The organism is Streptomyces durhamensis, from assembly GCF_000725475.1.
In the GTDB taxonomy this organism is placed as follows: domain Bacteria; phylum Actinomycetota; class Actinomycetes; order Streptomycetales; family Streptomycetaceae; genus Streptomyces; species Streptomyces filipinensis.
Window position 1 is genome coordinate 509827 of the sequence record NZ_JNXR01000015.1, and the last position, 54771, is coordinate 564597.

The 54771-nt window shown below is 72.5% G+C and carries 48 protein-coding genes and 2 pseudogenes (1 of these 50 only partly in view); 25 read left to right on the forward strand and 25 right to left on the reverse strand.

What is annotated here, in order from left to right; translation table 11 throughout:
* The 3 genes in view from IO33_RS0124140 to IO33_RS0124150 are tightly spaced (at most 9 nt apart) and all read left to right on the forward strand, a layout consistent with a single transcriptional unit that may run on beyond the window.
* Positions 1-45, forward strand: partial view of an IucA/IucC family protein gene (locus tag IO33_RS0124140; protein WP_031168450.1) — the 3' portion only. It extends 1485 nt beyond the left edge of the window; only the last 45 of its 1530 coding nucleotides appear in the window; the start codon falls outside the window, past its left edge; its stop codon occupies positions 43-45.
* 9 nt (positions 46-54) lie between these two features.
* Entirely contained in the window at positions 55-1317 is a 1263-nt protein-coding gene (locus IO33_RS0124145; RefSeq protein ID WP_031168452.1) for a VWA domain-containing protein, read from the forward strand.
* Positions 1317-2117: a hypothetical protein gene (locus IO33_RS0124150; protein WP_031168454.1), complete on the forward strand. Its 801-nt coding sequence runs from the start codon at positions 1317-1319 to the stop codon at positions 2115-2117. The genes IO33_RS0124145 and IO33_RS0124150 overlap by 1 nt, the downstream gene beginning before the upstream one ends.
* Positions 2118-2164: 47 nt before the next feature.
* Here IO33_RS0124150 and IO33_RS0124155 read toward each other — a convergent pair whose 3' ends face one another.
* Complete coding sequence (locus IO33_RS0124155) at positions 2165-2791, reverse strand: winged helix-turn-helix transcriptional regulator (RefSeq protein ID WP_031168456.1); 627 nt, start codon at positions 2789-2791, stop codon at positions 2165-2167.
* 81 nt (positions 2792-2872) lie between these two features.
* Here IO33_RS0124155 and IO33_RS0124160 point away from each other — a divergent pair, with 81 nt between their 5' ends.
* From IO33_RS0124160 to IO33_RS0124185, 6 genes are all read left to right on the forward strand, one after another.
* Complete coding sequence (locus IO33_RS0124160; protein ID WP_031168458.1) at positions 2873-4081, forward strand: pyridoxal phosphate-dependent aminotransferase; 1209 nt, start codon at positions 2873-2875, stop codon at positions 4079-4081.
* Between the two features lie 136 nt (positions 4082-4217).
* Complete coding sequence (locus IO33_RS0124165) at positions 4218-6035, forward strand: trypsin-like serine peptidase (protein ID WP_245235859.1); 1818 nt, start codon at positions 4218-4220, stop codon at positions 6033-6035.
* Positions 6036-6109: 74 nt separating this feature from the next.
* Positions 6110-7270: an EstA family serine hydrolase gene (locus IO33_RS0124170; RefSeq protein ID WP_031168462.1), complete on the forward strand. Its 1161-nt coding sequence runs from the start codon at positions 6110-6112 to the stop codon at positions 7268-7270.
* A 35-nt stretch (positions 7271-7305) separates the two neighbouring features.
* Positions 7306-7905, forward strand: coding sequence for a histidine phosphatase family protein (locus tag IO33_RS0124175; RefSeq protein ID WP_031168464.1), 600 nt, complete (start codon positions 7306-7308; stop codon positions 7903-7905).
* A gap of 189 nt (positions 7906-8094) precedes the next feature.
* The gene (locus IO33_RS0124180) at positions 8095-8733 is read left to right on the forward strand and encodes a hypothetical protein (RefSeq protein WP_031168466.1); all 639 of its coding nucleotides are present in this window, start codon (positions 8095-8097) and stop codon (positions 8731-8733) included.
* A 52-nt stretch (positions 8734-8785) separates the two neighbouring features.
* A complete protein-coding gene (locus IO33_RS0124185) occupies positions 8786-9208 on the forward strand; it encodes an acyl-CoA thioesterase (protein ID WP_031168468.1) in 423 nt (140 codons plus the stop codon).
* Positions 9209-9224: 16 nt separating this feature from the next.
* On the opposite strand, the gene IO33_RS0124190 is transcribed toward IO33_RS0124185, so the two are convergent.
* Positions 9225-10079, reverse strand: coding sequence for an NAD(P)H-binding protein (locus IO33_RS0124190; protein ID WP_031168470.1), 855 nt, complete (start codon positions 10077-10079; stop codon positions 9225-9227).
* A gap of 102 nt (positions 10080-10181) precedes the next feature.
* On the opposite strand from IO33_RS0124190, the gene IO33_RS0124195 reads away from it, so the two are divergent.
* Positions 10182-11027: a helix-turn-helix domain-containing protein gene (locus tag IO33_RS0124195; RefSeq protein WP_051926919.1), complete on the forward strand. Its 846-nt coding sequence runs from the start codon at positions 10182-10184 to the stop codon at positions 11025-11027.
* An 83-nt stretch (positions 11028-11110) separates the two neighbouring features.
* Here IO33_RS0124195 and IO33_RS0124200 read toward each other — a convergent pair whose 3' ends face one another.
* From IO33_RS0124200 to IO33_RS0124240, 8 genes and pseudogenes are all read right to left on the reverse strand, one after another.
* Positions 11111-12478, reverse strand: a complete 1368-nt coding sequence (locus IO33_RS0124200; RefSeq protein ID WP_031168473.1) for a nucleobase:cation symporter-2 family protein — start codon at positions 12476-12478, stop codon at positions 11111-11113.
* A 336-nt stretch (positions 12479-12814) separates the two neighbouring features.
* Positions 12815-14200 (reverse strand): 8-oxoguanine deaminase, encoded by a 1386-nt coding sequence (locus tag IO33_RS0124210; protein ID WP_031168474.1) that lies wholly within the window; start codon positions 14198-14200, stop codon positions 12815-12817.
* A gap of 78 nt (positions 14201-14278) precedes the next feature.
* Positions 14279-14446: pseudogene (locus IO33_RS53810) on the reverse strand (purine permease); the annotation flags it as partial.
* Between the two features lie 298 nt (positions 14447-14744).
* Positions 14745-15668 carry a factor-independent urate hydroxylase gene (gene pucL, locus IO33_RS0124220; RefSeq protein ID WP_031168476.1) on the reverse strand — a complete coding sequence of 308 codons (924 nt, stop codon included), beginning with the start codon at positions 15666-15668 and terminating at the stop codon, positions 14745-14747.
* A gap of 3 nt (positions 15669-15671) precedes the next feature.
* On the reverse strand, positions 15672-16079 hold the full coding sequence (uraH, locus tag IO33_RS0124225; protein ID WP_031168477.1) for a hydroxyisourate hydrolase: 408 nt from the start codon (positions 16077-16079) through the stop codon (positions 15672-15674).
* A 4-nt stretch (positions 16080-16083) separates the two neighbouring features.
* Positions 16084-16596: a 2-oxo-4-hydroxy-4-carboxy-5-ureidoimidazoline decarboxylase gene (gene uraD, locus IO33_RS0124230; RefSeq protein WP_031168478.1), complete on the reverse strand. Its 513-nt coding sequence runs from the start codon at positions 16594-16596 to the stop codon at positions 16084-16086.
* Positions 16597-16784: 188 nt separating this feature from the next.
* Complete coding sequence (locus tag IO33_RS0124235; protein WP_107069369.1) at positions 16785-17096, reverse strand: helix-turn-helix domain-containing protein; 312 nt, start codon at positions 17094-17096, stop codon at positions 16785-16787.
* 47 nt (positions 17097-17143) lie between these two features.
* Positions 17144-17407: a YkoF family thiamine-binding protein gene (locus tag IO33_RS0124240; RefSeq protein WP_078963865.1), complete on the reverse strand. Its 264-nt coding sequence runs from the start codon at positions 17405-17407 to the stop codon at positions 17144-17146.
* Between the two features lie 148 nt (positions 17408-17555).
* Between IO33_RS0124240 and IO33_RS0124245 the strand changes: the two genes are divergently transcribed.
* From IO33_RS0124245 to IO33_RS0124260, 4 genes are all read left to right on the forward strand, one after another.
* A complete protein-coding gene (locus IO33_RS0124245; RefSeq protein ID WP_031168481.1) occupies positions 17556-18413 on the forward strand; it encodes a TIM barrel protein in 858 nt (285 codons plus the stop codon).
* Between the two features lie 43 nt (positions 18414-18456).
* Positions 18457-19347, forward strand: coding sequence for a 2-hydroxy-3-oxopropionate reductase (locus IO33_RS0124250; RefSeq protein WP_031168482.1), 891 nt, complete (start codon positions 18457-18459; stop codon positions 19345-19347).
* Positions 19348-19508: 161 nt separating this feature from the next.
* Positions 19509-20966 (forward strand): catalase, encoded by a 1458-nt coding sequence (locus IO33_RS0124255; RefSeq protein ID WP_031168484.1) that lies wholly within the window; start codon positions 19509-19511, stop codon positions 20964-20966.
* 495 nt (positions 20967-21461) lie between these two features.
* Entirely contained in the window at positions 21462-21695 is a 234-nt protein-coding gene (locus tag IO33_RS0124260) for a hypothetical protein (protein WP_031168486.1), read from the forward strand.
* A gap of 251 nt (positions 21696-21946) precedes the next feature.
* On the opposite strand, the gene gcl is transcribed toward IO33_RS0124260, so the two are convergent.
* Positions 21947-23734 carry a glyoxylate carboligase gene (gene gcl, locus IO33_RS0124265; protein WP_031168488.1) on the reverse strand — a complete coding sequence of 596 codons (1788 nt, stop codon included), beginning with the start codon at positions 23732-23734 and terminating at the stop codon, positions 21947-21949.
* A gap of 269 nt (positions 23735-24003) precedes the next feature.
* On the opposite strand from gcl, the gene IO33_RS0124270 reads away from it, so the two are divergent.
* The gene (locus IO33_RS0124270; RefSeq protein ID WP_209438902.1) at positions 24004-24777 is read left to right on the forward strand and encodes a hypothetical protein; all 774 of its coding nucleotides are present in this window, start codon (positions 24004-24006) and stop codon (positions 24775-24777) included.
* A 166-nt stretch (positions 24778-24943) separates the two neighbouring features.
* On the opposite strand, the gene IO33_RS0124275 is transcribed toward IO33_RS0124270, so the two are convergent.
* From IO33_RS0124275 to IO33_RS0124290, 3 genes and pseudogenes are all read right to left on the reverse strand, one after another.
* Positions 24944-26536, reverse strand: coding sequence for an AMP-binding protein (locus IO33_RS0124275; RefSeq protein ID WP_031168493.1), 1593 nt, complete (start codon positions 26534-26536; stop codon positions 24944-24946).
* Positions 26537-27001: 465 nt separating this feature from the next.
* Positions 27002-27073, reverse strand: a pseudogene (locus IO33_RS54125) (tyrosine-protein phosphatase); the annotation flags it as partial.
* Positions 27074-27108: 35 nt separating this feature from the next.
* Complete coding sequence (locus IO33_RS0124290) at positions 27109-28650, reverse strand: AMP-binding protein (RefSeq protein ID WP_031168497.1); 1542 nt, start codon at positions 28648-28650, stop codon at positions 27109-27111.
* A gap of 304 nt (positions 28651-28954) precedes the next feature.
* On the opposite strand from IO33_RS0124290, the gene IO33_RS0124295 reads away from it, so the two are divergent.
* The 3 genes from IO33_RS0124295 (at position 28955) to IO33_RS0124305 (ending at position 33800) form a co-directional block, all read left to right on the forward strand.
* Positions 28955-29785 (forward strand): response regulator transcription factor, encoded by an 831-nt coding sequence (locus tag IO33_RS0124295; RefSeq protein ID WP_031168499.1) that lies wholly within the window; start codon positions 28955-28957, stop codon positions 29783-29785.
* A gap of 152 nt (positions 29786-29937) precedes the next feature.
* The gene (locus IO33_RS0124300) at positions 29938-32766 is read left to right on the forward strand and encodes an ATP-binding protein (protein ID WP_031168500.1); all 2829 of its coding nucleotides are present in this window, start codon (positions 29938-29940) and stop codon (positions 32764-32766) included.
* Positions 32767-32987: 221 nt separating this feature from the next.
* Positions 32988-33800: a S1 family peptidase gene (locus IO33_RS0124305; RefSeq protein WP_031168503.1), complete on the forward strand. Its 813-nt coding sequence runs from the start codon at positions 32988-32990 to the stop codon at positions 33798-33800.
* A 112-nt stretch (positions 33801-33912) separates the two neighbouring features.
* On the opposite strand, the gene dmpI is transcribed toward IO33_RS0124305, so the two are convergent.
* A complete protein-coding gene (dmpI, locus tag IO33_RS0124310; RefSeq protein WP_031168505.1) occupies positions 33913-34095 on the reverse strand; it encodes a 4-oxalocrotonate tautomerase DmpI in 183 nt (60 codons plus the stop codon).
* Positions 34096-34187: 92 nt separating this feature from the next.
* Positions 34188-35054, reverse strand: a complete 867-nt coding sequence (locus IO33_RS0124315) for a LysR family transcriptional regulator (protein WP_031168507.1) — start codon at positions 35052-35054, stop codon at positions 34188-34190.
* A gap of 160 nt (positions 35055-35214) precedes the next feature.
* Between IO33_RS0124315 and IO33_RS0124320 the strand changes: the two genes are divergently transcribed.
* Positions 35215-36357 (forward strand): magnesium and cobalt transport protein CorA, encoded by a 1143-nt coding sequence (locus IO33_RS0124320; protein ID WP_031168509.1) that lies wholly within the window; start codon positions 35215-35217, stop codon positions 36355-36357.
* 10 nt (positions 36358-36367) lie between these two features.
* A complete protein-coding gene (locus tag IO33_RS0124325; RefSeq protein WP_031168511.1) occupies positions 36368-37216 on the forward strand; it encodes a patatin-like phospholipase family protein in 849 nt (282 codons plus the stop codon).
* 171 nt (positions 37217-37387) lie between these two features.
* Here IO33_RS0124325 and IO33_RS0124330 read toward each other — a convergent pair whose 3' ends face one another.
* On the reverse strand, positions 37388-38035 hold the full coding sequence (locus tag IO33_RS0124330; protein ID WP_031168513.1) for a phosphoribosyltransferase: 648 nt from the start codon (positions 38033-38035) through the stop codon (positions 37388-37390).
* A gap of 131 nt (positions 38036-38166) precedes the next feature.
* Between IO33_RS0124330 and IO33_RS0124335 the strand changes: the two genes are divergently transcribed.
* Positions 38167-38982, forward strand: coding sequence for a polysaccharide deacetylase family protein (locus tag IO33_RS0124335; RefSeq protein WP_078963867.1), 816 nt, complete (start codon positions 38167-38169; stop codon positions 38980-38982).
* Positions 38983-39052: 70 nt separating this feature from the next.
* Positions 39053-39493 carry a hypothetical protein gene (locus IO33_RS0124340; protein ID WP_031168517.1) on the forward strand — a complete coding sequence of 147 codons (441 nt, stop codon included), beginning with the start codon at positions 39053-39055 and terminating at the stop codon, positions 39491-39493.
* A gap of 83 nt (positions 39494-39576) precedes the next feature.
* Here the strand turns inward: IO33_RS0124340 and IO33_RS0124345 are convergent, their stop codons facing one another.
* The 5 genes from IO33_RS0124345 to IO33_RS0124365 all read right to left on the reverse strand — a co-directional run bounded on the left by IO33_RS0124345 (position 39577) and on the right by IO33_RS0124365 (position 46324).
* Positions 39577-40728, reverse strand: coding sequence for an XdhC family protein (locus IO33_RS0124345; protein ID WP_031168519.1), 1152 nt, complete (start codon positions 40726-40728; stop codon positions 39577-39579).
* A gap of 46 nt (positions 40729-40774) precedes the next feature.
* Entirely contained in the window at positions 40775-42241 is a 1467-nt protein-coding gene (locus IO33_RS0124350) for an NCS2 family permease (protein ID WP_031168521.1), read from the reverse strand.
* Between the two features lie 212 nt (positions 42242-42453).
* Positions 42454-44838 (reverse strand): xanthine dehydrogenase family protein molybdopterin-binding subunit, encoded by a 2385-nt coding sequence (locus tag IO33_RS0124355; protein ID WP_031168523.1) that lies wholly within the window; start codon positions 44836-44838, stop codon positions 42454-42456.
* Between the two features lie 2 nt (positions 44839-44840).
* Complete coding sequence (locus tag IO33_RS0124360) at positions 44841-45431, reverse strand: (2Fe-2S)-binding protein (protein WP_031168525.1); 591 nt, start codon at positions 45429-45431, stop codon at positions 44841-44843.
* Complete coding sequence (locus IO33_RS0124365; RefSeq protein WP_031168527.1) at positions 45431-46324, reverse strand: FAD binding domain-containing protein; 894 nt, start codon at positions 46322-46324, stop codon at positions 45431-45433. Before IO33_RS0124365 ends, IO33_RS0124360 begins: the two co-directional genes overlap by 1 nt.
* Positions 46325-46669: 345 nt before the next feature.
* On the opposite strand from IO33_RS0124365, the gene IO33_RS0124370 reads away from it, so the two are divergent.
* A complete protein-coding gene (locus IO33_RS0124370; RefSeq protein ID WP_031168529.1) occupies positions 46670-48343 on the forward strand; it encodes a PucR family transcriptional regulator in 1674 nt (557 codons plus the stop codon).
* A gap of 167 nt (positions 48344-48510) precedes the next feature.
* Complete coding sequence (locus IO33_RS0124375) at positions 48511-49278, forward strand: hypothetical protein (protein ID WP_031168531.1); 768 nt, start codon at positions 48511-48513, stop codon at positions 49276-49278.
* A 1022-nt stretch (positions 49279-50300) separates the two neighbouring features.
* On the opposite strand, the gene IO33_RS0124380 is transcribed toward IO33_RS0124375, so the two are convergent.
* Positions 50301-51092, reverse strand: a complete 792-nt coding sequence (locus tag IO33_RS0124380; protein WP_031168533.1) for a GntR family transcriptional regulator — start codon at positions 51090-51092, stop codon at positions 50301-50303.
* Positions 51093-51545: 453 nt separating this feature from the next.
* Between IO33_RS0124380 and IO33_RS0124385 the strand changes: the two genes are divergently transcribed.
* The gene (locus IO33_RS0124385; protein WP_031168535.1) at positions 51546-52589 is read left to right on the forward strand and encodes a DUF2637 domain-containing protein; all 1044 of its coding nucleotides are present in this window, start codon (positions 51546-51548) and stop codon (positions 52587-52589) included.
* 181 nt (positions 52590-52770) lie between these two features.
* On the opposite strand, the gene IO33_RS0124390 is transcribed toward IO33_RS0124385, so the two are convergent.
* Both IO33_RS0124390 and IO33_RS0124395 read right to left on the reverse strand, forming a co-directional pair.
* On the reverse strand, positions 52771-53244 hold the full coding sequence (locus tag IO33_RS0124390) for an ATP-binding protein (RefSeq protein WP_031168538.1): 474 nt from the start codon (positions 53242-53244) through the stop codon (positions 52771-52773).
* Positions 53245-53717: 473 nt separating this feature from the next.
* Entirely contained in the window at positions 53718-54758 is a 1041-nt protein-coding gene (locus tag IO33_RS0124395) for a protein phosphatase 2C domain-containing protein (protein WP_078963869.1), read from the reverse strand.
* Positions 54759-54771 lie beyond the last annotated feature (13 nt).

Sequence of the window (54771 nt, forward strand, 5' to 3'; positions counted from 1 at the left end):
CTGCCGAACCCGCTCGTTTTGGAGCCCGGCCCGTCCGTTCCATAGGATCCGCCGATGATCACAAGACAACGGCTGGCGGCGGGCGTCTGTGCTCTGCTCGCCGCCCTGGCGGCCGGGGTCGCGTTCCCCGGCGGAGCCGTCGCCGACGAGACGCAGGCGGCCGCTCCGAAGGTCGAACTCGTGCTGGACGTCAGCGGTTCGATGCGCACGCGGGACATCGACGGCGACTCCCGGATGGCCGCGGCGAAGCAGGCGTTCAACGAGGTGCTGGACGCGACCCCCGAGGAGGTCCGGCTCGGCATCCGCACCCTGGGCGCCAACTACCGCGGCGACGACCGCAAGGAGGGCTGCAAGGACACCGCGCAGCTCTACCCGGTCGGGCCGCTGAACCGGACCGACGCCAAGACGGCGGTGGCCACGCTGCAGCCGACCGGCTGGACGCCGATCGGGCCCGCGCTGCTGAAGGCGGCGGACGACCTGAACGGCGGCGAAGGGACCCGCCGTATCGTCTTGATCAGCGACGGCGAGGACACCTGCCAGCCGCTCGACCCGTGCGAGGTGGCCCGCGAGATAGCCGCCAAGGGCATCGGACTGACCATCGACACCCTCGGGCTGGTGCCGGACGCCAAGACCCGCGACCAGCTCAGCTGCATCGCGGACGCCACCGGCGGCACCTACACCGACGTCCGGCACAGGGAGCAGCTGTCGGACCGCGTCGGGCAGCTGGTGGACCGGGCGGCCGATCCGGTGGTGACACCGGTGGCCACCGAGGGCGCCGCGAGCTGCGAGAAGGCGCCGACGCTGAAGTCCGGGCTGTACACGGACCGTCAGGAGTTCGGGCAGCAGCGCTGGTACAAGGTCGAGGTCGATCCCGGCAGGGAGCTGCGGGCCTCGGTGAGCGTGGCCGACGACCGCGCCGTGAACCCGGACTACGGGGTGCTGCTGCGGGCGGTGACCTCGCACGGACGGGAGATCGTGCGCGGCGAGGCCGCCGGCACGGGCCGTACGGACGTGATCTCCACCGGTCTGCGCTATCCGAAGGCGGACAGCGACGACGACACGGCGCCCGCGGAGACGGTGTGTCTCCAGGTCACCCACTCCTTCTCGGCCGCGGCGGGTGTGAAGACCACACCGGGTCTGCCGCTGGAGCTGACCGTCGACGTCGTGGACGGGCCGTCCGGGCACCATGACGTGGCCGCCTTCGGTCTCGGGCGCGGCTGGTGGCTGCTGGGCGCGCTGGTGCTGACCGGCTTCCTGGCGGGTCTGCTGTGGGGCTGGCTGTCGCGCTGGCGGGTCGCGGTCTGGAGGACGAACTGATGCGGATCACACGTGTGCTGAGTACGGCGCTGCTCGCGCTGGGCCTCGCGGCCGGACCGGCCGTGGCCGACTCCTCCCCGTCTCCCGGCGCCTCCGACGACGGCAAGGCGCCCACGCAGGCGGGCACCTCGTTCCGTACGGCGACGGAGCTGCGGCAGGGCCAGCAGGCCACGGCGTCCGGTTCGACGGGTGACTACCTGTACTGGTCGTTCCCCGCGGACACCGGGCAGCGGCCCACCGTCAAGGCGACGGTGAAGCTGCCGGCGACGCACGGGGCGCAGACCTGGCAGATCGACGTGTACGACGGGCTGCGGCGGCGCCAGGCCTGCCAGTACGGGGCGGCGTCCCGTACGGCCGGGCAGGACGCGTCCTCCGTGGACCTGGCCTGTGTGCTGCGGACCGTGCGCGGCTGGTCGGAGCCGTGGGCCGACGACCCGCTGCCGGGGACGTACTACATCCGGCTGACGGTCGTGGACCTGGGCTCCGCCGACCTGGGCAAGGCGGTGAGCGCCGACGTCCGCGTGGACTCCAAGGACATCGGCGGCGCGGCGGCGGTGGACGGCTCGCTGGGCAAGCCGCTGGTGCCCGGGATCGCCGTCAGGTCCGAGAAGGACGGGGACGGTTCGAAGACGGCGGTGCTGTCCAGCTTCGGCTCCGACGACGGCTGGTCCTCCGGCTGGTGGTCCGACCGCTGGGTGTGGACCGCGATCGGCGGCGTGCTCGCGGCGCTCGCCGGGATCGGCGGGTACGCGCTGACGCGGGGATCGGGACGGCCGTCCCGGGTGCCGCCGAGCGTCTGAGCAGACGCACCGGAAGGCCCGCCGCCGGCGGGCCTTCCGTTTGCGTGTCACACCTCCCGCAGCGCCTTGGCGAGCGTGCCCTCGCCGCTCACCGTCACCCGGCCGGACCGGACGGCGTCGGCCAGCGTCAACTCCCCGCGGGCCACGGCCTCGCAGACCGCCGCGTCCAGGGCCAGCCGGGCGTCGGCCGCGCCGGGCGCGGGGCCGTCGCCGTACACCGGGCCCTCCTGCGCGCCGACGCGCAGATGAAACTCCCCTTCCTCCAGCTGCACCGCCACGATCCCCTCCCCCTCCAGGGCGCGCAGCAGCGGCAGCGCGAACCAGTGGGCGCGGACCGCGTCGGTCGGCCGCCGCTCGCCCAGCTCGGCCTCGCCCCAGTTGCCCAGGGCCTGCAGCACGGGGAGCAACCCCCGCCCCCGCTCGCTGAGTTCGTAGACGTAGGCCGCACCCGGCGGCGGCAGCCGGCGGCGGGTGGCGAGGCCGTCGCGCTCCATGTCCTTCAGCCGCGAGGCGAGTACGTCCGTGCTCACGCCGGGCAGGTCCGCGTGCAGGTCCGTGTAGCGGCGCGGGCCGGCCAGCAGTTCGCGGACGATCAGCAGGGTCCAGCGGTCGCCGACGAGGTCGAGGGCGCGGGCTGCGGAGCAGTACTGGTCGTAGCTTCGGCGTGGTGACATGCGACGCAGTCTAGACACGTTGTTGGACTTTCCAAGCTCGAACTTGGTAAAACCAAGCAACACGAGTTTCCGGAGGGGTCCATGGAGTTCCGGCAGTCGAACAAGCTCAGCGGGGTCTGTTACGAGATCCGCGGCCCGGTGATCGAGCACGCCAACGCACTGGAGGAGGCCGGGCACAGCGTGCTGCGCCTGAACACCGGCAACCCCGCCGCCTTCGGTTTCGAGGCACCGGAGGAGATCCTCCAGGACATGATCCGGATGCTGCCGCAGGCGCACGGCTACACCGACTCCCGCGGCATCCTCTCCGCCCGCCGGGCGGTCGCCCAGCGCTACCAGAACCTCGGCCTGGAGGTCGGCGTGGACGACGTCTTCCTGGGCAACGGCGTCTCGGAGCTGGTCTCCATGGCAGTGACGGCCCTGGTCGAGGACGGCGACGAAATCCTCATCCCCGCCCCGGACTTCCCGCTCTGGACCGCCGCGACCACCCTGGCCGGCGGCAAGGCGGTCCACTACCTGTGCGACGAACAGGCCGACTGGAACCCGGACCTGGCCGACATGGCCTCGAAGATCACGGACCGGACGAAGGCCGTGGTCATCATCAACCCCAACAACCCGACGGGCGCGGTGTATCCGAAGGAGGTCGTCGAGGGCATCCTGGACCTGGCCCGCCGGCACGGCCTGATGGTGTTCGCCGACGAGATCTACGACCAGATCCTGTACGACGACGCGGTCCACCACTCGGCCGCCGCCCTCGCCCCCGACCTGGTCGTCCTCACCTTCTGCGGCCTGTCGAAGACCTACCGGGTGGCGGGCTTCCGCTCCGGCTGGCTGGTCGTGACCGGCCCCCGGCAGCACGCGAAGGACTATCTGGAGGGCCTGACCATGCTGGCCTCCATGCGCCTGTGCGCCAACGCGCCGGCCCAGTACGCCATCCAGGCCGCGCTCGGCGGCCGCCAGTCCATCCGCGAACTGACGCTTCCGGGCGGCCGGTTGCACGAGCAGCGGAACGTGGCCTGGGAGAAGCTCAACGAGATCCCCGGCGTGTCCTGCGTGAAGCCCAAGGGCGCGCTGTACGCGTTCCCGCGCATCGACCCGAAGGTGCACCGGATCCACGACGACGAGAAGTTCGTCCTCGACCTGCTGCTGCGCGAGAAGATCCAGGTGGTCCAGGGCACCGGCTTCAACTGGCCCTCCCCCGACCACTTCCGCGTCCTCATCCTGCCGCACGCGGAGGACCTGGAGGCGGCGATCGGCCGGATCGGACGGTTCCTCGGCGGGTACCGGCAGTAGCCCGTTTCACACATTCGCTCGCCTGTGCGAAGATCGCCCCGCACGAACCGGGGGATCTTCACGTCTGACCAGCGCCGCGCCGCCGTTCCCCCGGGTCCGGTTCCAGCAGACCCGCAGCAGACCAGGGGGAGCACCGTTGATCTCGTCCAGAAAACCGTCCTCGTCGCGCATACGCCGGACGACCGTCGCCGTGGTGTGCGGCGCCGCCCTCGGGGGCGGGATGGCGCCCGCGCAGGCCGCGACCGCCGCGCCGCCGGCGCCTTCGGCCGGGCAGGAGGCGCGGCAGGCCGCGCGGTTCTGGACCGCGCAGCGGATGGCGGACGCGGCGCCGCTGGACGGGCACCGGGCCCGGCCGGCGGGACCCGGTCCGTCGGCCGCGGCGGCGGGCCGCCCGCAGGGCACCCTGTTCCCGGGGACGCGGCTGGTGGGCACGTTCTTCGGGTCCGACGGGCCGGGAGGCACCACCTGGCACTGCACCGGCAGCGTGATCGACACCCCCGCGAGGAACATCGTCCTCACGGCCGCCCACTGCGCGCTGAACATGAAGGGCGACTACGTCTTCGTCCCCAAGTTCGTGAAGGGCGCGAGCCCCGACCGGCAGCCCTACGGCATCTTCCACATCCAGCGGATCTTCATCGACCCCCGGTACGTGCCCGACAGGGGATCGTCGACCACCAAGAAGCCCGCGTCCGACCTCGACACCGCGTTCGCCCGGGTCTCCGCCAACCAGCGCGGCCAGAGTCTCCAGGACGCGGTCGGCGGCGGGCTGACCTTCACCCGCGCGTCCGGATACACCCACAAGAACGTCACCGTCGTCGGCTACCCCGCCTACCGGCACAACGCCGCCGGACGCGCCGTCAAGTGCACCGTGCCGACCAAGCAGCTCCCCGGCTACCGGCAGATGTCGATGACCTGCGGCGGCTACTACGGCGGCGTGTCCGGCAGCCCGTGGATCACCGACTACAAGGACGACGCGGGCACCGGTCACGTCATCGGCGACCTCGGCGGCTACAACGGCGGCGGCAACGACGCGAACGTCGACTACATCAGCTACGCCCCCGCGTTCGGCACCGACGCCGCCAACCTCCTCGCCGCCGCGGTGGCGAACCAGAACCCGGCCGCCGGTCTGCCGCCCTACCAGGGGCTCCAGTTGCCCGGTGGGGCGGCCCGCTGGCAGAAGGCCGCGCTGATGGCCTCCGCGGACTACACCGGTGACGGCCACGGCGACCTGCTCGTCGTCTGGTCCGACGGCGGGGTCACGCTGTACCCGGGAGACGGCGACGGTGCGTTCGGTGCCGAGAAGCGGCTGCTGAAGGCCAACTCCACCTGGACGCACGCCCGGAACATCACCGCCGGGACGTTCACCGGCGGCCGCCCGGGCCTGCTGGTGCGCTGGTCGGACGGCGAGGCGACCCTCTACCCGGACCTCGGCGCCTCCGGGATCGGCAGGGAGGTGCAGATGGCCAAGCCCCGCTCCGACTGGAAGAACGTCGTACAGCTCACCGCCGGGCAGTTCCACGGGGCCGACGGTGCGACCGATGTGCTGGCGCGGCGGTCCGACGGCACGCTGCTGCTGTACACGGGGATCCGCTCCGGCTCCTTCGGCACCGGCAAGCGGCTCCTCGCGGCGAACGGCACCTGGACCAAGGCCGCGCTGCTGAGCGGCGGCGCCTTCAAGGGCACGGCCGGCTCGGACCTGCTCGTGCGCTGGTCCGACGGCTCCCTCGACAGCTACACCGGTGTCTCGGCCGCCGGGCCCGGCACCCGGTCCCGGCTGCTCGGCCCGAACGGCACCTGGCCGCACGCCCAGGTCATGACCACCGGCGACCTCACCTCCGACCACACCGGCAACGACCTGGTCGTGCGCTGGTCCGACGGCGAGACCACGCTGTACGCAGGTACCGGCGCCAAGGCCCTCGGCACCGAGAACACACTGGTCCTGCCGGGCACCTGAGCCGCCGGGAATGCCCCGCGGCCGGCCGCCGTTGACGATCCCTGTTGGTGATCAACGGACAGGGGGAGCGACACATGCCGATCGATGTGCACGGCACGGTGGCAGAGGGATTCGAGGGCGTACGTGAGGAGTTCGCGGCCGTGCTCGCCGGGGAACGGGACGACCCGGGCGCCCAGCTCGTGGTGTACCGGCACGGGCGGCGCGTGGTGGATCTGTGGGGCGGCGACGGCATCGACGGTGACTCGCTGACGACCCTGTACTCCATCGCCAAGGGAGCGGCGCACCTCGTCGTCGCCCTGCTCGTCCAGGACGGGGTGCTCGACCTCGACCGTGAAGTGGCCGCCTACTGGCCCGAGTTCGGCACGCACGGCAAGGCCCGGCTGACGCTGGGCGAGCTGCTGGAGCACCGGGCGGGACTCGTCAGCGACCCCGAACAGCCCTTCACCGTCGAGGAGCTGGCCGACGACCGGGTCGTCGCGGCCCGGCTGGCGACGCGCAGGCCGCTGTGGGAGCCGGGCAGCGCCTGGGGCTATCACGCCTTCGTCATCGGCGCCCTCACCGGCGAGGTGGTGCGCCGGGCGACCGGCCGGTCGATCCAGGAACTGTACGAGGAGCGCATCCGGGCGCCGTACGGGCTCGACCACCACCTGGGGCTGCCCGCCGCGGCGGAGCCGCGCTGGGTGGACGTCCAGCCGCTGGTGCCGACCCCCCAGGAGGCCGCGCTGCTGAAGGAGCGGGCGGCGGCTCCGGACAGCATCCGGGGCATCGCCTTCAACGCGCACGGCCCGGCCCCGACCGACCTGGTGGCCTTCGGCAACCACCCCCGGGTCAAGGCCCTCGGGCCGGCCTCCTCGGGCGGGGTGGGCAACGCGCGCGGCGTCGCCGGGATGTACGCGGCCGCCATCTCCACCGTGGACGGCCGGCCGCCGCTGCTCACGCCCGCGACCGCGGCCCTGTTCGGCGAGCTGCGCACCCCGGGCGGGCCGGACCTGGTCACCGGCAGCGAGAACCACTTCGCGCGCGGCTTCGAGCACACCCCCGCGCTCTACCCGTTCCTCGACCCCGGCACCTTCGGGCACAGCGGTGCGACCGGCTCGCTGGGCTTCGCCGACCCGGCGAACGGCATCGCGTACGCCTACACCCGGCGCCGGTTCTCCTTCCCCTCCGGGGTGGGCGCCGCTCCGGAGAACGGCCGTCTGGCGCAGTCCGTCCTGCGGGCCGCGGCCTCCCTGTGACACCGTGCTGACAGGCGAGCGGGAAGGGCGCTGACGTGGGTGACCTCTTTCTGGTCCGGCACGGTGAGACCGAGTGGTCGCGGTCCGGACGGCACACCGGCTGGACCGACGTACCTCTCACCGAGCACGGGCGTGAGGAGGCGCGCCGACTGGTGCCGCTGATCCGCTCGCACCGGATCGGGGCCGCGTTCGTCAGTCCCCTGCAGCGGGCCCGGGAGACCGCCGAACTCATCGGGGTCCACGACGCCCGGATCGACGCCGACCTGCGCGAATGGGACTACGGCGGCTACGAGGGCGTGACCACCGTGGAGATCCAGCGGGGCCGGCCCGGCTGGTTCCTGTTCACGGACGGGGTCCCCCCGGGGCCGCCGGAGCATCCGGGCGAGTCCCCGGAGCAGGTCGGCGAGCGCGCCGACCGGATGCTGGCCAAGGCCGACGCCGCCCTCGCGAACACCGAGGGCGTCGTCGTCCTGATCGCCCACGGTCACTTCCTGCGCGTCCTGACCGCCCGCCGCCTCGGCCTCCCGCCCGAGCACGGGGCCTTGTTCCAGCTGGCGACGGGGGCACTGTGCCGGCTGGGCACGGAGCACGGGCGGCCGGTGGTGGCGGGCTGGAACATCCGGCCGCAGGAGTAGGGCGCCGCGGGCCGTGGCACACCGGCGGCGGTAGACGGGCGACCGTGTACGGAAGCCTGTCCGCTGACGGTTGCGTACAGCCCTCTGTATACGCGGACTCCCCTCGTTGTCAGACCCGGACCGTACCCTGCGGAACGGGTCGTCCGGACGGGCGGCCCCGGACAGAGGACGGCACCGGGGGAGCACGCTGTGACACGACCGCCGACCGCCGCGCAGCGGCGTCTGATCGAGGCCGCCGATCCAGTGACCGGGCGGCTGCGCGGTACGCGGGCGCAGCTCGCGGCGCTGGTCGAGCGGGGGCTGGCCTTCCGTCACCCCCGGCCCCCGCACGCGTACTTCCTGACGCCCGCGGGGCACCGGACACGGGAGGCGGAGACCGCGGTGGCCGAGGAGACCGCGGTGGCCGAGGATCCCGCGCCCGCCGGGGGCGTGTTCGCGGCCCGGACCGGTGGCGAGCAGGGGCCGCCCGCGGCGGGGCCGGCACGCCTGCGGGAGGTGCGCAGTGCCTGGCAGGGGCTGCTGGAGCTGCGCCGGATGACCAACTCCGACGGCGCGGTGGACCGGCCGTGCGGATGGGAGCGCACGCATCTGGTGCGGGCGGTGGCGCTCGCCCTGGAGGCGGCCGGGCACCGTCCGGCGGGCGGGGACGCGGACGGCTACCGGGTCCGCGCGACCCCGCAGCCGGAGGCCGTCGCCGTGTACGCGCCGGACCCGGAGAGCCTGGCGGCCTGCGCGGTGACGCTCGCGGACGCGGGCTGGCAGGCCGGGGAGTACACCGAACCGCGGACGAGGGTGCGCTATCTGCTGGCCTCGCCGCGCCGGGTGTGAGCGGCATGCCAAGATCGATCGATCCCGGTTCCGAACACGAGAGGGACAAGCAGTGACCGAGGCCTTTTCCGTCCGTGTGACCGTCCGCGGTTACGAGACCGACACCCAGGGACACCTCAACCAGTCCGTGTACCTCAACTACGCGGAGCACGCCCGCTGGTCGTTACTGCAGGCGGCCGGCATAAGCCAGGCCCGCCTGATGGGCCGGGGGGTCGGTCCGGTGTCGCTGGAGACGACCATCCGCTTCCGGCGTGAACTGCTCGCCGGTGACGAGGTCGACGTGAGCTGCGGGTTCGAGTGGGACGGAGGGAAGACCTTCCGGATCGTCCAGGAGATCCGGAAGGCCGACGGCACCCTGGCGGCCGAGGTGAGCGCGGTGGGCGGCCTCCTGGACCTCAAGGAGCGCAAACTGGTGTCCGACCCTCGAAAGGTGTTCGAGGAACTGACCACGGACCTCGCCCTGTTCGGCCTGTAGTCCCCGGGCGTGCCCGTCAGGCGTCGCCGAAGGCGTCCCTGTGGTCCTGCGCCCACTCCCGGAACGACCGCGCCGGCCGGCCCAGGACCTCGGGTACATCCTCGGTGACCACCGCGTTGCCGCCGGCGCGGACGAACGCGAGGCCGGCCAGGACGCCGTCCGCCCGGGTCTCGTCGAAGCCCCAGGCGGTGCGCAGGAAGTCGCGGGTCTGCTCCGGCGACAGGTTCCGTGCCGCGACGGGGCGGCCCAGGACCTCGGCGAGCACGGCGGCCTGGCCGGGGACGTCGATCGCCTCGGGCCCGGTCAGGGTGTACGTGCGCCCCGCGTGCCGGCCCTCGACCAGGGCCCGCACGGCGACCGCGGCCACATCGCGCGGGTCGACCACGCCCGACGCGCCGGCCCCGGTCATGTTCGGCACCGGCTCGCCCGCCCGGAGTGCCTGGACCCAGCTCAGCGTGTTGGAGGCGAACGACGACGGCCGCAGCACCGTCCATGCGGCTCCGCTGTCCCGCACGGCCCGCTCGCCGTCCAGGTGCCAGAGCCCGGAGGGCCCGGAGGCGGCATCCCCGGTGCCGATCGCGGAGAGCTTCACCAGCCGGCCGACGCCCGCCGCGCGGGCCGCCGCGACCAGCGCCGCGTCCTGTCCCTCGTCGGGGCCGGGCGGCCGGAGCAGGAAGGCGGCCGTCACACCCGCCAGCGCGGCGTCCAGGGACGCCGGGTCGCGGTAGTCGCCGCGCGCCACCTCCACGCCGGCGGGTACCTGTGCCCGCGCCGGGTCGCGGGTGAGTGCGCGCACCTTCTCGCCGCGTGCGGCCAGCTGTCGTACGACGTCACCGCCGATGGTGCCCGTGGCACCCGTCACCAGAATCATGAGGACCACGATGGGCCCGTCGAGGGGCTCGGCTCTTGGAAATTCCGGCACGGCCGGCCCGCCCGGACGGCGTTCGGGGGCGCTTACGGTGGAGGGGTGCCGATGACCACCGCCGAGCAGGCTCCGACCACGCCCGAGGTGCTGCGCCCATGGATCGCCGGGCTGCGGACCCTGACCTTCGCCGAGCCGCCCGAGGAGACGTTCGTCCAGCTGCCCGACGCGGCGACCAAGGTGGTGCTGCGGATGACGGCCGACGGGCGGCGTGAGGTGCTGGCTGTCGGGCCGCGTGTGAGGGCCTCGTACCACGAGGGGAAGGCCCATGTCTCGTGTGTGGAGCTGCGCCTCGCACCGGGTACGGCCCGGCCCCTGCTGGGTGTTCCGGCCGCCGACCTGCTCGGCCGGGCCGTGGCACTGGACGAGTTGCCGGGCGCTGCGGGGCGCCGGCTCGCGCGTGAGCTGGGCCGGCTGGATCCGCGGGAGGCGGGGCCGCGTCTCGCCGAGGTGCTGCCCGGGCTGCTGTCCGCCGCCGTGGATCCGGCGCGGGCGGCGCTGCTGCGCGCGGGTGTGGAGGCGTTGTCCGTGCGGGCGGACCGGGAGCCCACGCGGGTGAGGGAGGTGGCCCGGGAACTGGCCGTCAGCGAACGCCAGTTGCGGAACCTGTTCACCGAGGGCGTCGGGGTGTCCCCGAAGCACTACGCCCGTATCGACCGTGTCCGTACGGTGGCCACCCGGGCGGGTAGTGCCCGCTGGGCCGAACTGGCGGCCGCGACCGGCTACTTCGACCAGGCACACATGTCGTCCGACTTCCGGTCCCTGATGGGGGTCCCGCCCCGCTCGTACGCCACGGGCCGGCTGCCGGCGCTGACCCCGTGTCAGGCCGGGTTCCGGCGGGCGGGCGGGGTGCCACCACAGGGCGCGGGAGGCGAGGGCAGGAAGCTCACCCCCTAGGCCGCGTACGACGGCCACCGTGCGCCGATCGCCTGCCACAGCGCGGCGCGGGGTACGGCGTCCTGCGTACCCCGCGCCGGTTCTCAGTGGGCGGTCGAGAGTTCCTGGCCCGCTTCCATGGGATGGGTGACGTCCTCGGCGTCACGGTTGCCGCCGATGTGGTTGAAGACGAGGTTGAGCAGGACGGCGGTGACGCAGCCGGTGGAGATGCCGGAGTCCAGGACGATCTTCGCGGTCTGCGGGAAGGCGTGGTAGAAGTCCGGCGCGGTGATCGGGATGAGGCCGACCGCGAGGGAGACGGCGACGATCAGGACGTTGTTGTCCTTCTCCAGTGCGGCCCGGACCAGGGTCTGGATGCCGCTCGCGGCGACCGAGCCGAACAGGACGACGCCGGCGCCGCCGAGGACGGGGCGGGGCACGACCGCGATGAGGGAGGCGGCCATCGGGCACAGGCCCATCAGGACGAGGAACCCGCCGCCCACGGCGACGACGTAGCGGCTGCGGATCTTCGTCATGGCGACGAGGCCGATGTTCTGGGCGAAGGCGCTGCACATGAAGCCGTTGAACAGGGGGCTGAGTGCGGAGCCGAGGGTGTCGGCGCGCAGGCCGGCGGCGATGGTCCTCTCGTCGGCGGGGCGTTCGACGACCTCGCCGAGCGCCAGCATGTCGGCCGTGGACTCCGTCATGGAGACGACCATCACCACGCACATCGACAGGATCGCCGCGATGTGGAACTGCGGGGTGCCGAAGTGGAACGGGGTCGGGAAGCCGACGACGTCGGCGTGGGCGACGGGACCGAAGTCCGTGACGCCGAAGGGTATCGCGATGAGCGTGCCGGTGATCAGGCCGAGCAGGACCGCGATCTGTTTGACGAAACCGCGGGTGAAGCGGCGCAGCAGCAGGACGACGGCGAGGGTGATGCCGGCGAGCGTGAGGTAGGTCGTCGAACCGTAGTCGCTCGCCCTGGGGTCGGGGCCCTGGGCCCAGCCGAAGGCGACGGGGAGCAGGGAGACCCCGATCAGGGTGATGACCGAGCCGGTGACGACGGGTGGGAAGAAGCGGATCGCCTTGCTGAAGAAGGGGGCGGCGAGGAAGCCGAGGAGGCCGGCGACGACGACCGCGCCGAAGATGACCGGCAGCGCGTCGGACTTGTCCTTGGTGGAGGCGGCGATCGCCGTCATGGGGGCGACGCCGGCGAAGGTGACGCCGTTGACGAACGGCAGCCGGGCTCCGATCTTCCAGAAGCCGAGCGTCTGCAGGAAGGTGGCGAGCCCGGCGGTGAACAGACAGGCTCCGGTGAGGAAGGTGAGGTCGGCGCCGGACAGGCCTACGGCCGCGCCGACGATCAGGGGTGGTGCGACGACCCCGGCGTACATGGCGGCCACGTGCTGCAGGCCGCTGGTCGCCATTTTGAGGGCGGGGAGTTTCTCGTCAACAGGATGGGCGGCCACGGCTGCTCCTCCGGGCGGGTAACACGTCGTCGACGTGGGTTTCATGGAGGTGGTGCGTGTGGTCGTGCGGGACCGGGACGGGGGTGGCACCTGAGCGGTTCGAGCGGTGACCGTTCCGGGGCGCGTGTGTCGACACGCGCCCCGGAGACGGCCTCCGTGGACCCCGCTCGGGTCCACGGGACCGGCTGGGAGCCGTCCCTCCCAGCCGGAGCCTTCCGGCAGGCCGACCGCGTCGGCCGGTCTGCCAAGTCCTGCGGCACCTCGGCCCGGCGAGCCGACCTGCCTGTCTCTTCCGGCGGGCCGCCCTGGGGAGGCGACCGGCGGAGTGGGTGGGGATCAGGCCTGGGCGGCGATCCGGGCGAGGCGCTGGGCCTCCTCGCGGGTGCTGCGGGCGATGGCGTCCTCGTCGACGGTGAGCAGGCGGCCGTTCTCCACGATCTGCTTGCCGTTGACGAAGGAGGCCGTGACCGGGGCCGCGGCGCCGAAGACCAGCGCGGTCACCGGGTCGGCGATGGAGGCGTGGGCCAGAGTGTCCATCTTCCACAGCACCACGTCCGCCAGCTTGCCCGGCTCCAGCGAGCCGATCTGCTCGGCCCGGCCGAGGACCTCGGCGCCGCCGTGGGTGCCGAGCCGCAGCGCCTGACGGGCGTTCAGCGCGGCCTCGCGGTGGGCGCCGAGACGGTTGATCAGCAGGGCGTTGCGCAGCTCGGTGTGGAGTTCGCCGGACTCGTTGGAGGCGGTGCCGTCGACGCCGAGGCCGACCGGGACGCCCGACTTCAGCATGTCGGGGACACGGGCGATGCCGGCCGCGAGGCGGGCGTTGGACGACGGGCAGTGGGCCACACCGGTCTTCGTGCGGGCGAACGCGGCGATGTCGGAGTCGGTCATGTGGACGCAGTGCGCCATCCACACGTCCGCACCGAGCCAGCCGGTGGACTCGAAGTAGTCGGTCGGGCCCATGCCGAACAGCTCGTGGCAGAACTTCTCCTCCTCCACGGTCTCCGAGCCGTGGGTGTGCAGCCGTACGCCCAGGCGGCGGGCCAGCTGGGCGCCCTCACGCATGAGTTCGGTGGAGACGGAGAACGGGGAGCAGGGGGCGACGGCCACCTGGGTCATGGCGTCGAAGGAGGCGTCGTGGTGCTCCTTGACGGTCGCCTCGGTCGCGGCCAGCGCGCCCTCCAGCGTCTCGACGGCGAAGTCCGGCGGCAGGCCGCCGTCCTTCTCGCTGCGGTCCATCGAGCCGCGGGCCAGCGTGAAGCGGACGCCCGTCTCGGCGGCGGCCCGGATGATCGAGCCGGACAGGTCGCCGGAGCCGTGCGGGTAGACGTAGTGGTGGTCCATGGCGGTGGTGACACCGCCGCGGGCCATCACGCCGAGGGACCCCTGCGCGGCCGCGTAGGTCATCCGCTCGTCGATGCGCGCCCAGGTGGGGTAGAGCGCGACGAGCCAGTTGAACAGGTTGTGGTCGGTGGCCAGGCCCCGGGTGATCCACTGGTAGAAGTGGTGGTGGGTGTTGACCAGCCCGGGCGTGGCCAGATGGCCGCTCGCGTCGATCCGGCGCACCACGTTCTGGAGGCCTTCGGGGGCCTGGCCCGCGCCGACCGACTCGATGCGGTTGCCGGCGAGGACGAGGTGTCCGCTGGCGTACTCCGTGTCGCCGGCGTCCACGGTCGCGATCGCACAGTTCTCGATGACGATGCGCTGGTCTGCCGATGGTGCCATCGTGCTTCCTTGTCTTTGAGTGGCGGGCCCGTGGACGGAGGGACCGAAGAGGTGTCCGCGGGAGGGCACGGCAGGACCCTAGGGGGATTTGAGTGCCGGGGCCGGTTGGCGGCTCCGGGTGCCGAGATGGTGGAAGAACAGGTTGAGCAGGACCGCGACGAGCGCGCCCGCGCTGATCCCGGAGCCGAGCACGGTCTGTGCCCAGGCCGGGAAGCCGGCGTGGAAGGTGGGTGCGGCCAGCGGGATCGCGGCGATCAGCCGGGTGCGGGCCGCGAGGCCGAGTCCGCAGGCCTGGCCGATGATGAGCGCAGGGGTGACCACGCCCGCGTACATCGCGGCGATGTGCCGGAGCGCGACGGGGGCGAGCCGCGAGAGGTGAAGCTTCTCGTCCACCGGGTGCACAGACGTGACGGCGTCATGGGCGTGCACCGGCGGGGTGGGACAAGGGGCTTCGACGGGCCCCTGCGCAGGCTGTGCCATGGTGTTCCCTCCGGTGTGGCGTGTCCCCGGCGCGGGTGGCCCGGCCGGGGGCGCGCGTCCCGCGTCAGAGGTTGGTCATGTCGACCGGGATCTTCGGCTCACAGCCGTCCCGGAGGATGGTCGCCTCGATCAGGCCGTAGGGCCGGTCGGCGGCGAAGTAGACCTCGTTGTCGTTCTTGAGCCCGAAGGGCTCCAGGTCGACCAGGAAGTGGTGCTTGTTCGGCAGCGAGAAGCGGACCTCGTCGATCTCGCTGCGGTTGTTGATGATGCGCGCACCCATCTGGTACAGCGTCTGCTGCAACGAGAGGGAGTACGTCTCGGCGAAGGCCTGGAGCATGTGCTTCTTGACCTGCTCGTAGGACTTCTCCCAGTTGGGCATCTTCTGCTCGTCGTCGGTCCAGTTGAACCGCCAGCGGCCGGAGACCTGGGTGGCCAGGATGCGGTCGTACGCCTCCTGCAGGGTCGTGTACTTGTCCTTGACGTAACCCCAGAACTCGGAGTTCGTCGAGTTCATCACGACCAGGTCCTTCAGGCCGGAGACGACCTCCCACTTCTCACCGTCGTAGGTGATCTGGGTGACGCGGGTCTCCTGGCCCTTGCGGACGAAGGAGTGCTTGACCTCGTCCGCGCCGATGAACTGGGAGTTGGCGTCGGAGGTCTCGATCCGCTCCCAGGCGTACTCCTCGATCCGGATGCGGGCGCGGTGGATCGGCTCCTGCGAGGTGACGAAGTGGCGGGCGAGGTGGATGCCGAACTGCTCGGCGGACTCGATGCCGTGTTCCTTGGCGAACGCGTACACCGTGTTCTTGGTGGTGTCGGTCGGCAGGACATTGGCGTTGGAGCCGGAGTAGTGGACCTCCTCCATGTCGCCGCTCAGCGCGACAGAGACGTTGAGGTCCTTGATGTGGTGGGTGGCGCCGTCCCGCGTGATCTTTACGACTCGGTTCTCGGCCTTGCCGTACTGGTTCTGTCCCAGGATGGTCGGCATTAGCTAGCTCCCTCGGTAAACGGAGTAGCCGAACGGGTTGAGCAGCAGCGGTACGTGGTAGTGCTCGCCCGGTACGACGGCGAACGTGATCGCCACCTCCGGGAAGAACACCGCCGGTCCGCTGTCCCGATTCGCGGGGGCGTCCTGCTGCGCATCGGCTTGCTTCTTCGCAGTTCTCTCTTCGAAATACGCCTCGACGGCGAAGTCGAGCCGTACGTGTGTGGTCCCCTCCGGCAGGGCCGGCAGGTCCTTGCACCGGCCGTCGGCGTCGGTCGCGGAGCCGCCGAGCGTCTGCCAGTCCGCTTCGCGCCCGCTGCGGGCGCTGAGCTCGACGGCGACGCCCTCGGCGGGGCGGCCGACGGAGGTGTCCAGGATGTGGGTGGACACGGAGGCGGTGGTGCTGGTGCTCATGGTGTCAGGCGTCCTCTTCGACGAGTCGGGCCAGTCGGATGCGGTTGATCTTGCCCAGCTCGGTGCGGACGATCTCCCGCTCCTGCTCCGGCGAGTTCCCGATCCGCTCCTTGACCGCGTCGCGCATCTGCTCCCCGGTCCGGCCGGTGGCGCAGATCAGGAACACATGGCCGAACTTCTCCTGGTAGGCCAGGTTCAGCTCGAGCATCTCGGTCTTCAGCACCTCGGAGGCGCCGGCCATGCCGCGCTGTTCACGCGCGGAGGTCGGGTCGCCGGGCTTGGGCCGTCCGATCGGCGGGTGCCCGGCCATCGCCTCCTCCAGGTCCGCGGTGCTCAGCTCGGCCATGGCGGCGTCGCCGGCGGCGTAGAGGTCCTCGGGGGTGGTGTACGGGCGGGCGGCGAGCAGTCGCCGGGCCCACGTGGTGGAGGCACACGCCTCGTGGAGGGCGGCGAGGGCCGCGCGCTCCTCCAGATCGTTGAACCGGGCCAGGCCCGGGGGCGTGGAAGTCGAAGTCACGGGAGCCTCCGTGGCCGGATTCGGCCTTCGTGCTGAACGGGCTGCCGATAGCTAACGCTCCCGGAAACGCCACGTCAACACTTTGTTGAAAAATCCGCGTAACAAGCCGAGTCCCTCACGGTGAACCGTGCGACCGGCCACGACGGCGCAGGCCGCCCGCGCCGCAAGCCGCCCGCTCCCGTGGTGCGCTACGCGCCCTTGTCCCGGTTGAGGTAGTTGTAGACCGTGAAGCGGCTGACGCCGAGCGCGCCGGCGACGGTCTCCACGCCGTGCCGCACGGCGAAGGCGCCCCGCGCCTCCAGCGTACGCACGATCTCCTGCTTGGTCCTGCGGTCCAGGTCGGCGAGCGGCTGACCGCGCCGGCGCTCCATGGCCGCCAGGATGTGATCGAGGGAGTCGGCCAGCTGGGGCAGGCGTACCGCGACGACGTCGACGCCCTCCCAGGAGAGGACGACGTCCTCGGTGCCGGCCTCGTCCGGCGGGAGCAGTTCCCCGCCCATGGCGTCGACCAGCGGCTTCACGGCCGCGATGAAGGGCTCGTCCGCGCTCACCTATCGCCCTCCCCGATCCCGTCGTCGATCACGTTGACCTGGAGCGAGATCCGGGTGGCGCCGGCTTCCAGGCTCTTGCGCAGCAGCGCGTCCACAGCGGTGAGCACCCGGTCCGCGGCGCCCTCGGCCGTGTTGCCGAACGGGCCGACGTCGACCGCGTCCAGCTCGGCCGTCTCGATGACCTCCCGCGCCACCAGGGCGTGCGCGGGCGCCTCGTCCAGGTCGAAGGGTTCGGTCGTGAACTCCACTCTCAATCGCACGCGCTCAACCTAGCGCCCGTCGGGGCTTTTCGGGCGGCCGGTGACCGACCCCCCTTGACAAGGGCCGACACACGACGGCAATCTTCCATTACGCAGAAACGAACTTCCGTATTACGGAATCTCGACCACGGAAGGGAGCGCGGCCCGAATGCCAGGTTTTGGATTGAGCACAGCCGCAGACCAGCGCTTCAACGTCAACCTGTCGATCCTCTTCACGGAACTCCCGCTCCTGGAGCGCCCCGCGGCCGCCGCCGCGGCGGGCTTCACGGCGGTCGAGCTGTGGTGGCCCTGGATCGACTCCCCCACCCCCGAGCAGTCCGAGCTCGACGCCCTGAAGAAGGCGATCGAGGACGCGGGCGTGACGCTCACGGGCCTGAACTTCTACGCCGGACAGCTGCCGGGCCCGGACCGCGGCGCCCTGTCGATCCCGGGCGAGGAGTCGGAGAGGTTCCGCGCCAACATCGACGTGGCCGCCGACTTCGCCGCCTCCCTCGGCTGCACAGCGCTCAACGCGCTCTACGGCAACCGCGTCGAGGGCGTCGACCCGGCCGAGCAGGACGCGCTCGCCCTGGAGAACCTCGTCCTGGCGGCCCGGGCGGCCGACCGCATCGGCGCGATCCTGCTGATCGAGGCGCTGAACCAGCCCGAGTCCCCGCTGTACCCGCTGGTGAGCGCGCCCGCCGCCATCGGGATCGTGGACCGGGTCAACGCGGCGACGGGGCTCGGCAACGCCAAGTTCCTGATGGACCTGTACCACCTGTCCATGAACGGCGAGGACCTGCCGTCGGTCATCGACCGCTACGCGGCGAAGACCGGCCATGTGCAGATCGCCGACAACCCCGGCCGCGGCGCCCCCGGGACGGGTTCGCTCCCGCTGGAGGAGCTGCTCGGCCGGCTGAGGAAGGCCGGTTACGACGGCTGGGTGGGCCTTGAGTACAAGCCGGGCGACCGCCCGAGCTCCGAGGCCTTCGACTGGCTCCCGAGCGAAGCCCGCGCGGCGCGCTGAACCCCCTGACTTTGCAGAGCAGTTGAGAGAGGCACCCCCACCCATGAGCAACCTTCCCAAGATCGCGTGGATCGGCCTCGGCATCATGGGCTCCCCCATGTCCGAGAACCTGATCAAGGCGGGTTACCAGGTCACCGGCTTCACGCTGGAGCAGGACAAGCTGGACCGGCTGGCCGCCGCCGGCGGTACGGCCGCCCCCTCGATCGCCGAGGCCGTGCGCGACGCCGACGTGGTCATCACGATGGTGCCCGCGTCCCCGCAGGTCGAGGCCATCGCCTACGGCCCGGACGGCATCCTGGAGAACGCCCGGCAGGGATCCCTGCTGATCGACATGTCCTCGATCACCCCGCAGACCTCCGTCGACCTGGCGAAGGCCGCGAAGGACAAGGGCATCCGCGTGCTGGACGCCCCCGTGTCCGGCGGTGAGGCCGGCGCGATCGAGGCCGTACTGTCGATCATGATCGGTGGCGAGCAGGCCGACTTCGACCAGGCCAAGCCGATCTTCGAGGCGCTGGGCAAGACCATCGTGCTGTGCGGCCCGCACGGCTCCGGCCAGACCGTGAAGGCGGCCAACCAGCTGATCGTCGCCGTGAACATCCAGGCCTGCGCCGAGGCCGTGGTCTTCCTGGAGAAGTCGGGCGTGGACCTGCAGGCCGCGCTGGACGTCCTCAACGGCGGCCTGGCCGGCTCCACCGTGCTGACGCGCAAGAAGGACAACTTCCTGAACCGCGACTTCAAGCCGGGCTTCCGCATCGACCTGCACCACAAGGACATGGGCATCGTCACCGACGCCGCCCGCAACGTCGGGGCCGCCCTGCCGGTCGGCGCCGTGGTCGCCCAGCTGGTCGCCTCGCTGCGCGCCCAGGGCGACGGCGGACTGGACCACTCGGCGCTGCTGCGCGCGGTCGAGCGCCTCTCGGGCGCTCAGCTCTAGAGACTTCCGGGCCGCGGCGCCGCTGACACCTGTCCTGTCGCGCCCAGGCGGCGCCGCGGTCCGGAATCAACTTCAACAAACTGTTGACGCTCCGTCCACCCACTTTTAGGCTCCACAAAGCGGAAACAGGTTTCCGCTGACACCCGCACGGAAGGTCCACGATGTCGAAGCGCGTGCTCACGACAGAGTCCGGCGCCCCGGTCGCCGACAACCAGAATTCCGCCTCCGCCGGCGTCGGCGGCCCGCTGCTGCTCCAGGACCAGCACCTCCTGGAAAAGCTCGCGCGCTTCAACCGCGAGCGGATCCCGGAGCGTGTGGTGCACGCCCGTGGGTCCGGCGCGTACGGTCACTTCGAGGTGACGGACGACGTCACCGGCTTCACCCACGCCGACTTCCTGAACACGATCGGCAAGCGCACCGAGGTGTTCCTGCGCTTCTCCACGGTCGCCGACTCCCTCGGCGGCGCCGACGCCGTCCGTGACCCGCGCGGCTTCGCGGTGAAGTTCTACACCGAGGAGGGCAACTACGACCTCGTCGGCAACAACACCCCGGTGTTCTTCATCAAGGACCCGATCAAATTCCCCGACTTCATCCACTCGCAGAAGCGCGACCCCTTCACGGGCCGCCAGGAGGCGGACAACGTCTGGGACTTCTGGGCGCACGCCCCCGAGGCCACGCACCAGGTGACCTGGCTGATGGGCGACCGCGGCATCCCGGCGTCGTACCGGCACATGAACGGCTACGGCTCGCACACCTACCAGTGGACGAACGCGGAGGGCGAGGCCTTCTTCGTCAAGTACCACTTCAAGACCAACCAGGGCATCCGCAGCCTCTCCAGCGACCAGGCCGCCGAGCTCGCGGGCAAGGACCCGAACTCGCACCAGACCGACCTGCTCCAGGCGATCGAGCGCGGGGTGCACCCGTCCTGGACCCTGTACGTCCAGCTCATGCCGGCGGCCGAGGCGGCGGACTACCGCTTCAACCCGTTCGACCTGACCAAGGTGTGGCCGCACAAGGACTACCCGCTGCAGCGCGTGGGCCGCCTGGTGCTGGACCGTAACCCGGACAACGTCTTCGCCGAGGTCGAACAGGCCGCGTTCTCCCCGAACAACTTCGTTCCGGGCATCGGCCCCTCCCCCGACAAGATGCTCCAGGGCCGGCTGTTCGCCTACGCGGACGCGCACCGCTACCGCCTGGGCGTGAACCACACCCAGCTGGCGGTCAACGCCCCGAAGGCGACGACCGCGCAGAACTACGGCCGGGACGGCTTCATGGCGTCCAACGCCCAGGGCCGCCAGGCCAAGAACTACGAGCCGAACTCCTACGACGGTCCGGTGGAGACCGGCCGCCCGCTGTCGGCCCCGCTCGCGGTGACGGGCCACACCGGCACCCACGAGGCGCCCCTGCACACCAAGGACGACGACTTCTTCCAGGCGGGCGAGCTGTACCGCCTGATGTCGGCCGAGGAGAAGTCGCGCCTGATCGCCAACATCGCCGGCAGCCTCTCGCAGGTCACCCGCGACGACGTGATCGAGAAGAACCTGGCCCACTTCCACGCCGCCGACCCGGAGTACGGCAAGCGCGTGGAGGAGGCGGTCCGCGCCCTGCGCGAGGACTGAGCCCGGTAACCCGCAAGCAGCGTACGGAACCCGACGGGAGGTCGGGATCTCCGCACGCGGCCCGCGCGTCACGCCGGACGACCCGGATGAGGGGTGGTCGTCCGGCGATGGGCGCGGGCAGGGCGAGGACCGTGGCGGCGTGCGAGCCAGTGCGGTGGTCAAGGACCGAGTCCCCTTCTCGACCAGAGGGAAGGGGTCCCGGCTCCGTCGCATCCGCCGCGGTCCCACCCAGCCCCCCGCTCCGGGGGCCACCCGCTCCGTCCGGCGGCGCGAACGACCTGTCGCGCCCAGCCTCGCGCCGTCGGACGGTCACCACCGAAGAACGCTCCCCACGCCGGCTCACCGCCGGCGGCGAGGGAGCGTTCGGCGTTGTCGGGCGGTTCCCCGCGGATGAGCGCCCCGCGCCGGCCGCACCCCGCACCACCGCGCCGGCCGCACCTCGGCACCGACCGTCACCGGCGTGCGTACCGGCGCCTTTCGTCGCACGCTGAATCCATGGGCAATCCGACGCACTACCCGCACATCGTGGTCCACTCCCCGGCTCTGGACGGGTCCCGGCGGGTCACCGAGGGGGAGGTGATCCTGGGGATCGCCTCGCATCTGGACGATGTCGTGGAGATCCTGCGACTGGCCGATCTGGACCGGATCGAGGTCGAGGAGAGCGATCTCATCGAGTGGCAGGGCGGCGGGCCCGACGAATGGCCGGGGCTGTCGGAGCACGAGCTCTAGCGGCTGGGCGTACGACAGCGGTCGTAGACGGGCTACGCCTTCCTCAAATGAAGCTCTGAAGACGGCGGCGGAGGCTTCAACCGCCCCCGCGGCGGGGCAGGTTACGCGCACCGGGGGCCCGCCGGCACGGGGGCGGCGGGCCCCGCGACGGGGGAGACGACGGGGGACGTCACGGGGGACGCGAAAGGGCGGCCCGTCCGAGTGGACGGGCCGCCCTTGGTGTGTCCGGCGGTGTCAGGCCTTCAGCGGTGTCAGACCTTCAGCGGCTTGATCGAGGTCGGTGCGTGGCCCGGCTCGGTGGCCAGCTCCTCGAACTCGGTGATGTTGCTGATGTCCATGGTGCCGCTCATCGAGATGTTGGTGATCCGCTCCAGGATCGCCTCGACGACGACCGGCACCTGGTACTCGGCGGCCAGCTTCTTGGCCTCCTCGAAGGCGGCGCCCAGCTGGTCCGGCTCGGTGACCCGGATCGCCTTGCAGCCCAGGCCCTCGGCGACCTTGACGTGGTCGACGCCGTAGACACCGATCTCCGGCGTGTTGATGTTCTCGAACTCCAGGTTGACCTGGAAGTTGATGTCCAGGCCCCGCTGCGCCTGACGGATCAGGCCCAGGTAGGCGTTGTTCACCAGCACGTGGACGTACGGGACCTTGTGCTGGGCGGCGACCGCCAGCTCCTCGATCATGAACTGGAAGTCGTAGTCGCCGGACAGGGCGACGACCGGGGAGTCCGGGTCGGCCGTGGCGACGCCGATCGCGGCCGGGATGGTCCAGCCGAGCGGGCCGGCCTGGCCGCAGTTGATCCAGTGGCGCGGCTTGTAGACGTGCAGCATCTGCGCGCCGGCGATCTGGGAGAGGCCGATGGTGGTGACGTACCGGGTGTCCGGGCCGAACGCCTTGTTCATCTCCTCGTACACGCGCTGCGGCTTCATCGGCACGTTGTCGAAGTGCGTACGGCGCAGCAGGGTGGCCTTGCGCTCCTGGGTGGAGGCGACCCAGTCGGCGCGGTCGGGCAGCCTGCCCGCGGCCTTCAGCTCCTTGGCCACCTCGACGAACAGCTCCAGGGCGGCCTTGGCGTCGGAGACGACACCGTAGTCCGGCGGGAAGATCTTGCCGATCTGGGTGGGCTCGATGTCGACGTGGACGAACTTGCGCTCACCGCGGTAGACGTCGAGCTTGTAGCCGGTGTGGCGGTTGGCCCAGCGGTTGCCGATGCCGAGGACGAAGTCGGACTCCAGGAAGTTGGCGTTGCCGTACCGGTGCGAGGTCTGGACGCCGACCATGCCGGCGTTCAGCTCGTGGTCGTCGGACAGCGCGCCCCAGCCCATCAGGGTCGGGATGACCGGGGTCTGGGTCAGCTCGGCGAACTCCACCAGCAGGTCGGCGGCGTCGGCGCCGATGACGCCGCCGCCGGCGACGATCACCGGGCGCTCGGAGGCCAGCAGGAAGGAGATCGCCTTCTCGATCTGGGCGCGGGTCGCGGCCGGCCTGTAGACGGGCAGCGGCTCGTACGTCTCCGGGTCGAACTCGATCTCGGTGAGCTGGACGTCGATCGGCAGGTCGATCAGGACCGGGCCGGGACGGCCGGAGCGCATCAGGTGGAAGGCCTGCTGGAAGACGCCCGGGACCTGCGCGGCCTCCAGGACGGTGACCGCCATTTTGGTGACCGGCTTGGCGATCGAGGCGATGTCGACGGCCTGGAAGTCCTCCTTGTGGATCACGCTGGTGGGCGCCTGGCCCGTGATGCACAGGATCGGGATGGAGTCGCCGATGGCCGAGTACAGGCCAGTGATCATGTCGGTGCCGGCCGGGCCGGAGGTACCGATGCAGACGCCGATGTTGCCCGGCTTGGTGCGGGTGTACCCCTCGGCCATGTGCGACGCGCCCTCCACATGGCGGGCGAGGGTGTGGCCGATGCCGCCACCCTCCTTGAGCGCCTTGTAGAAGGGGTTGATCGCCGCGCCCGGCACACCGAAGGCGTCGGTGACGCCCTCGCGCTTGAGGATCTCAACTGCCGCGCGGGCAGCGGTCATACGAGCCATCGAGTACTCCTGCTTCGGCTGTCGGATGCGTACTCCCGTCGCGCCCCGCGGTGAGCACAGTCTCCAGATTTTCAAACTTCCGCATTGCGGAACTTAACTTCTGCTATCTGGAATCAATGTAGAAGCGTGCGCCTCTGTCGTCAAGAGAGCTCCTCGGCCGTCAGGGGACGCCGGGACAGGGCAAGCGCCGGACAACGAGGCTGCGGAGGAGGACGATGGGATCCGCTGTCCCGACGCGACTGTTCCGAGGCGACGCCTGGGGGTGGGCCATGCCCGAGAGCGTGCCGGTGCGTTGCCCGGCCTGCCGGCGCGAGCACGTCTACACCGCGCCCGTGTATCCCTGCGCCTGCGGCGCGCCCACCGCCCCGCGGCTGGATCCCTCCACCGGGCCGGCCGTGTCCGCGCACCGGGCCTGGGACGACGAGTGGATCGCCGTGCCGTGCGCCGGCTGCGGGCGCAGTAACCAGTGGCCGCAGCCGGAGCTGGGCTGCGTGTGCGGCACGGTCCTGCGCATCCCGGTGACCCGGACGCCCCCGACGACGGCCCGTCCGCCGTCCGCCGTGCCGCCGCCCCTCGACGACACCGGGGCGTCGTCCGCGCCGGCCGGTCCAAAGTCCCCCGCCCGCCGTCGCGCCTTCCAGCCGCGCGCCATCCGCACCGCGCGCGACGCCGTCACGGTCGCCGCGCTCTACCTGCGCTGGCTCGGCTACCGGGACATCCGCCGCGCCGACCAGCGGCCCCCGAACGGCATCGGGCTCGCCGCCCGCGGACTCCTCGCACAGGTCGACCCGACCGTGCGCCCGGCGGCGCCGCGTGACGTGGAGTGCCTGTGGCTGACGGGGATGACGGAGTCCGCGGACTGCGTGTACTTCTCCCTCGCCGGCTACACCGAGGACGCCCGGACCCGCGCGGACCGGCTGGAGGTCCCGCTGTTCGTCCTGGACCTCGCGGGCGTCCCGCAGCCGCTGAACGACCCGGCCGACACACTCAACACCCTGGGCGCGCCGAAGCCGGAGACCCGCTCACACGACGGACAGGGCTGACGCCCGGCGCACACCCCGTCGCACCTGGTACGGGCGCCTCGCACGGGCGCGGCCGCCGGCGGGCACCCGACGGTCTCCGACGGACCCCGGCCAAGTGTGCCGCCGACAGCGCGCTCGGTCCGGGATCCGCCGTGGAGCACCAGACGGATGCTCGCTCGCGGCCGATTCACACCTGGTACTTCTCCCGCAGTTCGACCTTGCGCACCTTTCCGGACACCGTCATCGGGAAGGAGTCGAGGATCTGCAGGCGGCTGGGGATCTTGTAGTGCGCGAGCCGGCCCTGGCAGAAGGCGCGCAGCTCCTCCAGGCTGAGCGGGTCGGCCGCGTCGTGCGGGATGACACAGGCGAGCACCTCCTCGCCGTACGTCGCGTGCGGCACCCCGACGACCTGCACGTCCCTGATCTTCGGGTGGGCGTGGAGGAACTCCTCGATCTCGCGCGGGTAGATGTTCTCGCCGCCCCGGATGATCATGTCCTTGATCCGTCCGACGATCTCGACGTAACCGTCCTCGCGCATCACCGCCAGGTCCCCGGTGTGCATCCAGCGGCCCGCATCGACGGCCTCGGCGGTCTTCTCCGGCTCGTTCCAGTAGCCGAGCATCACGCTGTAGCCGCGGGTGCACAGCTCCCCCGCGCTGCCGCGGGGCCGGGTGACGCCGGTGGCCGGATCGACGATCTTGACCTCCAGGTGGGGCAGGACGCGGCCGACGGTGCCGGTGCGGTGCTCCAGGTCGTCGTCGGTCCGGGTCTGCAGCGACACCGGGGAGGTCTCGGTCATGCCGTAGCAGATGGAGACCTCCTCCATGTGCATCTCGGCGACGACCCGCTTCATCACCTCCACCGGGCACGGCGAGCCCGCCATGATGCCGGTGCGCAGCGAGGAGAGGTCGTACGTCGTGAAGTCCGGGAGGTTCAGCTCGGCGATGAACATGGTCGGCACGCCGTACAGCGACGTACAGCGCTCCTGCCGCACCGCCTCCAGAGTGGCCCTGGGCTCGAAGGACGGGGCCGGGATGACCATGCACGCGCCGTGCGAGGTGGCGGCGAGGTTGCCCATGACCATGCCGAAGCAGTGGTAGAAGGGGACCGGGATGCAGATCCGGTCCTGCTCGGTGTAGTCGATCGACTCCCCCACGAAATAGCCGTTGTTGAGGATGTTGTGGTGGGAGAGGGTGGCACCCTTCGGGAATCCCGTCGTGCCCGAGGTGTACTGGATGTTGATCGGGTCGTCGCAGGACAGCTCCGCGTAGGGGGCGTCACCGGTGCCGCGCGCGAGCAGTTCCTCCCAGCCCGGGTCGCCGATGTACACGACCTCGCGCAGCTGCGGACACGAGCCGCGCACCTGCTCGACCATCGCGCGGTAGTCGCTGGTCTTGTGGCTCAGGGAGGCGAACAGCAGGCAGATCCCGGCCTGCTCGAGGACGTAGGCGACCTCGTGGGTGCGGTAGGCCGGGTTGACGTTCACCATGATCGCGCCGATGCGGGCCGTGGCGTACTGGACCAGGACCCACTCCGGGCAGTTGACCGCCCAGATGCCCACCCGGTCGCCCTTGGCGACGCCGCTCGCGACCAGAGCCTGCGCCAGCTCCTCGACCGCCGCGCCGAACGCGGCGTACGTCCAGCGCCGCCCGGACGGCACGTCGACCAGCGCGTCGCGGTCCGGCCAGGCGGCCACGGCCCGGTCGAGGTTGGCGCCGATGGTGTCCCCGAGCAGGGCGGCCGGGCTCGTCCCGTGCGTGTACGACAGCTCAGTGGTCACCGGGAGTCCTCCGCGCGGTACTTGTGGTCCGACCATGGCGTCCAGCATGCCCCGGGGGTCCCCGGGGCGCCTACCCGTGCGCGCGGCGAAGACGGGCTCGGCCGGGGCGGGGCCCGGCCGGCGGCCGCTCAGCCGACGGCCACCGGCGCCGGCGCGCTGAAGGCATCCGGGGCCGCGGGGGGCTCCGTGCCGCCCGCTCCCGCGTTCAGCGCCGCTCGGGGCGCCGGCCCGTCGAGCACGTGGTCCATGAGCGCCGCAGGGGCGAGGCCGGCCGCGCCCGCCCTCCCGAAGCCCGGAACGCGCGCAGCAGCACCGGACCGACCAGCAGGTCGTTCCCGATGTGGTCGGCGCAGCCCTGCGCCGATCCGTGCTCGGCCTCCACCCGCCGGAGGAGGAGCAGGAGGCGTCCCACCGGGCGGTCGCCTCGTCGCTGAGCGCGTGGTCGTCGGCGATCGCCCCGGCCGGTACGTTCGGCAGCCGCAGCACCAGGGCCGCCGGCACCTCCGTACGGCCCTTCCCCGCGGCGCAGTGGAACACCGCGGGCAGCCCGCCCGGTCGCAGTCGGCCGGCGATCAGTTGACGTCCCGGTTCAGGCCGGACCAGTACGGCTCGCGCAGCTTGAACTTCTGGATCTTGCCGGTGGCCGTACGGGGGATGGAGTCGCGGAACTCGACGCTGGTGGGCGCCTTGTATCCGGCCATCCGCTGCTTGCAGTGGGCGATGATGTCGGCCTCCTGCGCCGTCGCGCCCTCGGCCAGCACGACGATGGCCTTGATCGTCTCGCCCCACTTCTCGTGCGGCACCCCGATCACGGCCACCTCGGCGACCGCCGGGTGACTGAAGATCGTGTCCTCCACCTCGATCGACGACACGTTCTCACCACCCGTGATGATCACGTCCTTCTTCCGGTCCGAGATCGTCAGATGGCCGTCGGACCCGTCGATGGTGCCGCCGTCGCCGGTGTGGAACCAGCCGCCCTCCAACGCCTCCGCGGTCTCCTCCGGCTTCTCCCAGTAGCCGTCGAGCACGACGTTCGAGCGGGCCAGAACCTCACCCGAATCCGAGACCTTCAGCTTGACGCCCAGCGCGGGCAGCCCCGCACGGGACAGCTTCCGCGCCCGCTCCCCCGCCGGCGCCCCCTCGTCCTCGGGACGCGCGCGGTTGAAGGTCAGCAGCGGGGATGTCTCGGTCAGACCGTAGATCTGGGTGAACTCCCAGCCCAGTTCCTCGCCCACCCGCTGGATCGTCCTGCTCGGCGGCGGCGCCCCGGCACACACGATCCGCACCCGGTCACGCCCCGGGATCTCGCCCTTCCAGGCCCTGGCCGCGTCCAGCACCGCGTTCCACACCGCGGGCGCGCCGCACATCAGCGTGACGCCGTGCTCCTCGACCCGACGCAGGATCTCCGTGCCGTCGACCTTGCGCAGCACCACCTGCTTCACGCCGAGTCCGGCCATCACGTACGGCATGCCCCAGCCGTTGCAGTGGAACATCGGCAGCGTGTGCATGTAGACGTCCCGCTCCCAGGCGCGGGTGTGCAGTCCGAAGGTCAGGCCATTGACCCAGATGTTGCGGTGGGTCAGCTGTACGCCCTTGGGCCTGGCCGTGGTCCCGGACGTGTAGTTGATCGTCGCGGTCGCGTCCTCGTCCGGGTTCGACCACGGGCGCGGCTCGGTCCCGAACCGCATCAGCTCGCTCTCCGTCTGCTCGCCGAGAACGAAGCGGTGCCGTCCCTTGACGCCGGACAGCGCCTCATCCAGTTCCGGGTCGACGAGCAGGACCGAGGACCCGCTCTGCTCCACCAGGTACTCGACCTCGTCGGGCTTGAGGCGGAAGTTGACCGGCACACAGATCCGGCCGCTCATCGGGACCGCGAACAGCAGCTCCAGCAGCCGCGCGGAGTTGTGGCTGATCACCGCCACCCGCTCGCCCTCGCCGACGCCGAGCGCGTCGAAACCCGCCTGCCAGGCTCTCACCCGCTCCCCGAACCGCCCGTACGTCGACTCCGGCACCGGCACGGCCGGCTGGACCGGCTCGTCGACCACCCCCGGGCTGGAGGAGAACCCCAGTTCAGCCCGTTCGAGGAAGTCCGTGATGGTCATCGGAACCCGCATAGCTCTCTCCCCTGCCCACAACGTCGAAGAACACCAACCAGGGACTACCAACCGCCACGGGCGCTCAAGCACCCCACCGCCATGGAAATGGAAGGCCCCCGGAACCGGACGTCTCGGGGAGACCGTCCGCGCGGGGCTCCGGGAGGAAGTCCCGCGGGCTCAGGAACGACTCCGTCGCCGTCGTCATCGTGTCCTCCTCGCCGTGTCGGACCATTGCCGGGCGGCTCTCTGGCATCGTCTAATCCGTGATGCAGGTCTCACCACCCCCGAACGGGGGGGAGGGGACGGCAGAAGGAGTGCAGAGGTGACGGCAGTCGCGGCGGGCACGGTGGGGATCGGCGGTGCGCCGGCCCGGCTGCGGCGGGTGACGGGGCTGCCGGTGGCCTTCGGCGGGCTGGTCGAGTCCGGCCGGCCGCAGATCCGGATCAGTGAGCTGAGCGGCACCACGACGACCGCGCTGCGCTCGCTCGCGGTGACCTCCGGCAACGGGCTCGGCGGCAAGGCGGTGGCGCTCGCCCGGCCGTGCGCGGTGACGGACTACTCCAGCTCCCGGCAGATCAGCCACGAGTACGACATCCCGGTGGCCGCCGAGGGCATCCGCTCGGTCCTCGCCGTGCCGGTGGTGGTACGGCGCCGGGTGCGCGGGGTGCTCTACGGCGCGCTGCGCTCGCCCCAGCCGCTCGGCGACCGCACACTGGGCGCGGCGATGGCCGTGGCGCGGGACGTGGAGCAGGCGCTGGTGGTACGGGACGAGGCGCGGGGGCTGCTGGCGGCGGCCCGGACGCAGCAGGCCGGCACCGAGCGGGGCGCCTCCCGGGAGCAGGTGCGCGAGGCGCACGCGGCGCTGCGCGCGCTCGCGCCCCGGATCGCCGATCCGGAGCTGCGGGCGGAACTGCTGGCCGCGTGCGGCCTGCTGACCGCGCCGTGCCCGGCCGGGAGCACGACACTGGCGCCGCGCGAACTGGACGTGCTGTCCTGGGTGGCGACGGGGGCGACCAACGCCGCCGTGGCCGAGCGGCTGGGCCTGCGCCCGGAGACGGTCAAGGGCTATCTGCGCGCGGCGATGCGGAAGCTGGGCGCCCACACCCGAGGGGAGGCGGTGACCGCGGCGCGCAGGGCGGGGCTGCTGCCGTGAAACGAGGTGGTAAGGAAACCTGTCCATTCAAGCGCAGACGCCTTGAATTTCCCTGTGCTTGACCGTTTGTTATTTCCCTCACCACGGCTTCCGTCCGAATTTCAAGGATCGTTGCCTAGAATTTGGCCCGGACACGACACACGAGGGGAGCGGTGACCGTGCGACGGGACTTCCAGGAGCCTGCCAGGTGCCGCCCCGACCTGGTCATCGGCCGCGAGGAGTTGTTCGCCGGCGCCCGCGACCAGCTCGCCTCGGGCGGCAGTGTGCTGCTCCACGGCCCCGCCGGAATTGGGAAATCCACCGTCCTGCGGGCATTGGCCGAGGAATACGGCGCCACCGCGCGCACCGTGTTGCGCTGCTCGGCCACCGAGTCCGAATCCCACCTCCCCTTCCTCGCCCTCGCCGACCTCCTCGGCCTGGTCCTCGACGACGTCTCCCCCCGGCTGCCCCTGGCCCAGCGCACCGCCCTGGAGTCGGCGCTCACCGGCCGCGGCGAGTCCAGCCTGCAGCGCGACGGCCTCGCCCTGCGCCTCGCGGTGCTGTCCGCGCTGCGCGCGCTGGCCGCGCGGGGCGGGGTCCTCGTCGTCGCCGACGACCTGCAGTGGCTGGACCCGGCCAGCGCCGAGCTGCTCGGCTTCGCCGCCCGGCGCCTGGAGGGCACCCCGGTGCAGCTGCTGTGCGCGGTGCGCACCGAGGGCCAGGAGAGCCGGGAGTACGACGCACACCTGCGCTCGTGCCCGCCGGGCACCCTGGCGGTCCGGCTCGGCCCGCTCTCCCGCGCCCAGATCGCCCAGCTGCTGGACCACCGCGGCCACGGCGGCCTGCCCCGCTCCACGGTCCGCGAGATCCACCGCACCAGCGGCGGCAACCCGCTGTTCGCCCTGGAACTCGGCCGCGCCCTCGCCGACAGCCCCACCCCGCCCCGGCCGGGCGAGCCGCTGCCGGTGCCGACCAGCCTGCGCGCCCTGGTGCTCAGCCGCCTGGACATGCTCTCCGTCGAGGCCCGCCGCACCCTGCTGGTGGCCAGCGCCGGTGCCCGGCCCACCCCGGCACTGCTGCACGCGGCCGGCCGGGAGAACGCCGAGGCCGAGTGCGCCCAGGCCGCCGAACTCGGGCTGCTGGCCACCGAGCCCGACGCCCCGGCCGTACGGTTCGCGCACCCGCTGATCTCCGCCGCGCTGTACGCGGAGGCGCCCGCGCACGAGCGGCGCGCCGCCCACGCGGCCCTGTCCACGGCGGCCTCCGACCCGATCGAACGGGCCCGGCACCTGGCCCTCGCCACCACCGGCACCGACCCGGACGTCGCCGCCCGGCTCGCCGAGGCCGCCACCCTCGCCCGGGACCGCGGCGCCCCCTCGGTCGCCGCCCACCTGGGGCTGCTCGCCGCCCGGCACACGCCCTCCGACGGGGCGCCCAGCCAGGAGGAGCGCCGGCTGCAGGCCGCCGAGGACGCGATCACCGCGGGGGAGATCGACCTGGCCCGGGACATCGCCCGCGAGGTGCTGGCCCGGGCGACCGTGCCCGCCGACCGGGTGCGGGCCTGGATCACCGTCATCGACAGCGCGGGCCACACCATGGCCGAGGTCGACGCCGTCTTCCCGCAGGCCCTCGCGGACGCCGGCGACGATCCGCGGCTGCTGGCCCTGGTGCACTACCAGCTGGCCTGGCGGGCGCTGATCGTGGAGGGCGACTTCACCGAGGCCCGTCAGGCCGCCGCGCACGCCGCCGAGCTGGCCGCGCGCGGCAAGGACCGGCGCACCGAACTGCTCTCCCTCGCCTTCCAGGCACAGACGGAGACCCTGATGGGCCACCCGGAGGCGCCCCGGACCATCAAACGCGCCCTGCGGGAGCCGCAGGACCCGAGGGTGGCCTGGCACCACAACGGGGCGGGCAGCGCCCGGTTCCGCTGGCTGGTCATGGGCGACCAGCTGGCCGAGGCCCGGGCGACGGTCACCGCGCTGCTGCGCGAGGTGCGCCGGCGCGGCTCGGTGGAGTCCGAGGTGCACTTCCTGCGCGGGCTCGCCGAGACCGAACTGCGCGCCGGGCACTGCGGGCGTGCCCTGGAGCTGGCCCGCGAGAGCCTGCGGCTGGCCCGGGACTCGGGGATCGGCGAGACCGCCTCGGCGATGCTCACCTCGCTCGCGGAGGCCTCCGGCGGTGATGTGGACCGGGCCCTCGCCCTCGCCCGGGAGGCGGTGGAGCACGCCGAGGAGGACGGCGACCAGATGTACCTGTCCCGGGCGCTGGGCGCGCTCGGGTACGCCCAGTTGGTGGCCGGGGACCCGGCGGGCACGGTCCGCTCGCTGCGCCGGGTACGCGCCCTGGAGCTGGGGCTCGGCATCACCGACCCGGCACGCGGCCGCTGGCAGGGGGATCTCGCCGAGGCACTGGTCCGGATCGGTGAACCGGCCGAGGCGCAGGACGTCATCGACGCGGTCCGCGAGCACGCCCTCCGGCTCGGCCGGGAGAGCGTCCTCGCCGTCCTGGACCGCTCCGAGGCCCTGGTGCGGGCCGCCCGGGGCGACCTGGAGGCGGCCGTGGCCCAGCTGACGTCCGCTCAGGACCGGCTCGGCAAGCTCGGCTACGGCCTGGAGGAGGCGCGGGCCGCGCTCGCGCTGGCCCGGCTGCGCGGCCGGCGCCCCGGTGCGTACGACGCGGCCACCCGGATGTTCCGCCGCTGCCGGGCGCTGCCCTGGCTGCGCCAGGTGGACGAATCCCTCGCCGCCCCCGAGCCGGAACCGGCGCTGGCCGCTCCGGACGCCCTGGACGCGCTGGCGGTGCTGGCCGCGATGGAGCGTCAGGTGGCCGCGCTGGTGATGGAGGGCGCCACCAACCGGGAGATCGCCGCCCGGCTGTTCATCAGCGTGAAGACGGTGGAGGCGACCCTGACCCGGGTCTACCGCAAGCTGGGAATCCGCTCGCGCGTCGACATCGTCCGATTGGCGGCGGCTCGCGGGCGCGCCGAGCACGGCCCTAGTTAACTGGACCGGACCGAGGGTTTTCCCTCATCCAACCCCCTAGGGGGTTCCCTCATTGGGAGCCGAGGGTTCCGGTCCTAGCGTAATGGGCGTGCCGCTCGCCCGGGCACACGGGGTAGGTCCTCCCCCAGCTCTCGGCCTCGTCCGAGGCAGGGGGCGCCCCCGCCCCGTGCTTCACCCACCCGTGCGACCCCCCACCGGTGCAACCCCCACTGAGGAGACTCATGTTCGGGCTCAGACGTGCCAGAAAGACCGCCGCGACCCTGGTGGCCACCGCCGCGACCCTGGTGGCCACCGCCGCCGCCGCGGCGACCGCGCTGCTCGCCTCCCCCACGGCGAGCGCCGCCCCGCAGCCCGTCGTCGGCGGTACGACCACCACGACGACGGCGTACCCGTACGTCATGCAGATCACCGACGCGTCCGGCAACCAGTTCTGCGGCGGCACGCTCGTGGCCGCCACGAAGGTCGTCACGGCCGCGCACTGCATGGCCGGCGAGTCCGCCGGCAACGTTCGCGTGGTGGGCGGCCGGACCTATCTGAACGGCACCGACGGCACGGTCGCAAAGGTCAGCAGGATCTGGGTCGACCCGGGCTACACGGACGCCACCAACGGCGACGACGTGGCGGTCCTGACCCTGGCGACGTCGATGCCGTACACCCCGGCGTCGTACGTCTCCTCCTCCCAGACGGGCGTGTACGCGGCCGGCACCACGGCCCGGATCCTCGGCTGGGGCACCACCTCGGAGAACGGCAGCTCCTCCAACCAGCTGCGGACCGCGACCGTGCCGGTCGTGTCCGACTCCAGCTGCCGTTCCTCCTACGGTTCGGACTACGTCCAGTCCGACATGGTTTGCGCCGGATACAGCTCCGGCGGCGTAGACACCTGCCAGGGCGACAGCGGCGGTCCCCTGCTCATCGGGGGCGTCCTGGCAGGGATCACTTCTTGGGGCGAGGGGTGCGCGGAGGCGGGTCACCCGGGTGTGTACACCCGGCTGACCGCCTTCTCGGACCTGGTGACCACGCAGGTCAACTCGTAACCCGGAAGACCTCCCGAGCACCCCTCGGGCAGATGCCAGGGGGGCGTTGCGAGCCACCACGAGCGGCCCGCAACGCCCCCCTCTCCACGTTCACCCCCGTGGGACGCGGTGGCTACCTGTCGGCCGTGAGCTTCCCGGCCGCGCCCCAGCTGTCCGCCGGGACCTCGTGGATCCACACCTGGACGGTCTCCGCCGGGATCCGGTACGCGTCGACGAAGGCGTCGGTGACCCGCTTGACCAGGTCCCGCTTGAGTTCGGCATCGCGGGGACCCTGCTGGATGGTGACGATCGGCATGACTGAACTCCCTTGAGCGGTGTTCCTGTTCGGTGGGTCCAGTCCATCGCGAAGCGCCCGCGCGACCAAGGGCCAGTCCGCGACCGCAGCGATCAGCTCTCGTGATCGCCGCAGGCCAACAGCAGTTTCTCCAGGTGCGGGGAGGGGGCGGCGGCGGGCACGGCGAGACCGGTGGCCAGGGCCAGTCCGGGCGCCCGGAAGGGGACGTACGCCACCCGGGGCGTGGCCAGCACGCGCGCGTGGGAGGCGTAGACGACCGTCCACAGGGGGCGGGCCCCGATGGTGGCGAGGGTGTCGTGCAGGGTGCCGCCGGCCGGTCCGGGCTCCGGTTCGAACCCGGCCGCGTGACAGGCGCCGACGACCAGGTCGACCAGGGCGGGGTTGTTCCGGCGCGGGGTGAGGGCCAGGGGCAGCCCGGCGAGGTCCGCGAGGTCGATCTCGGGCCGCCGCGCGAGGGGATGCGTGGCCGGCAGGGCGGCGACCAGCGGATCGGGCCACAGCGGCACCACGCGTACCCCGGCCGGGGGTTCGGCCGAGCGCACGAACGCGGCGTCCAGGCGCCCCGCCGCGACCCGGGCGAACCGTTCGCCGGCCGGCAGCGAGAACAGCTCCACCGGCACCTCGGGCGCCCGCTCGGCGAACGCGGCCAGCACCCGGTCCAGATGCGCGCCGAGCCCGGTGCTGGTGCCCAGGCGCAGCCCGGCGGGCGCCGCCACGGCGGCCCGCGCCCGCTCGGCCGCCGCGAGCACCGCCCGAGCCTCGGGCAGCAGCCGCTCCCCCGCACCGGTCAGCCGCACCCGGCGCGGCGAGCGGTCGAACAGCTCGGCGCCCAGCTCCCGCTCCAGCCGCTGTATCTGCTGGCTGACGGCCGACTGCACGATGTGCAGCCGCTCCGCGGCCCGGCCGAAGTGCAGCTCCTCGGCGACGGCGACGAAATAGCTGAGCTGGCGGAGTTCCATGGGCTCGACTGTAGAGGGGCCGGAACCGGCCCCGTGTCCCGGCGCCCGGCGGTCCGGCGGGTCGCTCGTGGATATTCTTCTTCTCCTGCCCCTGCGGGCTGTTCCGGCCCTGGCCCCGGTGCGTGATCAGGCGTACGCAGGCTCGACGGAGAGGCGTCCGATGTCCGAGCGAGACAACGGCAGGAACGGCGGGCGCAGGTCCGTCTGGCGCCGCACCCCCGCCCCGGCCCCGCCCCCGCTCGCCCAGGCGCCCGAGCCCGCCGTGGCGGACGGCGCGGAGCCGGCGAGCGTCGTCCAGGCGGCGCTGTACCGCGACGGCGTCCGCGTCTCCTCCCCCGCCACGCTCGCCGAGACCTACCGCGAACTGCGGGAGCGGCCCCGCGGCATGGCATGGATCGGCCTGGCCCGGCCCACCGCGACCGATCTGCGCTCGCTGGCCGCCGAGTTCGGGCTGCACCAGCTCGCCGTGGAGGACGCGATGGAGGCGCACCAGCGGCCCAAGCTGGAGCGGTACGGCGACACCCTGTTCGTCGTCCTGCGCGCCGCCCGCTACCTGGACGCGCCGGAGGAGGTCGACTTCGGCGAGCTGCACGTGTTCGTCGGCCCGGACTTCGTCATCACGGTCCGGCACGGCGCGGCCCCGGACCTGTCGGCGGTCCGCCGCCGGATGGAGGACTCCCCCGATCTGCTCGGACTCGGCCCGGAGGCGGTGCTGTACGCGATCCTCGACGCGGTCGTCGACGGTTACGCCCCGGTGGTCTGCGGTGTCCAGAACGACATCGACGAGATCGAGACCGAGGTGTTCCGCGGCGACCCCGAGGTGTCCCGCCGCATCTACGAACTGTCCCGCGAGATGGTGGAGTTCCAGCGCGCCACCCGCCCGCTCGTCGGCATGCTCCACGGGCTGATGGCCGGCTTCGCCAAGTACGAGACGGACGAGGAACTCCAGCGCTACCTGCGGGACGTCGCCGACCACGTCACGCACATCAGCGAACGCGTCGACGGCTTCCGCCAGGCCCTCACCGAGATCCTCACGGTGAACGCGACCCTGGTCTCGCAGCAGCAGAACGCGGAGATGCGGGCGCTGGCCGAGGCGGGCTTCGAGCAGAACGAGGAGGTCAAGAAGATCTCCTCGTGGGCGGCCATCCTCTTCGCCCCGACCCTGGTCGGCACGATCTACGGCATGAACTTCACGCACATGCCCGAACTGAGCTGGAGTTTCGGATATCCCTTCGCCATCGGGCTGATGGGCGTCGTCTGTCTGACACTGTATGTGATCTTCAAGAAACGGGACTGGCTGTAGAGGAGCCGACATGACCGAGGCGCTGGTGCTGGGCGGTGGCGGCGTGGGCGGGATCGCCTGGATGACCGGGCTGCTCGCGGGACTGGCCGATGCCGGGCAGGACGTCAGCGGTGCCGATCTGCTCGTGGGGACGTCCGCCGGGTCCACCGTGGCCGCGCAACTGGGCAGCGGGCTGGGCCTGGAGGCGCTGTACGCCCGGCAGGTGGACCCCGCGCTGCAGGCCGCCGAGATCATGGCCGAGATGGATCTGGAGTCGTTCGCGGCGGAGATCGGCGCCGCGACCGGCTCCGCCGCCGGTGTGCCGGAACTGCGGCGCGCGGTCGGGCGGGTGGCTCTCGGCGCGCGGACCGTGCCCGAGGCCGAGCGGCGTGCCGTGATCGAGTCGCGGCTGCCGGGGCACGAGTGGCCCGGACGTCCGCTCAAGGTCGTCGCCGTGGACGCCAGGACCGGCGAGCCGGTCGTGTTCGACCGCGCCTCGGGCGTCCCCCTGGTGGACGCCGTCGCGGCGAGCTGTGCCGTGCCGGGCGTATGGCCACCGGTGACGATCGGTGAACGCCGGTACGTCGACGGCGGGGTGCATTCCATCGCCAACGCCGACCTGGCCGCCGGCGCGGACCGGGTGCTGGTGGTCGTGCCGCTGGGCACCGCCGAGCCGTTCCCCAGCGAGCGGCCGCTGGAGCGGTCGGTGCGGGAACTGCGCGCCCGGGGCGCGCAGGTGGCGGTCGTCGCCCCCGACGAGGCGTCGGCCGCGGCGATCGGCGACAACCCGCTGGACCCGGCCACCCGCGCCCCGGCCGCCGGGGCGGGCCGGGCCCAGGGCAGGACGCTGACCCTGCCGTGGGCCCGCACCGCGAACTGACCGACGCCGGGGCCGACTTCGGCGCACGTCACGGACCGCACGGCGCGCTGCCCGGCGGGGCCCCTTTCGAAGGGGACGGCGCGCCGCACCCGAAGGGGCGCGGGGAACTGCGCGCGGCCAGGACGCCTCCGCTCCCGGCGACGGCGCGCCGCGGGCGGGGCCGGCCCCGCGTCAGGACCGGTGCAGCTGCAGCGCGGCCAGCACCTCCGCGTCCGTGAGCTGCTCGAAGTCCTCGTACCACTGGCCGACGGCGGAGAAGGCGGCCGGCCGGTGCGGGCACAGGATCGTGTCGGCCTCGGCGGCGAGCAGGTCCAGGGAGTCCGGGGCGCCGACGGGGACGGCCAACACGAGGTGCGCGGGCCGCCGGCGGCGGACGTGGCGCAGGGCCGCGCGGGCGGTGGCGCCGGTGGCGAGGCCGTCGTCGATCACGATCACCGTGCGGCCCGCCGGGTCCGGCGCCGGACGGCCGGCACGGTAGCGCTCCTCGCGGCGGCGCAGTTCCTTCCGCTCGCGCTCCACCACCGGGGCCATGGATTCCTCGGTCAGGCCGAGCCGGTCCAGGGTGCCGGCGTTGTAGAGGGGCGGGTCGTCCCCGACGAGCGCGCCGACGGCGAACTCCTGGTGGTGCGGGGCGCCGATCTTGCGCACGATGAGCACGTCGAGCGGGGCACCGAGCGCGCGGGCGACGGGCTCGGCGACGGCGATGCCGCCGCGCGGCAGGGCGAGGACGAGGGGGTCGGTGAGGGCGCCCTGGTCCTGCAGGTCACTCAGCAGTCCGGCGAGTTCCCGCCCGGCTTCGGCACGGTCCCGGAAGCGCATGGCTCGTCCTCCTCCGCGGAGCCTCTCCTTCCATGGTGCTCCTGGTCGGGCGTCCCGGTCTGGTCGCTTCCCCGGATTTCCGGGAGGGGTATTCGCACACCAGCTCTATACACTGCGTGTATAGTCCCCGCATGCCTCAAGCCCACAAGATCCCGACGCCGAAGCCCGCGAACCGGAAGACGCGCGAAACCGCCCGGAGGTTGCGTCCGGCCGCGCTCGCCTCGGCCGCCCTCGGGCTGGCGCTCACGCTGTCCGGCTGCGCCCAGGTCGACACCACCGCACCGAGCGCCGTGCGGGCCGAGGCGGCACACGGGGCGCCGGCGAAGTTCGGGACCGTGGACTGCCGCGAGGCCAAGTGCATCGCGCTCACCTTCGACGCGGGGCCCAGCGAGAACTCGGCGCGGCTGCTCGACATCCTCAAGGAGAAGAAGGTCCAGGCCACCTTCTTCCTGCTCGGCAAGAACCACATCGAGAAGTACCCGCAGCTGGTCAAGCGGATGGCAGCCGAGGGCCACGAGGTCGCGAGCCACACCTGGGACCACAAGATCCTCACGGAGATATCGGACGCGCAGATACGCGAGGAACTGAAGCGGCCCGACGACGCGATCGAGCGGCTGACCGGGCACAAGCCCACCCTGATGCGCCCGCCGCAGGGCCGTACGGACAGCAACGTGCACCAGATCGCCAAGGAGCTGGGCCTGGCGGAGGTGCTGTGGAGCGTGACCGCCAAGGACTACACGACCAACGACTCGGCGCTCATCACCAAGCGCGTCCTGGACCAGTCCTCCCGCGACGGGATCATCCTGCTGCACGACATCTACCCGGGCACCGTGCCCGCCGTGCCGGGCATCATCGACGCGCTGAAGAAGCGCGGCTACGTCTTCGTGACGGTCCCCCAGCTGCTGGCGCCCGGCAAGGCGGAACCGGGCAAGGTCTACCGGCCCTGACCGCCCGGCCGCCCGGCCGAGGCGGGGCCGAACGCGCCGGTGACCGGCGGCCATTGCCTACGATCGTGCCGTGCCGACCTTCTCTTTCGCCCGCACGGCCCCGCTTCCGCTCGACGAGGCGTGGCGCCGGCTCACCACCTGGTCCCGCCACGCCGACGCGGTCCCGCTGACCCGGGTCCGGGTGCTCACACCGGAGCCCACCAGCGTGGGCACACGGTTCGTGGCCCGTTCCGGCCTCGGTCCGCTGGCCGTCGACGACGTCATGGAGGTGACGGTCTGGCGGCCGCCCGCCGACGGCGAGGGCGGCCTGTGCCGCCTGGAGAAACGCGGCCGGGTGGTGCGGGGCTGGGCGGAGATCGAGGTCCTCGCGGGACCCGGGGGCCGCAGCCGGGTGGTGTGGCGGGAGGAGCTGCGGGTGCGGTTCCTGCCGCACGCCTTCGACGGCGTACTGGAACGCACCGCACGCGTGATGTTCGGCCGGGCGGCGAACCGGCTCCTCAGGCGGGCGTGAACCGGGCGGCCGGCGATGGCTCCTCAGGCGGGCGTGGGCCGGGCGGCCGGCGATGGCTCCTCAGGCGGGCGTGGGCCGGGCCCTCAGGCCACCGACCCGATCCGCACGGGCCGCCGGGACGCCGTGTCGTGGTGGATGGGGGTGTGTGCCCCGGTGAGCGAGACGCCACTGCCGCCGCGCCGGCTGGCGACGATCTCGGCGCCGATGGACAGGGCCGTCTCCTCCGGCGTACGGGCGCCGAGGTCGAGCCCGATCGGGGAGCGCAGCCGGGCCAGCTCCAGTTCGGTGACGCCGACCTCGCGGAGCCGTTCGTTGCGCTCCAGGTGCGTGCGGCGGGAGCCCATCGCGCCGACGTAGGCGACCGGCAGGCGCAGGGCCAGGCGCAGCAGGGGGACGTCGAACTTGGCATCGTGGGTGAGGACGCACAGGACCGTACGGCCGTCGGTCTCGGTGCGCTCCAGGTACGTGTGGGGCCACTCGACGACGATCTCGTCGGCCTCGGGGAAGCGGGTGCGCGTGGCGAACACCGGGCGGGCGTCGCACACGGTGACGCGGTAGCCGAGGAACTTGCCGACGCGGACCAGTGCGGAGGCGAAGTCGATGGCGCCGAAGACGATCATGCGGGGGGCGGGGACGGAGGACTCGACCAGGACCGTGAGCGGCGCGCCGCAGCGTGAGCCCTGCTCGCCGATCTCCAGCGTGCCGGTGCGGCCGGCGTCCAGGAACGCGCCGGCCTCGGCGGCGACGGTGCGGTCCAGTTCCGGATGGGCACCGAACCCGCCGTCGTACGAACCGTCGGGGCGGACGAGGAGGGCCCGGCCCCGCAGCTGAGCCGGTCCCTCCACGATCCGCGCGACCGCCGCCGCCTCCCCACGGGCGGCGGCGGCCAGCGCGGATGCGACCACCGGCCGGGCGGGACCGTCCGCCCGGACCGGTGTGACGAGGATGTCGATGATGCCGCCACAGGTCAGGCCGACGGCGAAGGCGTCCTCGTCGCTGTACCCGAAGCGCTCCAGGACGGTCTCGCCGTCCTCCAGCGCCTGTCGGCACAGCTCGTACACGGCCCCTTCCACGCATCCGCCGGAGACCGAACCGATGGCCGTGCCCGCACTGTCGACGGCGAGCGCGGCGCCCGGTTGCCGGGGCGCGCTCCCGCCGACGGCCACCACGGTGGCGACGGCGAAGTCACGTCCCTGCTCGACCCACCGGTTCAGCTCGTCGGCGATGTCCAGCATGTTCGGCCTCCTGATCAGGTCAAGGGATGCGTGCCGGGTCCGGGCGTCAGTGCACGCCCAGGGCCGCCCGGATGGGATGGAGTGAGAAGTAGATGAGGAAGAGGACCGTCAGACCCCACATGAAGGGGCCGATCTCCCGCCACTTGCCCTGGGCGATCTTGATGACGACGTAGGAGATGACACCGGCGGCGACACCGGGGGTGATCGAGTACGTGAACGGCATGGTGACGACGGTCAGGAAGACCGGGATCGCGACGGAGCGGTCTCCCCAGTCCACGTGGCGGGCGTTCATCATCATCATCGCGCCGATGGTGACGAGGGCGGCCGAGGCCACCTCGCGCGGCACGATCGCCGTGATCGGCGTGAAGAAGAGACAGAGGGCGAAGAACCCACCGGTGACGACCGAGGCCAGCCCCGTCCGGGCGCCCTCTCCGACGCCGGTCGCGGACTCGACGAACACGGTCTGGCCGGAGCCGCCGACGACACCGCCGATGGCGCCGCCGGCACCGTCGATGAACAGCGCCTTGGACAGGCCGGGCATCCGCCCCTGGGAGTCGGCGAGGTTGGCCTCGGTGCCGATGCCGATGATGGTGGCCATGGCGTCGAAGAAGCCGGCGAGCACGAGCGTGAACACGATGAAGGTGACCGTCATGTAGCCGACGTCGCCGAGGCCGCCGAAGGACACCTTGCCGATGAGCGAGAAGTCCGGCATCGACACGGCGCTGCCGTGCAGTGCGGGGCCTTCGCCGTTGGCCCAGGACTTGTCGTCGACGAGGCCGGCCGCGTTGACGACCAGCGCGAGCACGGTGCCGGTGACGATGCCGATGAGGATCGCGCCCGGAACGTTCCTGGACTGCAGGGCGAAGATGAGCAGCAGCGTGACGGCGAAGAGCAGGACGGGCCAGCCGACCAGCTCACCGTTGGCGCCCAGGGTGACCGGGGTCGCCGTGCCGGCGTGCACGAACCCGGCCTTGACCAGACCGATGAACGCGATGAACAGGCCGATGCCGATCGTGATGCCGTGCTTGAGCGGCAACGGGATCGCGTTCATGATCATCTCGCGGAGACCCGTGACCACCAGGAGCATGATCACGACGCCGTACGCGACGCACATGCCCAGGCCCTGGGCCCACGTCAGGTCCTTGGTCCCCATGACCAGTCCGGCCAGCACACCGGAGACGGAGAGCCCGGCGGCCATGGCGAGCGGCACCTTGCCCGCCCAGCCCATGAGGAGGGTGGTGGCCGCGGCGCCTAGCGCGGTGGCCGTGATGAGCGCCTTCTGCCCCAGAGAGTCGCCGGACTTGTCCGCGCCACTGAGGATCACCGGGTTGAGCAGGAGGATGTACGCCATCGCCATGAAGGTGGTGACGCCACCGCGGACCTCGGTCGCGACGGTGGATCCTCTTTCGGATATGTGGAAGTACCGGTCGAGCCACGACCTGCCGGCCGGCGGACGCGAACCCGCGCCCGCGTCTTCGGCGGTGTTCGTGGGCTCCACTGACTGCTGGGTCATGGGCCATCTCCCAAGGTTCACAGGGGCACCCGTGCAACCGCCCTGGCGGTCACGGGATTTGGGGAATGGACGACCCGGGGGACGGCCCGAGACGAACGAATTTCCGGGGACTTCAAGGACCGCGAGCGGTGCGGAACTCGAAGGGGGGTTCCTCCGGGCGGCGCGGCGGAGTGTGTGACGTTCCCTGCGCCGCCCGGAGAGCTGTGGGGTTGTTACGCGGTCCCCGTGAGGTGCTCGGGCCGTACCGGAGTGCGGTTGAGCTCCAGCCCGGTCGCGTTCCGGATCGCCGCGAGGACGGCCGGGGTGGACGACAGGGTCGGGGCCTCGCCGATGCCGCGCAGCCCGTAAGGGGCGTGGTCGTCGGCGAGTTCGAGCACGTCGACCGGGATGGTCGGCGTGTCGAGGATCGTGGGGATCAGGTAGTCCGTGAAGGAGGGGTTCCTGACCTTGGCGGTCTTCGGGTCGACGATGATCTCCTCCATCACCGCGACGCCCAGGCCCTGGGTCGTACCGCCCTGGATCTGGCCGACGACGGAGAGCGGGTTGAGCGCCTTGCCGACGTCCTGGGCGCAGGCCAGCTCGATGACCTTGACCAGGCCGAGCTCGGTGTCGACCTCGACGACCGCGCGGTGCGCCGCGAAGGAGTACTGGACGTGTCCGTTGCCCTGACCGGTGCGCAGGTCGAAGGCCTCGGTCGGCCGGTGCCGCCACTCCTCCTCGATCTCCACGACCTCGCCCTCCAGGACATCGGCCAGGTCGCCGAGGACCTCGCCGCCGTCGGTGACGACCTTGCCGCCCTCCAGCAGGAGTTCGGCGGTCGCCCAGGCCGGATGGTAGGAGCCGAACTTGCGGCGCCCGATCTCCAGGACCTTCTCGCGGACCAGCTCACAGGCGTTCTTCACGGCGCCGCCGGTGACGTACGTCTGCCGGGAGGCCGAGGTGGAGCCGGCGGAGCCGACCTGGGTGTCGGCCGGGTGGATGGTCACCTGGGTGACGCCCAGCTCCGTGCGGGCGATCTGGGCGTGGACGGTGACACCGCCCTGGCCGACCTCCGCCATCGCGGTGTGCACGGTCACGACCGGCTCACCGCCGATGACCTCCATGCGCACCTTGGCGGTGGAGTAGTCGTCGAAGCCCTCGGAGAAGCCGACGTTCTTGATGCCCACGGCGATGCCGACGCCGCGTACGACGTTCTCGCCGTGCGTGGTGTTGGACAGACCGCCGGGCAGCTGCCGTACGTCGGCGCCCTCGCTGGACTCCCACTGGCGCTCCGGCGGCAGCGGCATCGCCTTGACGCGGCGCAGCAGTTCGGCGACCGGGGCCGGGGAGTCGACCGGCTGCCCGGTCGGCATGATCGTGCCCTGCTCCATCGCGTTCAGCTGCCGGAACTCCACCGGGTCCATGCCCAGCTTCTTCGCCAGCTTGTCCATCTGCGCCTCGTAGGCGAAGCACGCCTGGACCGCGCCGAAGCCGCGCATGGCACCGCAGGGCGGGTTGTTGCTGTAGAGGGCGATGGCCTCGATGTCGACGTCGTCGACGACGTACGGGCCGACGCTCAGCGAGGAGGCGTTGCCCACGACCGCCGGGGAGGCGGAGGCGTAGGCGCCGCCGTCCAGGACGATCTTGCACTTCATGTGCGTGAGCTTGCCGTCCTTGGTGGCGCCGTGCTCGTAGTAGAGCTTGGCCGGGTGCCGGTGGACGTGTCCGAAGAAGGACTCGAACCGGTTGTAGACGATCTTGACGGGCTTGCCGGTGCGCAGCGCGAGCAGGCAGGCGTGGATCTGCATCGACAGGTCCTCGCGGCCGCCGAACGCGCCGCCGACGCCGGAGAGCGTCATGCGCACCTTCTCCTCGGGCAGGCCGAGGACCGGGGCGATCTGCTTGAGGTCCGAGTGCAGCCACTGGGTGGCGACGTAGAGGTGGACGCCGCCGTCCTCCTCGGGCACGGCGAGGCCGGACTCGGGGCCGAGGAAGGCCTGGTCCTGCATGCCGAAGGTGTACTCGCCCTCGACGATCACGTCGGCCCGCTTGCGGGCCTCCTCCACGTTGCCGCGGATGATCGGCTGGCGGTGCACGATGTTGGGGTGCGGGACGTGCCCGGCGTGGTGGTCGTCGCGGTTCTCGTGGACGAGGATCGCGTCCGGCGCGGTCGCGGAGGCCTCGTCGGTGATGACCGGGAGTTCCCGGTAGTCGACCTTGATCTTCGCGGCGGCGCGGCGGGCCGTCTCCGGGTGGTCGGCGGCGACGAGCGCGACCGGCTCGCCGTGGTGGCGTACCTTGCCGTGCGCGAGGACCGGGGTGTCCTGGATCTCCAGGCCGTAGTTCTTCACCTCGGTGGGCAGGTCGTCGTAGGTCAGGACGGCGTACACGCCCGCCATGGCGAGGGCCTCGGAGATGTCGATCGAGACGATCTCGGCGTGCGCGACGGTGGAGCGCAGGATCTGGCCCCACAGCATGTCCTCGTGCCACATGTCGGACGAGTACGCGAACTCACCGGTGACCTTGAGGGTGCCGTCCGGGCGCAGCGTGGACTCGCCGATGCCGCCCTTGGTCTGGGAGCCCTGCGTGATCTTCGTAGGGGCGCCGTTGGTGGGCATCGTCAGACCTCCTCGGACTGGCGGGCGGCCGCGAGGCGGACCGCGTCCATGATCTTCTCGTAGCCCGTGCAGCGGCACAGGTTGCCCGACAGCGCCTCACGGATGTCCGCGTCGGACGGGTTCGGGTTGCGCTCCAGGAGCTCGTCGGAGGCGACGAGCAGGCCCGGCGTGCAGAAGCCGCACTGGACGGCGCCGGCGTCGATGAACGCCTGCTGGATCGGCGAGAGTTCGGTGCCCTCACCGGTCTGGGAGTCGGTGCCCTTGGCCTTCCACTGCTTGGCCTCGTCGAGGGCGGTGCCGTTCGAGCCGCAGGCGCCGGTCGCGCAGCCGCCCTCGGCGCGCTGCTTGGCGAAGTCCGCCAGGCCCTCGACGGTCACGACGTCGCGGCCCTCGACCTGACCGGCGGCGACCAGGCAGGAGCAGACGGGCACGCCGTCGAGCCGCACGGTGCAGGAGCCGCACTCGCCCTGCTCACAGGCGTTCTTCGAACCCGGCAGACCGAGCCGCTCACGCAGGACGTACAGCAGGGACTCGCCCTCCCAGACGTCGTCGGCCTCCTGCGGACGTCCGTTGACGGTGAAGTTGACGCGCATTACGCAGCTCCCTCAGATGCGCGGCGGGCGCCGCGATACGACTCCCAGGTCCAGGTGAGCGTCCGGCGGGCCATCACGCCGACCGCGTGGCGGCGGTAGCTCGCGGTGCCCCGGACGTCGTCGATCGGGTTGCAGCCGCCGGAGCACAGCTCCGCGAACTGCTTGGCGACCGACGGGGTGATGATCTTTCCGTTGTCCCAGAAGCCGCCCTCCTCCAGGGCCGCGTTCAGGAACTCCTCGGCGGCCTTGGCCCGGACGGGCGTGGGCGCGGCCGAGCCGATGCCGGTCCGCACGGTCCGGGTCTCGGGGTGCAGGGCGAGACCGAAGGCGCACACGGCGATGACCATGGCGTTGCGGGTGCCGACCTTGGAGTACTGCTGCGGGCCGTCGGCCTTCTTGACGTGCACGGCGCGGATCAGCTCGTCGGGCTGGAGCGCGTTGCGCTTGACGCCGGTGTAGAACTCGTCGATCGGGATGAGGCGGGTGCCGCGGGCCGCCGACTCCGCCTCGACCTCGGCGCCGGCCGCGAGGAGTGCGGGGTGGGCGTCACCGGCGGGCGAGGCCGTGCCGAGGTTGCCGCCGACGCCGCCGCGGTTGCGGATCTGCGGGGAGGCGACCGTGTGCGAGGCGAGCGCGAGGCCCGGCAGCTCGGCACGGAGATTCTCCATGATCCTGGTGTACGGGACGGAGGCACCCAGCCGTACGCTCTCCTCGCCGACCTCCCACTCGGTGAGGTCGCCGATGCGGTTGAGGTCGAGCAGGTACTCGGGCCGGCGGTGGTCGAAGTTGATCTCGACCATCACGTCGGTGCCACCCGCAATCGGCACAGCGGTGGGGTGCTCGGCCTTCGCGGCGAGCGCCTCCTCCCAGCTGGCGGGGCGAAGGAAGTCCATGACCGGCTCTCTTCTTCTTCGTCTCGTGGGTCGTGCAGATTGAGCCAATCCGTGTGCGGCGGGCCCGGCTCGTTCATGTGCTGTTAACGCGGAGTGGACTCAGTACACCGCCCCTTACTCCAGTGCGGTCAGTCACCGAAACCATGAAGGAGTTGGCTGGCCACGGTGGGCATCTTGTAGATTCGTATGAACGGAGGTCATCGGTAACCTCTCCGATTTCCTGGGGAAACGCAGGAAACAGCGTGAAGACCCCGGAGAGTGCCCTGTACGGCCCGTGCCGGGCCCTTCTCCCGTCACCCTCCAAGATCCATCGTAGGTTTCGAGACAAAGAACGGCGGCGACGAGATGCGGCTGCGCGCACTTCTGGACACCGATGTGCTGGGCCTGCGGCTGCTCGGCGGCGAGGAGGAGCTGGACCGTTCGGTGCGCGGGGTGATGACCACCGACCTGCGCGATCCGAGCCGGTACCTCTCCGGGGGCGAGCTGGTGCTGACCGGCCTGGCCTGGCGCCGGGACGCGGAGGACTCCGAGCCGTTCGTACGGATCCTGGTGCAGGCCGGGGTGGCGGCGCTCGCGGCCGGTGAGGCCGAGCTGGGCGACATCCCGGACGACCTGGTGCTGGCCTGCGTGAAGCACCGGCTGCCCCTGTTCGCGGTGCACGAGTCGGTGGCCTTCGCCACGATCACCGAGCACGTCGTACGGCAGGTCTCCAGCGAGCGTGCCGGGGACCTTGCGGCCGTCGTGGACCGGCACCGGCGGATGATGACCTCGGGCCCGGCGGGCGGCGGCCCGGACGTGGTCCTGGACCTGCTCGGCACCGACCTGGACCTGCGCGCCTGGGTGCTCTCCCCCACCGGCCGGCTGATCGCCGGCTCCAAGGTGACGGGCCCGGCGCTGGCCGCGGAGATCTGCGCGAGGCTGGCCGCCGAGCACCTCGCGGCCACCCGCACCGGCCGGCGCGGCCCGCACCGGCTCCTGCTGGGCGGCGCCACGTACTCGCTGTTCCCGATCCGCTCCTCCGGCCGCTCCCCGCAGGCCGCCCGCGACGTGCGCGAGTCGGTGCTGTCGGACTGGCTGCTGGCCGTCGAGGCGGACGCCGGTGACTGGCCCGAGGAGCGGCTGGACCTGCTGCAGGGCGTGACCCAGCTGATCGCGGTCGAGCGCGACAGACGGGACGCGGCGCGCACGGTACGGCGCCGACTCGCCCAGGAGGTGCTGGAGCTGGTGCAGACGGGTGCCGCGCCCGCCGAGATCGCCGCGCGCCTGCGGGTGGCCGCTCCCGTGCTGCTGCCCGGGCTCGGCGCGGCCCCGCACTGGCAGGTGGTCGTGGCCCGCGTGGAGTGGGAGGGCGGGGAGGTCGAGGGCGGCCCCGTCGCCCAGTCGCTGCTGGAGGAGGTGCTGGTCGACCCGCTGGCCACCGGTCCCGAGCCCTCGGACCGGATCGCCGTCGCGCACACCGGCGACGAGGCCATCGCGCTCGTCCCGCTCCCGGCGGTCTCCTCCGAGCACGACGGCTCGGAGACCGGCCTGCTGGCCGATTCCCTGCTGCAGTCGGTGCGCGAGACGCTGTCGGCGGGCCTGAACGACGACGGGCGGCTCACCCTCGGCGTCAGCGCGGCCGTGCACTCGGCGGAGGGCCTGCGCGGCGCCCTGGAGGAGGCCCGGCACGCCCGCCGGGTGGCGGCGGCCCGCCCCGGCCGGGTCTGCGCCGCCGGCCACCAGGAACTGGCCAGCCACGTCCTGCTGCTCCCGTTCGTCCCGGACGACGTCCGCCGCGCGTTCACGGCCCGTCTGCTGGACCCGCTGAAGGACTACGACCGCCGCCACCGGGCCGAGCTGATCCCGACCCTGGAGGCGTTCCTGGACTGCGACGGCTCCTGGACCCGCTGCGCCACCCGGCTCCACCTGCACGTCAACACGCTGCGCTACCGGGTCGGCCGTATCGAGCAGTTGACGGGACGGGACCTCTCGCGCCTGGAGGACAAGCTGGACTTCTTCCTGGCCCTGCGGATGAGCTGAGGCCGGCGGGGGCGCGTCGCGGCCGAACCCGGTCACGCCCGCGCCCCACGACTTTGTGAAAATTTTCACCCACCCTCTTGGCCCGGTGCCGCGATTGGTGCTGGAATGCGGCCACCACTCAACAGCTCGATGGCGTGCTCGGGGAGGGCAACGTGGCGCATACCGCCATGTCTGGTAACGGAACGACCCCCGGTGACGATCCGCTCCAGACCGCGGTATGGCGGCTGCGTTCGCGGGCCTGCTGGGCGGACGCGGCGGCCCTGTTGCCGACCGACTCCCCCGGCACGGCCCTGCAGCGGGCCGCGCTGCTGGTCGAACGGTGTCTGTACACCGAGCGGGGCTGGGAGCAGGCGGAGGACGCCCTGCGGACGGCGGAGGCGCTGGCCCACACCGACGACGAGCGGGGGGCCGCCGCCTGCGAACGCGGCCAACTCGCCTACACGGCCACCCTGCACGGCGTCCGGGACCGCGCGGACGAGGCGCGGGCCGCGCTGGGGCGGGCGGCGGCGCTGGTCCCTCCGGGGGCGCCCGGCCGGGCCCTGCTGGACTTCCGCCGGGGCCTGGTCGCCGAGAACCTGACCCGCTCCCCGCAGGCGGCTCGCGCCGCGTACCGCCGGGCGCACGCGGGCGCCGCCGCGCACACCGACCCGCTGCTGCTGTCCTTCACCTGGCGCCATCTCGCCGGACTCGCTCTGCGGGACGGGGAGTTGACGGAGGCGCGGCACGGCTTCGCCGAATCACTGCGGATCCGCGAGGAGTTGGGCTACCTGGTGGGTACGGCCCCCGCGCTGGCCTCGCTGGCCGACGCGGAGTCCGAGCCGGAGGCGTCCCGCCTGCGCGAGGAGGCCCGGCGGTTGTTCCGGTTGCTGGGCGGTGTACCGACGTGGCTGGCCCGCCAGTTGGCTCCGCCGGCTCCGGGGGTGGCCACGGCGTAGGGACGCGCGGATACCACCTCACCGCCGGGGCACGGCCCCGCCGGCCCCGCCCCTCTCGGCGAGCCTCAGCAGTGCAGCGGCGCGGGCCCGCGGACGAGCTACGGCTCCCACCCCGCGGGCCCAAACGCCCACGACGGACCCACGCACCCCACGACACGGACCCGCGCACCCGACCACGCCCACCGCACCAGCTCAGCCCGCACCCGACCCCGGCGCCGGCCGAGCGCACGCCGCACCCCTGGGCAGCCTCAACGGTGCAGCGGCGCGGGCCCGCGGACGAGCTACGGCTCCCACCCCGCGGGCCCAAACGCCCACGACGGACCCACGCCCACCGCACCAGCTCAGCCCGCACCCGACCCCGGCGCCGGCCGAGCGCACGCCGCACCCCTGGGCAGCCTCAGCAGTGCAGCGGCGCGGGCCCGCGGCGGAGCTACGGCTCCCACGCTGCGGGCGCGAACACCCACGCACCGCGACGCCTGACGCACCAGCTCAGGCCGCGCCCGAGCCCCGGGGGGCGGACGCACCCACCCGGCCGAGCCGCATACCGACAGAGCCCCCTGGGGAGCCGCACGGCGCGAGGCCACAGGCGAGCTGCCGCTCCCACCGGGGGCGCGAACGACGACGGTGGACCCACGCCGCCCACGACACAGACCCTCGCACCCGACCACACCCACCCACCGCACCGGCTCAGCCCGCGCCCGAGCCCCGGAGCCGGCCGCGCCCACGCCGCCCCTCCCGGCGAGGCCCAGCGGTGAAGCGGCGCGGGGCCACAGGCGAGCCGTGGCTCCGCCCGGCGGGCGCGTGCGACCACGACGGAGTCGCACCCCGCCCGAGCCCACCGCACCGGCTCGGCTCGCACCCGAGACCGGGAGCCGGTCCGCACCCACGCCGCACCCCCTGGGGAGCCTCAGCAGAGGCGTCCTGAAGCGGCGCGAGGCCGCAGACGAGCCGCTGCTCCCACCGGGTGGGTGTGAACGACCACGACGGACCCCCGCACCCGGGGCCACGCCCGTCGTACCGGCTCAGGTCGCGCCCGCGAAGTGTTCTTCCACCAGCTCCCGGACGACGTCCAGGTCGCGGTCGGTCAGCGCGTCCAGGAGGGCCATGTGCTCCGCCGCGTCCGCCACCAGGCCGGCCCTGCCGCGCCGTACCGGCGGCCACTGCGACCGCCGGTGCAGGTCCGACGCGATCCGCACCAGCTGCTCGTTCCCGGACAGGGCGAGCAGCGCCCGGTGGAAGGCCCGGTCGGACTCCGCGTACGTCGCGGGGCAGCCGGCGGCGGCCGCGCGCACCGTCTCCTCCGCCAGCGGCCGCAGCTCGGCCCAGCGCTCGCCCGGCACCGTCCGGGCGAGCCGCAGCATCACCGGCACCTCGATGAGCCCGCGCACCTCCGCCAGCTCGGCCAGCTCGCGCGTCCCCCGCTCGACGACCCGGAAGCCTCGGTTGGGCACGACCTCGACGGCGCCCTCCAGGGCGAGCTGCTGCATGGCCTCGCGCACCGGCGTGGCCGAGACCCCGAACCGTTCGCCGAGCACCGGCGCCGAGTGGACCTCGCCCGGCTTCAGCTCCCCGGTCACCAGCGCCGTCCGCAGCGCGTCCAGGACCTGCGCGCGTACCGAGGAACGCCGCACCGGCCGCGGGCCGGGAATCGGCCGCTCACCGTGCGTGTGCTCGCCGCGTGCGGCGGGCAGGGCGGTGTCGCGCTCCCGGAAGCCGTCCGGGGCGTCGGCCGGTCGCGCCTGGGCCGGGACCCGGGCGTCTTCGGGCGTCTTCGGTCTCCCCGCCTCTGCGGAGCCCTGTGCGCGCTGCTTCACGGCTCCTCCTGGCGGGCTTGTCGGCACTTGGGTCATTAACGACGGGTTGTCACTGGTCCGTCAAGCACCTTAGGCGCCCGAAGCGGCAGTGCAAATTCACCCAGCATCGATAAGGCCAGCCTTACCTTCGCGCACGGGGGCCGGCCGCCGCCGATCACCCGCCCCGGGCCGGGTTGCGACGCGGCCACCACTACGATCAACGTCAGTAAGATCATCACCGGCCGTGATTCACAACTCCCCCAGCCGTCACGGGAACTATCCGCGGAACCATCCGTACGGGTAGTCTTATTCGAACTCAACTCCCGCCCCTCACGCGGCAGTTCGAGCAGAACGCCGCCCTGGGCATCCCCTTGCACTTCCTTGGCGGCCTCTTGCCCCGAAACCCCCTGAGGGCCCTCGGGAGTGGGCCACTATGGCGGGCGTTACGCCCTATCCCAATGCAAGGGACCCCTGATGAGACTGACCGACATATCGCTGAACTGGCTGCTTCCGGGCGCCGTACTGCTCCTGGGGATGCTGGCGGCGGTGGCGGTGCTCGCGCGCGGCAAGCGCTCCTCCGGGGAGAACGCGAGCGCGGACGACTCCTGGGAGCGCAGCGAGGAACGCCGCAGACGCAAGGAGGCCATCTACGGCACGGCCTCGTATGTGCTCCTGTTCTGCTGTGCGGCGGTCGCCGCCGCCCTCTCCTTCCACGGCCTCGTCGGCTTCGGCGAACAGAATCTGGGACTGACCGATGGCTGGCAGTACCTGGTGCCGTTCGGCCTGGACGGCGCGGCGATGTTCTGCTCCGTCCTCGCGGTGCGCGAGGCCAGCCACGGTGACGCGGCCCTCGGCTCCCGGATCCTCGTGTGGCTGTTCGCCGCCGCCGCGGCGTGGTTCAACTGGGTGCACGCCCCCCGGGGCATCGGCCACGCGGGAGCTCCGCAGTTCTTCTCCGGCATGTCCCTGTCGGCGGCCGTCCTGTTCGACCGGGCGCTGAAGCAGACCCGACGGGCCGCGCTGCGCGAGCAGGGCCTGGTGCCGCGCCCGCTGCCGCAGATCCGCATCGTCCGCTGGCTGCGGGCCCCCCGCGAGACCTACAGGGCCTGGTCGCTGATGCTCCTGGAGGGCGTGCGCAGCCTGGACGAGGCCGTCGAGGAGGTCCGCGAGGACAGGCGGCAGAAGGAGGAGACGCGGCAGCGCCGGCGCGACCAGCAGCGGATCGAGCGGGCCCAGCTGAAGGCCATCAGCCGGGGCCACCGGGGCTTCGTCGGCCGCGGCGGACGGCAGGTCGAGGTACAGGCGGTGGAGCGTGGCCCCGCCCCGGCGACCGCGGAGCCTGCCATATCCGGCGCGGAACAGCTGCCCGTACGCGCCCGCCCCTCCCTGCAGCCGGTCCGCGCCGGATCCGCTGAGCAGGTGACCGTCGACCTCACCGCCGAGGACGACACCATGGCCCTGCCGCGCCTGGACTCCCTGGAGCGCAAGCTGAAGGACCTGGAGCAGCAGTTCGGCTAGCACCCCCGCTTCGAGGGGCCGGGGGCGTGACCGCACGGGTCGCGCCCCCGGTCCGTCTCCGGGCGGCGGAAGCGCACCACCCCCAGGGACACGGGGTTCTGCTGCCGGTACGCGACTCCCCCGCGTGGGCGCGACCGGCCACCACGCACCCGCACCCGTGAGCCCGCCTCCGGCGGAAGGCTCACGCGGCCTCGGCGCCCAGCTCGAACCACACCGACTTGCCCACCCCGTGCGGCCGTACACCCCAGGCGTCCGCGAGGGACTGCACCAGCACCAGGCCGCGCCCATGGGTGTCGTCGTCCGAGTCCGGGCCTCTCAGGTCCGGTCTGCGGGACACGAAGTCCCGTACCTCCACCCGCAGTCCGCCCGCCTCCACGACGGCCGTGAGGACGGCGTCGTCGTCGGTGTGGACGAGCGCGTTGGTGACCAGTTCGCTGGTGAGCAGTTCGGCGATCTCCGAGCGGCCCGGTTTGCCCCAGTGCCGCAACAGCTCGCGCAACTCCCGGCGGGCCTCGGGCACCGCCCTGAGATCCGCCCGGCCCAGCCTGCGCCGGAGCCGGTGCGCGTGTTCCGTGGTGGTGTCGGCCTCTTCCCCCGTCGTCGCCGAGGAGCCCCCGACGACCGCGGGACCGCCCCCTCGTGCCTGACTCTTCATGACCCCCGCCCGCACGCCGCTGGACCCTGCCCCTCCTGGTCGAACACGTTCACGGGGGATGCTTGCCCAGCACGAACCCGGGCAGTCCTGGCACATGCCCGATGACCGGCGGTTCGGCCACGGCCGTACGGCGCCCGGACCGTCCGCCGGGCCGCGCCGCGCTCCGTCCGCCGGCCTCCCGTACGGCGCTGGGCGCCACGGATGTCCCGGGACGGCAAGGCAGATGCGTCCGGCACCGGCCGTCGGCGGACCGTCACACGCCGTGAAAGTGGCCGAAATCCGCTCCTTCGCCGGTGGCTCCAGGGCCGGGACCCGTTGCGCAGATCGGCGCGGGCCCTCGGAAACATGGGGCGGCCCCCGCCGTCCAGCACGATCATGAGGCCGGCAGGGGGAAGCCGGTGACCATCCCGGCGTCGATCTTCGGCGGGACGGAGGGCGTCGGGACCGGTGACGATGCCCACCAGGGCCGGTGGTCACTCCTCCCAGACGGCCGCCGCCGTACGGTCGTCGGCGTAGCCCTTCACCCGTACCTGGGCGTCGGCGAGGAACGCGGCGAGGCCCGGCGGGGTGCGGCCGGACCAGCGGCGGGCCAGGTAGGCGGGGAGAGCGGCCTCGCCGCGCAGCGGATCGGCCAGGCCCGCGGTGCACATCACCAGCGCATCACCCGGGCGGGCCACCGAGGCGCGGAACCGGAACGGCTCGCGGGGCGGCTCGGGCGCCGGCTCGTACGGGCTCGGCGGGGTCGGGATGCCGAGGTCCATGGTGAGCCGGTCGCCCTCGGGGGTCTCGGCGGGCGCGCCCCCGGGACGGGAGCCGAAGCCGACGACGGGTGCGCCGCCGGTCTCGTGGGGCGCGAGGCGCGGCTCGATGTCCTGCCACTCGCCGTTCCGCAGCCGGAACAGGCCGCCGTCGCCGACGCCGAAGAACACGCGCGTACGGCAGTCGGGGTCGGCGGGCAGCAGCAGACAGCGCAGGCTCGCCGCGTACTCCTCCGGGTCGACGCCCTGCTCGGCGGCGCTCGCCCGGAGCCTGCCGAGGCTGCGGTCGGTCAGCCGGTGCAGTCCGGACTTCAGGTCGCCGCGGCGGGCGGCCCGGATGTCCTCCGCGAGCCGGTGATGGCTGCGGCCCACGGCCCGCCCGATCCACCGGCACGCCTCGGCCGCCGCCAGATGCGCGCCCGGCGTGCCCCGGACCCCGGTCGCCATCGCGACCAGCACCAGCGCCTGCTCCCCCGTGCCGAACCGGGCGGTCAGCAGCGAGTCCCGGCGCGGCTCGCCGCGGTAGCGCGCCGAGTCCCCGCGCAGCGACACGGCCCGCAGCGTGCACGCCCCGTACCGGGCGCCGTCCAGCACGGTGTCCGCCACCAGCTCCGCCAGCCCCTCCGGATCGGCACCCGGCAGGGCGGTGGGCTCGGGATCGTAGGTGGGCGGCCCGGAGCCGACGTAGTCGAGGGCGGAGGGAGGCGGTGCCACAGCCGACAGCAGCGGGAGGGAGGCGGGGGCGGGCGGGGGCACGGAGGCGACGGCC

What these genes read in the sequence shown, in the direction of transcription:
- IO33_RS0124385 (WP_031168535.1), top strand. Translation starts at nt 51,546, where the DNA reads ATGAGACTGACCGACATATCGCTGAACTGGCTGCTTCCGGGCGCCGTA.
- IO33_RS0124255 (WP_031168484.1), top strand. Translation starts at nt 19,509, where the DNA reads ATGTCGAAGCGCGTGCTCACGACAGAGTCCGGCGCCCCGGTCGCCGAC.
- IO33_RS0124235 (WP_107069369.1), bottom strand. Translation starts at nt 17,096, where the DNA reads ATGGGCGGGGAACTGCTCCCGCCGGACGAGGCCGGCACCGAGGACGTC.
- IO33_RS0124210 (WP_031168474.1), bottom strand. Translation starts at nt 14,200, where the DNA reads ATGGCACCATCGGCAGACCAGCGCATCGTCATCGAGAACTGTGCGATC.
- uraH (WP_031168477.1), bottom strand. Translation starts at nt 16,079, where the DNA reads ATGAGCACCAGCACCACCGCCTCCGTGTCCACCCACATCCTGGACACC.
- IO33_RS0124245 (WP_031168481.1), top strand. Translation starts at nt 17,556, where the DNA reads ATGCCAGGTTTTGGATTGAGCACAGCCGCAGACCAGCGCTTCAACGTC.
- IO33_RS0124360 (WP_031168525.1), bottom strand. Translation starts at nt 45,431, where the DNA reads ATGCGCGTCAACTTCACCGTCAACGGACGTCCGCAGGAGGCCGACGAC.
- IO33_RS0124370 (WP_031168529.1), top strand. Translation starts at nt 46,670, where the DNA reads ATGCGGCTGCGCGCACTTCTGGACACCGATGTGCTGGGCCTGCGGCTG.
- IO33_RS0124325 (WP_031168511.1), top strand. Translation starts at nt 36,368, where the DNA reads ATGACCGAGGCGCTGGTGCTGGGCGGTGGCGGCGTGGGCGGGATCGCC.
- IO33_RS0124195 (WP_051926919.1), top strand. Translation starts at nt 10,182, where the DNA reads ATGACCACCGCCGAGCAGGCTCCGACCACGCCCGAGGTGCTGCGCCCA.
- IO33_RS0124290 (WP_031168497.1), bottom strand. Translation starts at nt 28,650, where the DNA reads ATGCGGGTTCCGATGACCATCACGGACTTCCTCGAACGGGCTGAACTG.
- pucL (WP_031168476.1), bottom strand. Translation starts at nt 15,668, where the DNA reads ATGCCGACCATCCTGGGACAGAACCAGTACGGCAAGGCCGAGAACCGA.
- IO33_RS0124150 (WP_031168454.1), top strand. Translation starts at nt 1,317, where the DNA reads ATGCGGATCACACGTGTGCTGAGTACGGCGCTGCTCGCGCTGGGCCTC.
- IO33_RS0124315 (WP_031168507.1), bottom strand. Translation starts at nt 35,054, where the DNA reads ATGGAACTCCGCCAGCTCAGCTATTTCGTCGCCGTCGCCGAGGAGCTG.
- IO33_RS0124270 (WP_209438902.1), top strand. Translation starts at nt 24,004, where the DNA reads ATGCCCGAGAGCGTGCCGGTGCGTTGCCCGGCCTGCCGGCGCGAGCAC.
- IO33_RS0124305 (WP_031168503.1), top strand. Translation starts at nt 32,988, where the DNA reads ATGTTCGGGCTCAGACGTGCCAGAAAGACCGCCGCGACCCTGGTGGCC.
- IO33_RS0124345 (WP_031168519.1), bottom strand. Translation starts at nt 40,728, where the DNA reads ATGCTGGACATCGCCGACGAGCTGAACCGGTGGGTCGAGCAGGGACGT.
- gcl (WP_031168488.1), bottom strand. Translation starts at nt 23,734, where the DNA reads ATGGCTCGTATGACCGCTGCCCGCGCGGCAGTTGAGATCCTCAAGCGC.
- IO33_RS0124320 (WP_031168509.1), top strand. Translation starts at nt 35,215, where the DNA reads ATGTCCGAGCGAGACAACGGCAGGAACGGCGGGCGCAGGTCCGTCTGG.
- IO33_RS0124375 (WP_031168531.1), top strand. Translation starts at nt 48,511, where the DNA reads ATGTCTGGTAACGGAACGACCCCCGGTGACGATCCGCTCCAGACCGCG.
- IO33_RS0124335 (WP_078963867.1), top strand. Translation starts at nt 38,167, where the DNA reads ATGCCTCAAGCCCACAAGATCCCGACGCCGAAGCCCGCGAACCGGAAG.
- IO33_RS0124390 (WP_031168538.1), bottom strand. Translation starts at nt 53,244, where the DNA reads ATGAAGAGTCAGGCACGAGGGGGCGGTCCCGCGGTCGTCGGGGGCTCC.
- IO33_RS0124250 (WP_031168482.1), top strand. Translation starts at nt 18,457, where the DNA reads ATGAGCAACCTTCCCAAGATCGCGTGGATCGGCCTCGGCATCATGGGC.
- IO33_RS0124350 (WP_031168521.1), bottom strand. Translation starts at nt 42,241, where the DNA reads ATGACCCAGCAGTCAGTGGAGCCCACGAACACCGCCGAAGACGCGGGC.
- IO33_RS0124330 (WP_031168513.1), bottom strand. Translation starts at nt 38,035, where the DNA reads ATGCGCTTCCGGGACCGTGCCGAAGCCGGGCGGGAACTCGCCGGACTG.
- IO33_RS0124355 (WP_031168523.1), bottom strand. Translation starts at nt 44,838, where the DNA reads ATGCCCACCAACGGCGCCCCTACGAAGATCACGCAGGGCTCCCAGACC.
- IO33_RS0124155 (WP_031168456.1), bottom strand. Translation starts at nt 2,791, where the DNA reads ATGTCACCACGCCGAAGCTACGACCAGTACTGCTCCGCAGCCCGCGCC.
- dmpI (WP_031168505.1), bottom strand. Translation starts at nt 34,095, where the DNA reads ATGCCGATCGTCACCATCCAGCAGGGTCCCCGCGATGCCGAACTCAAG.
- IO33_RS0124260 (WP_031168486.1), top strand. Translation starts at nt 21,462, where the DNA reads ATGGGCAATCCGACGCACTACCCGCACATCGTGGTCCACTCCCCGGCT.
- IO33_RS0124190 (WP_031168470.1), bottom strand. Translation starts at nt 10,079, where the DNA reads ATGATTCTGGTGACGGGTGCCACGGGCACCATCGGCGGTGACGTCGTA.
- IO33_RS0124160 (WP_031168458.1), top strand. Translation starts at nt 2,873, where the DNA reads ATGGAGTTCCGGCAGTCGAACAAGCTCAGCGGGGTCTGTTACGAGATC.
- IO33_RS0124365 (WP_031168527.1), bottom strand. Translation starts at nt 46,324, where the DNA reads ATGGACTTCCTTCGCCCCGCCAGCTGGGAGGAGGCGCTCGCCGCGAAG.
- IO33_RS0124145 (WP_031168452.1), top strand. Translation starts at nt 55, where the DNA reads ATGATCACAAGACAACGGCTGGCGGCGGGCGTCTGTGCTCTGCTCGCC.
- IO33_RS0124170 (WP_031168462.1), top strand. Translation starts at nt 6,110, where the DNA reads ATGCCGATCGATGTGCACGGCACGGTGGCAGAGGGATTCGAGGGCGTA.